The organism is Arthrobacter sp. Bi26 (genome assembly GCF_918697925.1).
Classification (GTDB): Bacteria; Actinomycetota; Actinomycetes; order Actinomycetales; family Micrococcaceae; genus Arthrobacter.
Genome location: NZ_CAKKMF010000021.1, coordinates 1 through 54,832 on the forward strand (window position 1 = coordinate 1; position 54,832 = coordinate 54,832).

Below are 54,832 nucleotides of genomic sequence, written 5' to 3' on the forward strand. Positions count from 1 at the left end.
GGGAGGGGGCGGCCAAGGTGCCGTCCATAATTCATGATCCGAACTCATGGGAGAACCAGGATGAGCACGGCGGACCCGAGCGACGGCGCAACGGCCAGGCTTGCCGAAAGACTGCTGGGGATGCGGGCCAACCGGGAGGTGATTCCGGAAGACCCCAACCATTCCGTCCGTTGGCACGAGCACGATTACCCCAGCCCGGTTGCACGTTGGAACTACCATCCTGAATACGAACTGCACCTGATCCGGAAAGGCACCGGAAAGTTCATCGTGGGAGACCACATCGGCACTTTCGAGGCCGGACACCTCGCCCTGGTGGGTTCGGGGCTGCCGCACGACTGGGTCAGCGACCTCGAGCCCGGAGAAGTGCTTCAGGGCAGGGACGCCCTCATTCAGTTCGACGGAAAATGGGTTGAGCAGGCTGCCTCGATTCTCCCGGAAATGGCCGAGGTCAAACCCCTGCTGGAACAGTCCTCGCGCGGCATCGAGTTCCTGGGGCGATCAGCCACGGCCGCCGCGGCTTCCCTCGAAGCGATGGGAACTTCCACCGGGTTGCAGCGGCTTCACCATCTCTTTGACGTGTTGGCGATCCTTTCGCGCGCACCGCAGGAGGAACGGCGCTACCTCGCCGACGAATGGTTTCGGCCTCAGCTGGACGGCCAGGGCGCGGCCGTGGTGGACATAGTCCTCGAGTACGTGTTCAGCAATCACGCCGGCAGCGTCAGGATGTCCGAAGCTGCGGCGCTGGTGGGAATGTCGGAGCCCACGTTTTCGAAGTATTTCAAGCGCGCAACCGGCCAGAATTTCAGCGACCTCGTGCGCAAACTTCGTCTGGCCCACGCCCGCCGCCTGCTGGAGCAGAGCGACAAATCCATCTCCGACATCTGCTACGAAGTGGGTTTCACGAACCTTTCCAATTTCAACCGGCATTTCCGCAACGACGCCGGCGAAACTCCCCGGGAGTATCGTCAGCGAGTACAGAACTGACGGTCGCAGCACGGGGTTCTGCATGGTCACACCCCGGCGGGCGTGATCTGGACTCCCTGGCCCGGCGATGGGCATTGGCGGTAGATTGTGGCTGATAGTCGCTGCCGCCGGTTCGACGACGGGTGCGGATAACAGCCAAGCGCCACCGACCTGAAGGAGATCTTCATGGGCAAGCTCACTGTCACCGCTTTTACCACCCTGGACAACGTCGCCGAGGAACCCCAGCTCTGGACAGGCCCGTTCTTCAGCGACGCCACCGCGGCTTTCAATGAACAAGTGCTGGCCGCGGCGGACTCGATGTTGCTCGGCCGGGTCACCTATGACGGATTCGCCGCCTCCTGGCCGTCGCGGTCGGGCGACTTCACCGCCGATAAGTTCAACGCCATGCCGAAGTATGTCGCGTCAACCACCATGGACCACGCGGACTGGAACAACAGCACGATTATCGCCGGCGACATACCCGGCCGGGTCCGCGCGCTTCGCGAACAAGAGAACGTGATCGTTTGGGGAAGCCCGACGCTCGTCAAGACGCTCATGAAGGAGAGCCTCGTCGACGAGTACATTCTGCTGGTCTCCCCCATCGTGCTCGGGCATGGCAAGAAGATGCTGCCGGAGGACGGCACCCGGCACACTCTGCACATCGTCGAACTTGAGCTCCTCGAAGGCGGGATGCTGGCACTCCGGATGGCACCGGCAGCGGTCTGAGTCCTGAGCCCATCGGAAGATAGGCCTAGCTATCCAGTTTGGGTGCTGCGCGGACGTGGGCGCGTTGGCCTTGCCTTCCGATGAGGCCGAGGTATTCGACGGGACCGGCGCTGTGGAGCCGAACCAGCACCGCACCGCCTCCACAGGACACGGACATCACCCACCAGCCGAGGCGACAGCCACTCTCGCGGACATCACCCGGAGCCTGGATTCGGCCGCATGGAGCATCAGGACTAGGGAGGAGATCACGCGCACACTCCTTGGTCCCGGTGGCCGAGCCATTCCGTTGCACGACGTCGTCGTGCAGGCCACCCGACACCCCTGACCTGGCCACTCCGGCGTCGGGAGCCTCCTGTTCCGTCGGCGGCGTTAGTCCCCCGAGCCTGTACCGTCCGGCAGGCTGGCATCTACCGGGAAGGTCATGAACGCCGGCGTCTCGTATGGATGCGCGGACAGCGCGGCGTCGACGACGGCGGCGCGCCGGGAGCGCGGGTAAATCGCCTCGATCCGGGTTTCCGGCACCTCCTCGGGCTCATTGACGGCGCCGATGGTCGGGGTCGCGCCCGGCAGCGGTGTGAAGCGCCCGGTGCCGTCGAGGCTGAACGAGCAGTGCGAGTAGTTGCCCAGCCTGCCCGCCCCGGCGTCGCCAATGGCCTGCCGGACCGCGTGCGCAGCTTCGGTGGGGACGTAGATGACCAGACAATCCATTGGCTCCATGCCAGAAAGTCTGCCACCCCCGTAAAAGTCATGATTAAATTTTGCTGCGGTCTTTGGTGCTCAGGTTCAGTCCCGGGAGTCGCCATCTGGCGGGATGATTGCTGCGGTCCGCGGATGGGCTGGAGCCGTTTCGATCGGACGCTTGTTGGTGGTACTCCAGCTGCTGAGGAAGTCGAGTTGCTCTTGGGCATGGCTTTCCGGTTCAGCAGTGTAGGCAATGAGAGTCAGACCCGTTCCCGGGAACTCCAACGAATCGCCTGTGAGTTCGATGTCCCCGATCAGTGGGTTGTGCAGTGTCTTGCGGGCTGAGCGGTGGAAGCGGACGTTGTGCCGTGCCCAGCGTGTCGAGAATTCCGTGCTTCCAGTGGCAAGGTCACCAATGAGGCTGTTCAATGCCCTGTCGTGCGGGTTGCGTCCTGTTTCGGCGCGGAGGGCGGCGGCGAGATCATCTGCGATCGTGTCCCATTCGAGAAAGAATTCCTGGGAGCGCGGGTCGAGGAACATGAACCGTGCGAGGTTCAGCGGCAGGCTCTCGGGGCTGAGAATGCCGGCGTAGAGGGCGAAGCAGAGGCCGTTGGCGGCGAGGACATCCATGCGTGAGTTGCGGACGTATGCGGGTGTGCCTGTCATGCCGGCCAGGATCCGTTGAACGCTGGGGCGCACTTCTGCACGTGCCCGGCGTGTTCGTGATGCCGGCGCCGGCGTGGCGGCCTTGGCCAGGTCGAGCAGGTGGGCTCGTTCAGCCTCGTCGAGGTGCAGGGCGCCTGCGAGTGACTCGAGGACACTCTCGGAGACTCCCCGCAGGTTCCCCCGTTCGAGCCGGGCGTAGTATTCCGTGCTTACGCCGGTGAGCATGGCCACTTCCTCGCGCTTGAGGCCGGCCACCCTCCTTGTTCCGCCGTAGGCGGGCAGCCCGGCCTGGGCCGGAGTGATGCGCGACCGCCGGCTCATGAGGAACTCGCGGACGTCGTTGTTGTTCTCCATGGCCTCTACGCTACGACGCCCCGGCCCGGCCTGACAGGAACTGGCAGTACACCGCACAGCAGGCACTCCCGCGCGCAGGATATGGCTGGTTTTCTTGAAGGAGTTCAGATCCTTGTCGCCGCGTCCCTGCGACTACGATCCGGCCCCTACCACCCCCAAACAAAGGAAACACCATGAATACCGTCACCCTAAATAACGGCGTCGAGATGCCGATCCTGGGCTTCGGCGTCTTCCAGATCCCCGACCACGAAACCCAGGCCGCCGTCGAGGCCGCCATCGCAGCCGGATACCGCCACCTGGACACGGCGGCCTCCTACGGCAACGAGGCGGCCGTCGGTGCCGCGATCAAGGCCAGCGGCATCGCTCGCGAGGAACTCTTCGTCACCACCAAGCTCTGGATCCAGCACACCCCGACCGGCAGTGTACAAGACGACACCAGGCGTTCGTTCGAAAACTCGCTCCACCGGCTGGGACTGGACTACCTGGATCTGTACCTGATCCACCAGCCGCTCGGGGACTACCACAGCGAGTGGCGGGCCATGCAGGATCTTCACAAGGAAGGCCTGGCCCGCGCGATCGGCGTCTCGAACTTCCACCCCGACCGGCTCGTCGACCTCATCGATCACAACGAGATCGTCCCGGCCGTCAACCAGATCGAGACCCACCCGTTCCACCAGCGCGCCGCCGACCAGGCCCTGATGCGCGAACGGGGCGTCCAGATCGAGTCCTGGGGACCGTTCGCCGAGGGAAAGAACAACCTGTTCACCGATCCGCTCCTCAGCGCCATCGCCGAGGCGCACGGCAAGTCGGTCGCCCAGGTGGTGCTCCGCTGGCTCATCCAGCGCGAGGTCGTCGTCATCCCCAAATCAGTCCGGCCCGAGCGGATGGCCCAGAACCTCGATGTCTTCAACTTCATTCTCACCGATGCGCAAATGAGCCAGATCGCCACGCTGGACACCGCTGCCAGCCTCTTCTTTGACCACCGCGACCCCGCGATGGTGAGCTGGCTGGGTGGACGCCGGTACAGCTAACCAGAAAACCCGACCGGAAGACCCCTGATGACCACGAACCTACGGACCATGGGCCGGCGCTCCGTCCTGCGTTCGGCTGTCGCCGGTTTCGGTGCTGCCATGATCACCGCCGGAACGTCCGGCTGCGCCCCCAAAGAACGGAACATTCCCATGCCACAAAGCAGTCCAGGACCCCGCCCCGACGGCAGGCAGATCCTGCTCGCCTATTTCTCACGGGCCGGGGAGAACTACCACTACGGCGGCCGCACCGACCTCGACGTCGGCAACACCGAGGTCCTGGTCGGAATGATCCGCACGCGCATCACATGCGATGTCCACCGCATCGAAGCCGCCGACCCCTACGCCGCGGACTACGACGCAACCGTCGCTCGCAACGTCCGTGAACAGGACGGTGACGCCCGCCCGGCCATCGCCTCCCCGATGCCCTCGATCGACCAGTACGACACCGTGCTCCTGGCCAGCGGGATCTGGAACGTCCGGGCCCCGATGATCATGGCGACGTTCGCCGAGAGCTACGACTTCACCGGCAAGTCAGTCCATCCGGTTACCACCCACGCCATGAGCGGACTCGGCACCACCGAACGGGACTACGCGAGATCCTGCCCCGGGGCGACCATCGGCGAAGGACTGATATGTAGTTCCGGTTGTCAAGTGGGCATGGATGAGCGGCTCCTGGGTTTTGGTTCCGGAGGCCGCTCATTGTGTGCCGCCGGGTCGTGGTGGGGGTGTGTTGGCGGGTCTTGTGTCGACTGCAGTGTCAGGCTGACATTCGCGGGTTGGTTACCGCATGACGATGTGTTCGGCGGGGAGCGTATCGGTGTCTAGCGTCGAGCGTCGACGGTTGGACCCGCCTGCTCATAGTCCAGCCTCGAGTTGGCTCCGGATGCTTGCCAGCGCATTTCCACCCCGTCCCGGGCGGCAGGTTCGGGTCAGGCCGCGTTCATGCGTTCTCCTTGCTGGAGCGGGGCGGCCAGTGACCAGCACCAGCCGGCGAGCTCCCGGGCGATCGCGGTGTTGGCCTTGACCGGCATTTTGTGGCGTTCATCGAAGTGTTCCCATTTGCGGTGCAGCCGGTGGTTTCCTTCCAGGGCGCGGATGCGTGTTGCCGGGGCGACGAGCTCGAACTGGCGCAGCAGCCGTTCCCCGGGCCGGGCGTAGGGGCGCCGGTGCTGCCAGGCGGCTTCGATGAGGAGTTTGCGGGCGTAGGTGTGCCCGGCCTTGGTGATCGGGCCCTGGTGCCGGGACTGGCCGGAGGATTCCTCGCTGGGGACCATGCCGAGATAGGACCCGATGGTCGAGCCGGTGAAGCGGGTCCAGTCGCCGATCTCCACGGCCAGCCCGAACGCGGTCGTGATGTGGATGCCGCGCAGGCACATCAGCGCATCAATCACCGGGCCGTAACGGCACGCCGCGGCCGTCGCGGTGACCTGTTTGTCGATCCGTGCCAGCTGCGCGGTGAGCAGCTCGGCCTGCTCCACATCGGCCTCGTAGGTGAACTGCAGCGCCTGCTGGTCAAAGTGCTGGCGGTGCAGCCACAGACGGTGTTCCTTCGTCCACCGGGTGTCTTGGGGGTAGCGGATGCCATGGCGCAGCAGGATGGCGTTCACGTGCTGGCGGGCGTGCGCGAGGTCCTTGGCCGTGCCGGAGCGCAGCCGGGACATGCTGCGTGCCCCCGGGGACCGGGTGAAAACCGACCGGCGTGACGCCCGGGTGCTGGCCGAGATGCTCGCCGTCGGCTCGGTCATCGAGGTGCGGATCCCGGACCCGGAGGAAGAAGCGCTGCGGGACCCCGACCGGGTTTGTCCTGGCCCGGTACCTGCGGGCCGCGGGGATCAGCTGCGTCGTTGCGGCGTCCTCGAAGCTCACATCAAGCAGGCGCTGCAGGACCGCCCCGGCGATAATGGCCGACCCGGACGGGCAGGGCCTGATCACACTTCATATCGTCTAGCCGTGCGGGGCGAGGAAGTCCGGGATGCCGGAGCCGCCGTCGAATCCTGGCTTCGCCGTACCAGGCTCCGCGAAAGATAGCTGTACGGGAGCGCACCGTTCTGTGGGCTTTGCGCGCGCGAGCACCACGAGCGGCGCGAAAAGAGGTGAGTGCTCCCGGCGCCCGGGCGCCAGCACCGGCCTATCATGGGGATCACGGAACCGAACGCAACCGGGGGCCGCTTAGCATGACCAACGAACGCGAACGCAATGAAGCGCCAACGGGAAACGTTGCGCTCGTGACCGGCGCAAGCCGAGGGGTAGGCCGTGGCATCGCGCGGGGCCTTCTGGCAGCGGGGTTTCGGGTTTACGGTACGGGCCGCTCGATCGACCAGGCGGACCTGCCGCAGGAGATACGGCGACTGCGCTGCGACCATCTCAACGACGAAGAGACCGCGCGCGTGTTTGAAACGATCCGCTCCGAGAGCGGCCGCCTCGATCTCCTCGTCAATTGCGCCTGGGGCGGCTACGAGAAGATGGTGGAAGGTGGCGCGTTCACGTGGCCTGCGCCGTTTTGGGATCAACCGCCCCATCGCTGGACCGGCATGATGGACGCCGGCGTCCGCGCCGCATTTGTGTGTTCGGCGCACGCGGCCCGCATGATGACTCCGCGGCACCGCGGCTTGATCATCAACATCAGCTTCTGGTCGGCGCAGCGTCACCTCGGCAACACGATCTACGGCATCGCAAAAGCGGCGACAGACAAGATGACGTCCGACATGGCCGTCGAGCTGAAACCGTTCGCTGTTCCGGTAATCTCGCTCTACCCCGGACTGGTTCGAACCGAAGCGGTCGTGGCAGCGGCGAAAAGTGGCGCGTTCGATCTCTCGACCAGCGAAAGCCCAGAATTCATCGGCCGCGTGATCAACGCGCTGTTCCACGATCCGAACCTGATGGCGCGGACCGGTCAGGTGCTTATCGCCGCCGCGGTTGCGAAGGAGTTCGGCGTACTGGACATCGACGGAAGTTCGCCGCCGGCGCTGACGCTTAAGGACATTGGTTTGGAGGGGTAAGCCCCCGAGGATGTGGCACGGTTGGTAGTCTTAGCCGACTATCGCCTTCCACCGGACATCACTTGAGGTGCAATCCATGACCGCGACGACACCCCCTCCGGGCACCGTCCTTCTCGCCGGTGCCACCGGCGATCTCGGCGGACTTATCCTGCGGAATCTGGTCGTCCTCGGGGCCACCGTTCGGGTCCTGACACGACCGGAGACCAACACAGCGCGGATTGCACAGCTGCGCGCCCAGGGCGCCGAGGTGATCCAGGCGGATTACGACGATCCGGACGGCCTCCGAAGGGCGTGCACGGATGTTGATTGCGTGGTCTCCGCGATCAACGGCCTCGACAGCGCCATCTTGGATGGTCAATCGCGCTTGCTGGAGGCGGCGGCCGCGGTGGGTGTCCCCCGTTTCATCCCTTCCGATTTCTCCATCGATTACCGCGGTATCCGGCCCCGAAGCAACCGGAACTTGCAGCTCCGCAGAGACTTCGCACAGAGATTGGACGCAACCGAAATCCAGGCCACATCGATCCTCAACGGCGCCTTCACCGACATGCTCGCCGGGCAGGCGCCAATGATCCTGTTCTCACGGCGCCGTGTGCTGTTCTGGTCCGACCCCGACCAGGTGCTCGACTTCACCACCAAAGACGACACTGCCACGTACACTGCAGCCGCCGCCCTCGACCAGCGGGCTCCCCGTGTCCTCCAGATCGCCGGGGACAAGGTCACGGCAAGGACCCTGGCATCCACCATGACCGACCTGACGGGTACACAATTCCGGCTCCTCTACGCGGGCAGCGTTGGTTCCCTGACTGCTATGAGCAGGGCAGTTAGAGCCCTCATGCCGGCCTCCACCGAGCCGTTCCCGCCGTGGCAGGGCATGCAGTACTTCGCCAGCATGTTCAGTGGCGACGCCAATCTGCGTTACGTCCACAACGACAGGTACGGCAGCCGGAAATGGACCACCGCCCGGGACGTCCTGGAGCAGCACCGCCAGCAGAGCTGACCGTGCGGCAAGGCCGAACGACTGCGCGGCGTACGCCAGATCCCACAGCCGTGTGCTGGGGCCGGCACCATCCCAATCGATGAAGACCCACCTGCTAGTTCTTGCTCGTCCTCGATCATCCCTGCAGGCTACTGGAATGCCGTCCAACGCTGCTGGAAGACTCGACAAGGTCGAGCTGCCCCGGCCCCTCTCTGGCGTCGCCCAGCGTCCATCACACCGGCGAAGTTCCTAGGCGATCGGGCGGACGTTCTGATTTGATCGGAAGAGGTTGATTGGGTCGTATGTGGCTTTGACGGCGGCCAGGCGATCGTAGTTGGCGCCGTAGGCTGCTCTCACGCGCTCCTCCCCCTCCTGGCCCAGGTCGTTGACGTATACCCCGCTCGCGGCAAAGGGCTGCATCGCTTCGAAGAAGGCGCGGGCCCAGCCGATGTGGCGCTCCGTCGCTGCCGGGTCCGACCACTGGGCCAGGATGAGGAGTTCGCTCTGGGACCGGCGATGGGGAAATGCCGTGGCTGCCGGGTCGACCCGGGCGGCCACACCGTGCAGTTGCTGCATTCCGATGCCACTCGCCGCCGAGGGCATCTCGGACGCAAACTGGAGCAGGACATCGACGGCGTCGGCGGTGAAGTCGGTGAAGAAGCTCGATTTCCAGTAGTGGTTCTGGCCCGACGGAAAGTCCGCGTCGTGAGCGCTCTGCAGAACGACGTAGTCCGTTGGGACCACCACATCCAGGGCTGGGCCGAGATCGCGCAGCGGTCGGAGAGCCTGCTCCGCCTCATCGTGCTCGCCGCTCCAGCAGACGCCGACGCCGAAGACAGGGCGCCCCGAGCCGTCGGGCCCCAGGCTGGCCGACATCGAGAGTTCGTCGGGACAAGAGGCGGCGAACCCGGGGTAGAACCGCAGGACCTCCCTCGTCCGTTCGGCCGGGAATGAGAGCGCCCCGGCAAGGACCGGCCCGACGGGATGCAAAACGATACGTGAACGAAGTAACGACGCCGAAGTTGCCGCCGCCTCCCCGGATGGCCCAGTAAAGGTCTGCGTGTTCGCCGGGGCTCACCGTCAGGAGCCTGCCATCGGAAGTCACGATGTCGGCGGCGAGCACGTTGTCGCAGGCGAGCCCGTGCTTGCCGTTGAGCCAGCCGATGCCACCGCCGAGGGTCAGGCCGGCGATGCCGGTAACCGAGACGACTCCGAGCGGCGTGGCTAGGCCGTATGCCTGAGTGGCGACGTCAAGGTCGGCCAGGAGCGCACCCGCTCCAGCCACGGCGACGCGCCGTTCGGCATCGATCCGCACGTTCTTCATGCCAGAGCACTCCAGCATGAGCCCATGGGCGCCGACGGCGTTCCCTGCCACGTTGTGACCGCCGCCCTTGATGGAAACAGGGAGATCGTTTTCCCGGGCGAAGGTCACCGCGCGGCGGATATCTTCGGCGTCAGCAGGGCGGACAATCACGTCCGGACGGCGGTCAATCATCGCGTTGAAGACCTTCCGGGCTTCGTCGTAGCCGAATTCTCCGGGACGGAGCAGCCGGCCACGGAGAGCCGAACTCAAGTCCTCAACGACGGATGGGTCAAGCGACGGTGAGGGGGTCTTGATAGCCACGCCAAGGCACCTTTCTCGATCGAGACCGTCAAGAACGCGCCCCCGCCGGCGTCGTCCTCATTTGACGGTCAGCGAGCCGTGCATGTTGGAGTGGTACGTGCAGTGAAACGCGTATGTGCCCGGCACGGAAGGCGCCTTGAATGTGGCCGTACCGCCGTTTTCCTTGACCTCTACATCGAAGAGTGTCGCATCCTGGTCTGCGGTCACCGTGTGCTCGGCAGTGTCCATGTTCACCACCTTCACCTCAGCACCGGGCGCGACCGAGCCAGGGATCTCGTAGGCGAATTTGCTGATCGTGATTGTCGCGGCGGCGGCGTTTGCCGGCCCTGAAGCGGTAGATCCCGCCGGGGCGGACGGTTCCATCGACATACTGGGAGAGGTCCCGGCCGTCGTGGCAGGGGCCGACGCCGGTGTTCCGCCGCCTCCGGCACAGCCGCTCAGCCCGATCAGGACCGTGGCCAGCACAAGTGCAGTCCGTGTCTTATTGGTTGTCATGATGTGCCGTCCTCGACGCTGGAGGGGGCTGGGAAACAGCCCGGCTTCTTTCCATTCTGCAACCACCACCATCAAAAAGCACCATCAAAAAGCACCCGCCAAATTGCACCGCCAAACCACGGGCCAACAGCGGGACGTCGTCGCCCCCTCAGCCAATCTTTCCGGCGTCTGCCAGCCGGTTGTTGAGCCGGTCCACCTCGTCGAGGACTTCTGTCGCCGCCCAGGCACGGCTGCGCTTTGACTGCGTGACCGGGGTGATGACCCCAGCATTGGAGAGCCTCTGCAGCGCGGCGTAGACGGAGCTTTCGGCGACGCCGGCAATATGGGCAGCGCTGTGGGCCTCGAACACGGGCCGCTCCAGAAGCCACGGAATGATCTTCTCGTCCGCGGATCCCCTGCGTGGCCTGGCCAGCTCCAGCCACATCGCCGGCAGGGCATCGAGTGCGGCCACGGATTCCCGGGCGGCGTCCGAGGTGCGGACCGCGGAACGGGCCAGGTAGAGCACGAACGGATCGGCGTCACCGGAGCGGTAGTTGTTGACGAGGCTGAAATACGTGTCGACGTCGGCGACCATCGCCGACGCGATCGGGGTGACCGTGTTCTTTGTGAGCCCGCGACGCCGGGAAATCGCGCCGATCAAGGCCCGGCCGATCCGGCCATTGCCATCGGTGAAGGGGTGGATGGATTCGAAGTGGGCGTGCGCGATCGCCGCCTGCGCCATGATCGGTACATCGCGGCGGTTGCAGAAGACCATCAGGTCCTCCATCAGGGCCGGCACGAGCTCCGGCGGGGGCGGGACGTGGATGGCCCCGCGCGGCGAATGGTCGCTGCCGCCGATCCAGTTCTGAACGTCCCTGAATTTGCCGGCGTGTGGGCCGTCCATCGGGTCCTCTTTCATGAGCGTGTGATGGGCACCCAGCATTGCCTCCAGCCGGATCTCCCCGGTTCGCCCGGCGTCGTCGATCATCCCTTGTACGGCGTCGGCTGCCGCCACCATGGAGCGGGCGTCATCACTGGCCTTGAGCCCGATCATGGCCCGGGCGTAGTCGTCACGGTTGGCGTTGACGTGCTCGATTTTAGAGGAGGAAACGGCCTCACTGCGGAGAAGGAACCCGCTGATGGCGGCCATCCGGGTGCCGGCCGTGACGTCCAGGGACGCTATGGCAACGGCGGCCTCCTCAAGGGCGACAATGGTCTCGCGCCCCGGATCGAACCAGCTCCGGGCGATCATGGGTGGCAGCGAGACGACAACCTCGGTGAATTCCCGGTCTTCGCGCGGCGGCCGCCCCGACGACTTCCACGGCATCGTCTTGCTGCCGTGCGCGGGCCAACGGGTCATGGATCCTCCGGAAGTCTAAATAGTCACCCTACTATTTAGATTTTAGGGGTCAAACATGAATAGTGCGACGATATGCTGGGGAAACCGCCACCCGCGTCCCGCAACGCGGGATCTTTCCTTCAGCCGGAGTGGGAGGCGACGACGGGAATCTCGGCGGTGGACGTCGCAGCCCAGCTGGCCAGCAGTTTCAGGCGCTCCTCGGTCGCGGAGCCGGGTTCGGCGGTGTAAGCGAACATTGTCCAGCCGGGGTTGGCCGGCAGCTCCATCGCCTCGTACGTGAGTTCGAGATCGCCGACCACGGGGTGATGGATACGTTTGAAGCCGGTTCTGTGAAGCCGAACATTGTGGGCTGCCCAGCGGGTACGGAAGTCCTCGCTGCGCGTCGCAAGCTCCCCGACCAGATCCGAGAGTCCCTTGTCGTGCGGGTCCTGGCCCGCGGAGCTGCGCAGGACGGCGACGATATCGTTGGCGCTCCGCTCCCAGTCGGGAAAGAAGCTCCGGGCCTCCGGATAGAGGAACACGAAGCGGGCGCTGTTGGCGGGCCGGGCACTGCCGGTCAGCAGGGGCGCGTACAGTGCACGGCCGAGCGCGTTGGCGGTGATGAAGTCCATGCGTTCGTTGCGCACCCAGACGGGCGCACCAGTAATGGAGTCCACGAACCGTTGCAGGCTGGGCCGCACCTCCTGCGGCTTCGCCGGACGCCGGCGGCGGGCCGGCCCGGGCTGCGCGGCACGGGCGAGAGCGAACAGGTGCGCGGTCTCGGCTTCGTCCAGCCTCAAGGCGTGCGCAATGGATTCCAGTACTTCATCGGAGACCCCGCTGAGGTTTCCGCGTTCCAAACGCGCGTAGTAGTCGACGCTGACCGAGGCCAGGGTCGCCACCTCCTCGCGGCGCAGCCCCGGGACGCGGCGGTTGCTCCCGACGATCAGATTCACCTGTTCCGGTGTCACTTTCGCGCGGCGCGTGCGCAGGAACTCACTCACATCATTTCGGCTCTCCATGCTTTCAGGCTACGGCCGGTGATGGAAGTGTGGGAGGGCCTGTCAGTACACCTCTCGGCGCGGGAACCGGGGCTGAAGGGTGGTCTGGGAGTGCGTGGACCAGCAGTGACTCCCGCTCCGTGGCTTTCTGCGGTGTTGTTGATAGTGCGGGCCGCCGCCTGACCGACTTTCAGAAACACCACACCATCCGACCACGAAGGACCACCGTGCCCGCCACCACAGCCGCGTCCGCCACCCGGGTCCGCCCGACGGCGATCCTGGCGATCATCCTTGTCAGCTACTTCATGATCATCCTGGACAACTCGATCATCTTCACAGGCCTGCCCAGAATCCAGGCTGAAATGGACCTTTCGGCCACCGCACTGTCCTGGGTCCAGAACGCGTACACGCTGGTGTTCGGCGGACTGCTGCTGCTCGGGGCCCGCCTCGGCGACATTCTGGGCCGCCGTCGCGTGTTCATCGGCGCTCTCGCGGTCTTCGCCCTTGCGTCCCTTCTGGTCGCAGCCGCCCCCAGCGACGAGTGGCTGATTACTGCTCGGGCACTCCAGGGAATTGGCGCAGCAGTCGTGGCCCCCTCCTCGCTCTCTCTGCTGACGGCTACGTTCGCTGCCGGCCGGGAGCGCACCCGCGCCGTGGCATCCTACGGCGCCGTCGCGGGAATCGGGGCCAGCCTGGGCCTCGTCGTCGGCGGCGCGCTTGCCGAATGGGTTTCCTGGCGGGCGGGGTTCTACGTGAACGTGCCCATCGGAATCGCCATGATCATCGCCGCGGTCAGGTTCATCCCGGAATCCCCGCGGGCCTCCGGCCGCTTCGATTTCACCGGCGCCGTGGCGTCGACCCTTGGCATGGGCGCCCTCGTCTTCGCGATCGTCAACTCCGTCGACGCCGGCTGGGCGGCGCCCGAAACGGCCACGGCCCTGATCGTGGCAGCGTTGCTGCTAGGCCTGCTGGTCCTCAACGAATGGAAGGTCAAGCAGCCGATCATGCCGCTGCACCTCTTCGCCATCCGGGAACGGGCCGGCGCCTACTACACAGCGCGCCTCCTCTTCGCCGGCACTATGATCGGCTTCTTCTTCTTCACCACCCAGTTCCTGCAGGGCGTCTACGGCTACAACCCGCTCCAGGCCGGCGTCGCATTCCTCCCCATGACGATCGTGAACTTCTTCGTCGCGCTGGGCGTCCCGCGGCTCACCCACCGGTTCGGCAACGCGATTCTGCTCGCTGCCGGGCTTGCCGTAACCCTTGGCGGCGTGTTCTGGCTGAGCAGGATCACCGCCGCGACCCCGTACCTCACCGGGGTTGCAATGCCGCTGGTGCTGATCGGAATCGGCCAGGGCCTCGCCTTCGCCCCGCTCACGGCCGCGGGGCTCGCGGGAGTCACCGCCAAGGACGCCGGAGCAGCCTCGGGGCTCGTCAACACTTCGCACCAGCTCGGCAGCGCCCTCGGCGTCGGTGTCCTCGTCGCGCTCTCGGCCAACGCCGGCTCGCTCGCCGCCAGCGCGGCGGTCGCCTACACGGGCGGTTCCGGCATGCTGGCAGCGGCCCTGGCGGCCGTCCTCATCCTCATCGTCCCGGCCGAGCGATCGGCCCGGCGCGCCGCCCGTGCCAGGTCCGCCCCTTCCAAGGGCCCCTTGCTGACACCCGTTCAATCAAACCGGAGCACACCATGACAAACGACACTGGCAACTACGAGCCTTCGGATGCCGCAGCGGCCATCAAGAAGGCCAACGCTGATCTGAACCGCTGGATGGTCCAGGGACGCACTGACCGGCTCGAGGAGTTGCTCGACGACGGCTTCGTCCTTGTACATATCACCGGGTACGTGCAGTCCAAGGCCGAGTGGCTGGCGCAGATTGACTCCGGCGAAATGACCTACCACGGCATCCGTGAGCAGTCGGTCAAGGTTGAGGTCCACGGCGATACGGCCGTCCTTGTCGCCAGAAATCTCGTCGACGCAACGATCTGGGGGTCACGGGCGACGTGGCCCCTGGAAATGACGACGCCGTTCGCGAAGCAGGAAGGACGCTGGCGGCCGACGCGCTCCCGCGCCATCACCTACTAACGGTCGGCGCGTAGCGGCAGAAGGAAAGGCAGAAGCACGCCGTCGAGCGCGCCGGCCGCGTCCGCTTCCAGCCGCCTAGCGCTGAAAGGCTTCCCGAACGTCCGGCGGCGTAGCTTCCTGTATCACCCAGCGGTTGCCGTCCGGGTCGCTGAAGTAGGCGAAGGCGATTCCACCGATGTCTTGGACGTCGCTGATCTCTGCTCCCCGCCGGAGTAGCTCAGCCCGTGCCGATGCCATGTCGGGGACCACCAACTGCAGTCCTTCCAGGCTGCCCGGCGGCATGCTGGTCATTCCCGTGCCGATGACGATGGAGGCGGCGGAGCCGGGCGGCGTGAGTTGGACAACCCTCATGCCCGGTATGTATTCGACATCATGGTCCAGGGCGAACCCGAGCCGGTCTGTGTAGAACGACTTGGCCTTGTCCACATCACTGACGGGTACTTGCACGACCTCGAGGCGCATCTCCATGCGCCTTACAGTACCCCGGTTTGCACGTACGCACGGGGGCCGAGGATCAGTCGAGGAATTCGGGACGGCGTTCCTTCGATCTCGTGATGGGAGTGCTAGTTTTGCCGCAAGACGCGCTTCCCGGGACGAACCGGCAGTGACAGCCGTGTGCCCGCCGCTCGCGAGATTGCTTGGGACTGGACAGGGGACTGGTTTTTGATGGCAGTTGATCAGCTTTTCGCAACACTCGCCTGCGCCCTTCTAGCCGGCTTGGCCATCTTCCAGGCCGCACTCATCGGTGGAGCTCCGCTCGGGAGGATGGCGTGGGGCGGACAACACCGTATCCTGCCTGCCAAACTCAGAATCGGGAGCGCCCTGTCCATAGCTGCGTATGCCCTTTTCGCCTATGTAGCGCTGGCCAAGGCCGGCCTTGTCCTGCCGTTGGTCAGCGAAGCCTTTACTTCAATCACTGTGTGGGTGATGACGGCATACTTCGCGCTCGGCGTCGTCATGAACGGGATCTCCCGCAGCAAACCCGAACGCCTCGTCATGACCCCCACAGCGCTGGCCCTCGCAGCCACCTACCTGGTCCTTGCACTTCACTGAGCTCCGGCCTGGGGCTGCGGGATCCCTTGAGGGGTGCCCTGCCGGTACACCTTTCACCAGGGTCTCCCACGTGGCCGCAACGGCAAGTTGACTGGAGACGCTGAACCCGACTCCCCGCACAACGATCAAAGGAGACAAGATGCACACGCGAACTCTCGGACAGGGCTTGCAGGTCTCGGCCATCGGTCTTGGCTGCATGGGCATGTCACAGGGCTACGGTCCGAACCCCGGAGACCGCCAGACGATGCTCGAGGTGCTCCGCAACGCCGTCGAGATCGGAATCAACTTCTTCGACACCGCAGAGGTATACGGGCCCTTCGTCAATGAGGAACTCGTCGGCGAGGCGCTCGCCCCGGTGCGGGCCGAGGTGGTGATAGCGACCAAGTTCGGCTGGCGGATCGAGGACGGCAAATCGGTAGGACTCGACAGCTCCCCCGAGCGGATCAAACGGGTCGCCGACGAGTCGCTGCGCAGGCTCCGCGTCGACACCCTCGACCTTTTCTACCAGCACCGGGTCGACCCGAATGTGCCTATCGAGGAAGTCGCGGGCACCGTCGGCGAACTGGTCGAGGCCGGCAAGGTCCGCCACTTCGGCCTTTCCGAAGCCTCCGCCGCCACCATCCGGGCTGCACATGCTGTCTTCCCGGTGACGGCCGTGCAGAGCGAGTACTCCCTGTGGACACGGGATCCGGAACCGGAGGTGCTGCCAACGCTGGCCGAACTGGGCATCGGGTTCGTACCCTTCAGCCCGCTCGGCAAGGGCTTCCTCACCGGCACCGTCAACCCCTCGACGTCATTCGCAGACGGCGATATCCGGGGCACTATCCCCCGCTTCACCGCCGAGAACCGGGCCGCGAACCAGGCCCTCGTGGACCACGTCGCCGGTCTCGCCGGCGCCAAGGGTGCAACCCCCGGCCAGGTGGCACTGGCCTGGCTGCTGGCCCAGCAGCCGTGGATCGTCCCGATCCCCGGGACCAGGCGGCGCGGGCGCCTCGAGGAAAACGCGGCCGCTACCGCCGTCGCGCTCTCTGCCGACGAGGTCGCCGACTTGAATGCGGTGGCACGCCGGATCGGTGTGCAGGGGAACCGCTACAACGACCTCCATATGGGCCTCGTCGGGCGATGACACGGGCGAAAATGCGCCCTCAGGACGGCCGGCCGGTCAGGCCTGGCTCAGCGCCTTGGCCTTGACAGCGTCGAACTCGCTCTGGGTCAGCGTGCCGGCGTCGAGGAGCTCCTTGGCCTTGGCGATTTCCTGGGTGGGGGATGCTGTGGCGACGGAGCGGATGTACTCGTTAGTGGCGGCTTGGGCCTGTTGTGCACTCCTGGCCTGGCGCTCGGCCATGCTGCGGCCCCGCGCGATCAGGTACACAAGAACCGTGAGGAACGGCACGAAGACGAGGAAAATGATCCACACGGCCTTGAGCCAGCCGTTGAGCTCGTGGTCCCGGAAAATGTCGGTGATAACTGCAAACAGCGCGAAAAGGTAGGCGACGAACGCGAATCCCCAAAAGAACAGCCAAATGACGCTCCAGAATTGCTCCACGGGAGCCATCCTTTCGTTCTGAGGAAGCCCTGCTGGCATTCCTTACGCGCCAAGGTAGTCCGCCGGCATATCCGCTGTAAGGACCATAAGGCCTGAATTTGCCGAGGTGGCGGGCCTAGAAGAAGTGCAGCTCACTGGCCGCGTCCGGGGAAGGATGCACCACGGGAGCTTGGCCCAGTTCGAGCAGGATGTCGTTAATGCTCAGCTGGCCGTCCAGCTGAGGATCCAGCTGCACCGGGACAACAGCCTCCGGAACGGCGTCGCTACTCATGCCACGATCATATGTGCGGACCGCCCCGGAGCCCGCGGGCCACGCCGACCGGGGGTCAGGGCGGGCCTGGCCCGGTCCGCCGCACCGGAATACGGCGCGGCGGACCAACCGGCGCCGGGCGCCGGGGGCATAAGTGGCGTCAGTCGCCGTCGTAAGCGGACTGAAGGGCGGCGATGTCCAGCTTGCGCATTCCGAGCATCGCCTGCATGGCGCGCTGGGCGCCGTCGGGGTCGGGGCCACCGATCAGTTGTCCCAGCACGGCCGGCACAACCTGCCACGAGACCCCGTACCGGTCCTTGAGCCAACCGCACTGGCTTTCCTGGCCGCCGTCGGTCAGGGCCGACCAGTACCGGTCCACTTCTTCCTGCGACGCGCAGTCGATGACAAAGGACACCGCCTCCGTGAAGGTGAAGGCCGGTCCCCCGTTCAATGCCGTGAAGGTACGCCCGTCAACCTGGAAACGGACGGTAATCGCCTGGCCGGCCGGCCCGGGACCGCCCTCGCCATACCGGGAGACGTCGAGGATTTTGCCGCCGTCGAAGACGGAGACGTAGTATTCGGCGGCTTCCTCGGCCTGGCTGTCGAACCACAGGCAGGTGGTGATTTTTTCGCTCACAGCGCTCCCCTTGCGTTCGCCCGTGCCACCGGCTGGCTCCGGCGGCGATCAGCGGCATGGGACCGAGCCTAGCCCCACGGTGATTTCACGCACAACGACTTCCGCCGGCCGGACGTCATCCGGACGGGACTAGGCTTGGTTGTATGCCTTCTCCAACACCCAGACTCCCCCGTCCGTCCGCCCAGGATGCTTCCAGTACGGGCCTTCGGCCCGCGCAGACAGCCGCACTGGCCGCCTCCGCTGATGCGCTCCTGATCCTGCTCTTCGCGGCGATTGGGCGCGACGCGCACCAGCGGGGGGAAATCATCACCGGCGTCTTTGCGACGGCGTGGCCGTTCCTGGTGGGCGCGGCACTGGCATGGCTCGCCCTCCGGCTGTGGCATGACCCCCTGCGGGTGTGGCCCGCCGGCGTCGCCGTCTGGCTCGGAACTGTCGGCGTCGGCATGATCCTGCGAGCCGTCACCGGGCAGACAGTGGTGCTGCCTTTCATCATCGTCGCCCTGGTGAGCCTGGGCGTTTTCCTCCTGGGTTACCGCCTTGTGGCCGCAGGGGTGCGGCGGTTGCGTTCACGCCGCCGCCAGGGCTGATGCACTAGGCTTGCAGAAGATGGCAGCGCCCGGACACGGGCCGCCGACAGGCCCGCAAACGGCGCAACCGATCCGGAAAGGCTCACACGTGGTCACCGCATTCGTCCTGATCAAGACAGACGCTTCACGCATCCCGGAGACCGCCGAGGAAATCTCCGCCATCGCCGGTATCAGCGAGGTCTATTCCGTCACGGGCGAGTGGGACCTGATCGCCATCGCCCGGGTCGCCAAGCATGAAGACCTGGCAGAAGTCATCGCAGACAAGCTCTCGAAGGTCCGGGGCGTCGCCCACACCACCACGCAGATCGCCTTCCGCGCTTACTCACAGCACGACCTCGACGCCGCCTTTGCCCTCGGGTTCGAGCAGTAGCGGGCAACCAAGCAGCTTCAGCGCTACGCAGGACGGGCCCGGCATAATCTGCCGGGCCCGTCCTTCTTGGTCTGTGCCTTCTGTACCAGCCTGGCGGCGCCTAGGCGGTCTGCGACAGAGCGACCCACCTGTCCAGCACCGCGGCCGCGGCACCGGATTCAATGGACTGCTCGGCGCGTTTGAACGCCGCGGCCATCCGCTCCGCCAGCGGGCCCACGGCGTCGAGGTCGAACGCGACCAGCCCGGCCGCGGCGTTGAGCAGCGCAGCATCACGGGCCGGCCCCGGCGCACCGCCAAGGACAGCGCGGACGACGGCGGCATTGGCCACGGCGTCACCGCCGCGCAACTCCTCCAACGTGGCCGTCCGGATGCCGAGGTCGCGCGGATCAAACATCTCTTCCGTGACCTCGCCGTTGCGGATCTCCCACACGCGCGACGGGCCGGTGGTGGTGAGCTCATCCAGGCCGTCATTCCCTCGGAAAACCAGGCCGCGGCTGCCGCGCTTGGCCAGCACCCCGGCCACCAGGGGCGCCATCTGCTCATTGGCGACGCCCACGGCCGAGGCCTGGACATGTGCCGGGTTGATCATGGGGCCCAGGAAGTTGAACGCCGTCGGAACGCCGATTTCGCGGCGGGCGACGGCAGCATGACGCATCGAGGGGTGGAACACCTGGGCGAAGCAAAACGTGATTCCCGCCTCTTCGGCGTTGAGCGCCACGCGGGGAATGGGAAGATCCAGCCTGACACCGAGGGCCTCCAGGACATCGGCGGATCCGGACGAGGACGACGACGCACGGTTGCCGTGCTTGACCACCCTGGCCCCCGCGCCGGCGGCGATAAGGGCGGCCATCGTGGAGATGTTGACGGTGTTCTGCTGGTCGCCACCTGTGCCGACGATGTCCAGCTTCTCACCGGCAATGTCAATGGGGTTGGCGTTGGCGATCATCGCCTCTACCAGGCCAGCCAGCTCATCCACGGTCTCGCCCTTGGAGCGCAGCGCCACCAGGAATCCCGCCACCTGGGCCGGCGTCGCCTCGCCGGACATGATGGAGTTCATGGCCCACTCAGTACTCCCGGCAGTAAGGTCTGCGCCGCTGATGAGCGCGTTGATGAGCCGCGGCCAGGTGTTGCCTGCCGCCTGTGCAGATGCCTGTGAAGTCACCTCCCGATGCTATCGAGGTCCGCCCCGCAAAGACCAATGTGAACCCCTCCGGGAACTTTTCCGCGCGAATTCGCGTCTTTGTAGAAAAAGTCCTCCGAAAACGCGGTTTGCGTTGGGCAGTACGGACTTTTATAGACATAATGTCTATGTGACATCTGCGACCCATGCCCCCAGTACCCCGGCGCACCCGACGCTGAACCGCCCGAACATGGTTTCTGTTGGAACCGTTGTGTGGCTGTCCAGTGAGTTGATGTTCTTCGCCGGTCTCTTCGCCATGTACTTCACACTCCGTTCGACTTCCGGACTGATGTGGGCCGAAGAGACAGCCAAGCTCAACTTCCCGTTTGCGCTCGTTAATACGATCGTCCTCGTGGCAAGTTCCTTTACTTGCCAGATGGGCGTCTTCGCTGCCGAGCGGCTCCAGCCGCGCCGAACCGGCGGACGCTTCAGCTTTACCCAGTGGGGGATGAACGGATGGTTCATCCTGACGTTCCTCATGGGTTCCTTCTTCGTCGCCGGCCAGGCGACCGAGTACGCCATGCTCGTTTCCGAGCATGTCTCGCTGTCCTCCAACGCCTACGGTTCAGCCTTCTACATAACGACGGGCTTCCACGGCCTGCACGTGATCGGCGGCCTGATTGCCTTCCTGCTCATCATTGGCCGCTCCTTCGCCGCGAAGAAGTTCGGACACTTTGAGGCAACCTCGGCGATTGTCACCTCGTACTACTGGCACTTCGTGGACGTCGTCTGGATTGGCCTCTTCCTGGTCATCTACGTCCTCAAGTAGTCAGACTTGACTCTTTTTCTACAAGAGGCAGAATTTCAAGAAGCGGCTCCCGGAGCCACCGCAGGATCGAATAAAGGAACCACCACGTGAAGGCACTCTCGCAGAAGCGACGTCACCCACTGGCAGCAATTGCACTGCTGCTGATGGGCCTCTTGGTCACGGGTGGGCTGTACGCCGTTGCCACCACCGTCAACCAGGCCAAGGCCGACACCACCACCTACAGCGCAAGCGACGTAGAGGAAGGCGGCAAGCTCTTTGCCGCCAACTGCGCCACCTGCCACGGCATGGGTGCCAGCGGTTCGCAGGCCGGGCCGTCGCTTGTGGGCGTCGGCGCCGCCGCTGTTGACTTCCAGGTCGGCAGCGGCCGCATGCCCATGCAGATGAACGGCCCGCAGGCCTACAAGAAGCCCGCCCAGTTCAATGAGGAACAGACCAAGCAGCTGGCTGCTTACGTTGCCTCCCTCGGCCCCGGCCCGGCCATCCCCGAGGCCGGTGTGCTCGACGAAAAGGGCGATGCCGCCAACGGTGGGGAGCTCTTCCGCACCAACTGCGCCATGTGCCACAACGCTGCCGCCGCCGGCGGTGCACTTACTCGGGGCAAGTTTGCCCCGGCCCTCGCAGGTGTCTCCGGGCAGCACATTTACGAGGCAATGGTCACCGGCCCCCAGAACATGCCGGTCTTCAGTGACGCGAACATCTCCCCCGAGGGAAAGCGCGACATCATCACCTACCTGAAGCAGATTGAGGCCAACGGTTCACCCGGCGGCGCCGATCTTGGTGCTTTGGGACCGGTCTCCGAAGGTCTCTTTGTCTGGATCGCCGGGCTGGGCGTCATCATCGCGTTCACCATTTGGCTGACATCCCGCACGTCATAGGCGGACCTTGCACCTGTAAGAATTTTCTGCTGACCCGTCAGCAGTTTGAATTGAAACCTAACTCGGCACTCGCCGAGACGAGAGAAGGATGAGGCGAATTATGGGCAACCATAGTGACGGCGGTCCGAACGACTCGGGCACCGTAGCTACGGCTGGTCAGAATGAGGTGGAGAAGTTCCAGGATCCTGGAATTCCCCCGCACCGTTTGCGCCTGGCTGACACGGACCCGAAGGCCGCCAAGAAAGCAGAACGGCAGGTAGCCCTTCTGTTCGGCATCTCGGTCGTTGGCACCTTGATATTCCTGGTGGCGTATTTCGCGATCGATCTGGGGCACGACTCCCCGATCGCCACGATCCGTCTCCAGAATGCACTGCTGGGCATCGGCACCGCATTCGCGATGCTGGGCATCGGCACCGGTATCGTCCACTGGGCCAAGGCACTTATGCCGGACCACGAGGTCTCGGAAGAGCGCCACGCGATCCGCACCGAGGAAGACCGCCAGGCTGCCGTGCGCATCGTCGATGACATCGTCGAGGAAACCGGTATCAAGCGCCGGCCACTGATCCGCAACACCCTGCTCGGCGCCGTCGCCCTCGCCCCCCTGCCGGCCCTGGCCATCTTCGGTGACCTCGGCCCCCGGCCGGACGACAAGCTGGCCCACACCCTGTGGGCACCGGCCCCGGACGGCAGGCTCAAGCGGCTGGCCCGCGACCCCGACGGCACACCCATCAAGGCCGCGGACGTCACCATGGGCTCTGCGTTCCACGTCATCCCTGAGGGGCTGAACGAACTGAGCGAGGGAAAGCTGAACGAGAAGGCCAAGTCGGTCGTCCTGCTCATGCGTCTGGACCCCGAGTTGCTCAATCCCTCCCCTGGCCGCGCAGATTGGGCCTACAACGGAATCGTTGCCTACTCGAAGATCTGCACCCACGTTGGTTGCCCTGTTGCCCTGTACGAACAGCAGACCCACCACCTGCTGTGCCCGTGCCACCAGTCAACCTTCGACCTGACTCAGCAGTGCAAGGTTATCTTCGGCCCTGCCAGCCGCCCTCTCCCCCAGCTGCCTATCGCAGTGGACTCCGAGGGCTACCTTGTCGCCACGAGCGACTTCCATGAACCCGTCGGACCGACCTACTGGGAGCGTGAGCAGCATGTCCTCGAACGCAACGCCTGATGCCTCTGTCTTCGTCGCCAAGACGTCGGGCGGCCGCATCACCGACTTCGTCGACCAGCGTGTTGGCGGCTCCGGAATCCTCCGCGAATTCGGCCGGAAGGTTTTCCCGGACCACTGGTCGTTCATGTTCGGCGAAGTGGCGCTCTATTCCTTCGTCATCCTGCTCCTCTCGGGCACGTTCCTGACGTTCTTCTTCGACCCGTCCATGGCGGAGACGCACTACGCGGGTTCGTACACACCGCTGAAGAACGTCGAAATGTCCGTGGCGTACAGTTCCTCCCTGAACATCTCCTTTGATGTCCGCGGTGGGATGTTCATGCGCCAGGTACACCACTGGGCAGCCCTGCTGTTCGTCGCGTCCGTGTCCGTGCACATGCTCCGTGTGTTCTTCACCGGCGCATTCCGTAAGCCCCGCGAACTGAACTGGGTGGTGGGCAGCGTCCTGCTCATCCTGTCCATGGCCGCAGGCTTCACCGGCTACTCACTCCCCGATGACCTGCTCTCCGGCAACGGCCTGCGCATCATCGACGGCGTCATCAAGTCCATCCCGGTCATCGGCACGTACACCTCGTTCTTCCTCTTCGGCGGCGAGTTCCCGGGCACCATGATCATCAGCCGCCTGTACATGCTCCACATCCTCCTGGTTCCCGCGCTCATCCTGCTGATGATCGTGATGCACCTCTTCATGGTGGTTGTGCACAAGCACACGCAGTACCCCGGCCCCGGCCGCAATGACGGCAACGTCGTCGGTTACCCCCTGGGACCTGTTTACGCGGCGAAGGCCGGCGGCTTCTTCTTCATCGTGTTCGGTGTCGTTGCCATCATGGCGGCGTTCTTCACCATCAACCCGATCTGGAACTACGGCCCGTACGACCCCTCCCCGGTTTCTGCAGGCACGCAGCCTGACTGGTACATCGGCTTCGTTGACGGCGCCCTGCGCCTGATGCCGGGCACGATCGGTGACTGGAAGGTCGAGCAGGTGTGGTTCGGCTACATGTTCACCTTCAACGTGCTGCTGCCGGCCCTCGTCCCCGCGGGCATCCTCTTCACCGTCATGTTCGCCTACCCGTGGATTGAACGCTGGATCACCAAGGACAACCGCGAGCACCACGTCCTGGACCGTCCCCGCAATGCTCCTACCCGTACGGCAATCGGCATGGCCGGTTTCGTTTGGTACTGCGTCATGTGGGCAGCCGCCGGCTCGGACCTCATCGCCACCCACTTCCACGTGGCCCTGAACGATGTGACCTACTGGCTGCGCGCGCTGTTCTTCATCGGCCCGGTTATCGCCTTCATCGTCACGAAGCGCGTTGCCCTGGCGCTCCAGCGCAAGGACCGCGAGATTGCCCTGCACGGCCGCGAAACCGGCCGCATCGTGCGCCTGCCGCACGGAGAGTTCATCGAGGTCCACGCCCCGCTGGATGAATACAAGCGCTACAAGCTGGTCGGCTTCGAGTCGCCGGCCCCGCTGCCCGCGGTGCCGAACGAGCACGGCGTCGTGGACCGCAAGGAAAAGCGCCGCGCGAAGCTATCACGCTGGTTCTTCGAAGACCGGGTTGCCCCGGCCACTCCCGCAGAACTGGAGGCCGCTCACGGCCACCACGGCGCCCACGAGGCCGTCGAGGCGGCAGAGTCTCAGAAGACGCTGAGCCACTAAGCAGCACCAAGCAAGACAGCTAGACAGGAAGGCCCGGTCCCCTTGGGGACCGGGCCTTCCTTTGTTTCTGCTGCCTATCGAACAGCTGCGTTGTTGTGGCTACGGACGGTACCCCGAGGCGTAGTTGCGGGTGGGCCGGACGCCGGGGCGCTGCAGGGGCACCCAGAGCTTGTAGCGGTCAGCCCGGTAATAGGACACGGAGTAGTCCACCATGGCGCGGGCCACGAACGCATGGCGCTGGATCTTCAGCAGCGGAGTTCCAACCTCGACATTCAGGAGCCGGGCTGTCGACGGGGATGCGGCCGTCGCCTCGATCATGTCCTCCCCCCATTCCATCACCAGCCCGTAGCGTTCGCTCAGCACGTTGTAGAGGGATGTGGGCGGCTCGCCGTCGAGCAAGCCGGGGACCCGGTGGGCCGGGATGAAGTTCTCGTCCACGCTCATTGGCTCACTGTCGGCCAGCAGGAGGCGCCGGAACCGGACCAGGGGCGTCCCCTCCTCCAACTGCAGCTCCCGGGCCAGGAAGGCGCTGGCGCTAATCTGCTCAAAGCTCAGCACTTTGGCGGCCGGGACCATGCCGCGGCGCTGCATCTCTTCGCTGTAGGAGGTCAGCTTTACCTGGAGATCCAGTTTGGGTTTGCGCACGAACGTGCCCAGCCCAACGACGCGCTCGATGACTTCCTCGCCCACGAGGGCATCGATTGCCTGGCGGACGGTCATCCGGGCAAGGCCGAAGCGCTGGGCGAGGTCTCGTTCGGACGGCAGCGCGGATCCCGGCGGGCAGGCGGCAGCGATGTGCGCCCGCAGGATTTCCCGGAGTTGCACGTAGATCGGCACCCCGCTCTGACGGTCGATCTCGCCGATCATCTTGGATGCGTTAGAGGACGCCATGGTTCAGCCTCCGATTGGGGCACGACGCGGGAAAAACACTCATATCTCAAGGGTAAGCCCGCGGCCCGGCAGGTCTAGACCACTGTCGACTCAAGTCGTGCGGGCCCCGCCCCCGCGGCTACCCTTGAAGTTGCAGACCGGAACCGGGGCAATGGCGCCCGCCCAGTCTGCTGGAACGCCAGTTCTGGGCACGCCTGCCTAACCGGACGCCTGCCGTAGGGAACAGCCCGTCCCGCAGCACCACCTATAGACCAGCACCACCTACTGAACCAACACCAGCATGAGGGAGTCCCGTTGCCAGTTCGCAAGGCAATTGTCACGGCCGCCATCGGCCTCCACGCCCGGCCGGCGGCAGTATTTGTCCGGGCCGTCACGGCCACCGGCCTCCCGGTGACCATCAGCAAGGACGGCAGGCCCGGCGTCGACGCCCGCTCGCTGCTGGAGGTCATGACGGAAGACTTTGAGTGTGGCTGCGAAGTGGAACTGGCCGTCGCGGCGGAGGCCCTCCCGGCGTTCTGCAGCCTTTCGGAGGCCGAGGGTGCGCTGGAGGACCTCCGGATCCTCCTGGAGTCGGCAGCCGCAGCCTGAGCCTTCCAGACCCGCACCGCACCAGGCTCCCGCACAACACGCCCGCGCAGCAGGCGCACTAGACCCGCGCAGGCGCGCGCCGCACCCCGTACTGGGGCACAAACGACGGCGGGCCCCACCAATGGTGGGGCCCGCCGTCGTGCAATCTGAATTTTAGTCCGGGTGGACGTGGACGCTAGTGCGCGTGGTCACCGCGGCTGTACTCGTAGACCCAGCCGACGAGAGCCACTACTGCCATTCCGCCGGCGATGAAGACGATCCACCAGCCCACGGCCAGGCCGAGGAACCCGGCGGCGCAGGACAGGCCGAGCATCAGCGGCCACCAGCTCCAGGGACTGAAGTGTCCCTGTTCGCCGGCGCCTTCGTGGATTTCAGCGTCGTTGCGGTCCTCGGGGCGCATGCCCACGCGGCGGCCGGTGAAGCCCAGGTAGGCGCCGATCATGCCGGCGAGCCCGCCAACCAGCAGGATGGCCAGCGCGCCCACCCATTCGGTCCAGTTAGTCAGGTAACCGTAGATGAATGCCACCGGCACGAAGAAGAAGACGCCGTAGCCAAAGATCCTTGATTCGATTTTCACTTGGCAGTGTCCTTCTGGTCGGCGTTACCGAGGGCCGCTGCTGCTGGAGCAGGTGAATCCGCGGTGTAGGACTGGGAGAGCTCCGGGTGGTGCAGGTCCAGGGCAGGACGCTCGGAGCGGATGCGGGGCAGGGACGTGAAGTTGTGGCGCGGCGGCGGGCAGGACGTGGCCCACTCGAGCGAGGCACCGAAGCCCCACGGGTCATCAACTTCCACGCGCTCGTTGCTGCGCCAGGTGATGTAGACGTTCCAGAAGAACGGAATCAGCGAGGCGCCGAGGACGAACGAGGCGATGGTGGAGAACTGGTTCATCCACGTGAAGTTGTCCTGCGGCATGTAATCGGCATAACGGCGGGGCATGCCCTCGACACCCAGCCAGTGCTGGATCAGGAAGGTGCCGTGGAAACCGAGGAACAGCATCCAGAAGTGGATCTTGCCGAGGCGCTCGTTGAGCATCTTGCCGGTCCACTTGGGCCACCAGAAGTAGAAGCCGGCGAACATGGCGAACACGACAGTACCGAAGACCACGTAGTGGAAGTGCGCCACCACGAAGTAGGAGTCCGAGACGTGGAAGTCCAGCGGCGGCGAGGCCAGGATGATGCCGGTGAGCCCACCGAAGAGGAACGTCGCCAGGAAGCCGATGCTCCACAGCATGGGCGTCTCAAAGGTGATGGAACCGCGCCACATGGTGCCGATCCAGTTGAAGAACTTCACGCCGGTCGGAACGGCGATGAGCATCGTCATGAAGGAGAAGAACGGCAGCAGGACCGAGCCGGTGACGTACATGTGGTGTGCCCACACGGTCACGGACAGCGCGGCGATGGAGATGGTCGCGTAGACCAAGCCCTTGTAGCCGAAGATCGGCTTGCGGCTGAAGACCGGGAAAATCTCAGAGACGATGCCGAAGAACGGCAGCGCGATGATGTAGACCTCAGGGTGGCCGAAGAACCAGAAGAGGTGCTGCCAGAGGACGGCACCGCCGTTCTCAGGATCGAAGATGTGCGCACCAAAGCGGCGGTCGGCACCGAGGGCAAACAGCGCGGCGGCCAGCGGCGGGAAGGCCATCAGGACCAGGATGGAGGTCACAAGGGCGTTCCAGGTGAAGATCGGCATCCGCCACATGGTCATGCCCGGGGCGCGCATGCAGATGATGGTGGTGATGAAGTTGACCGCACCAAGGATGGTGCCGAAGCCGGAGAGCGCCAGGCCGAAGACCCAGAGGTCACCGCCCACGCCGGGGCTGAACGTCGTGTTGGACAGCGGCGCGTAAGCGAACCAGCCGAAGGACGCGGCACCCTGCGGGGTGATGAAGCCGGATACGGCGATCGTGGAGCCGAAGAGGAAGAACCAGAAGGCCAGTGCGTTCAGTCGCGGGAACGCGACGTCGGGGGCACCGATCTGCAGCGGCATGATGACGTTGGTGAAGCCGGCGAACAGCGGCGTCGCGAACATCAGGAGCATCACGGTGCCGTGCATGGTGAACAGCTGGTTGTACTGCTCTTTGGTCTGCAGGATCTGCATGCCGGGCTCGAAGAGCTCGGCACGGATCAGCAGCGCCATGATGCCGCCGAAGCAGAAGAAGATGAACGACGCGATCAGGTACATGTACCCGATCGTTTTGTGGTCGGTCGAGGTGATCCAGTTGACGACGATGCGTCCTTTGGACTTCGGTACAACGGGAGCCTCGAGGGTCCCGGCGGATTGAGTGTAAGTTGCCACGTCGCTCCCCTTACTTGGTTTCGGTCGGGGCCGGGTTGCGGTCGTACTCTTCACCGAGCAGGCCGGTGTTCCCGTCCTGGCGCAGCTTGTTCATGTGCGCCTGGAACTCCGACTCGGAGACAACCTTCACGCGGAACAGCATTTCGGAGTGGTACTCGCCACAAAGTTCGGCGCACTTGCCGTCGTAGGTGCCCTCCCGGGTGGGAGTCAACCGGATGTAGTTGGTCTTGCCGGGAATCATGTCCCGCTTCTGCAGGAAGGCCGGCACCCAGAAGGAGTGGATGACGTCGCGTGCGTTGAGCTCGAGGTCAACGGACTTGTTGACCGGCAGGTAAAGGGTGGGCAGCTTTTCCTTGTCCACGTCGTTACCGGTCAGGTGCGCCTGGACGCCTGCTTCGTGGACGTCCTCAGTGACGACGTCGCCCTTCAGGTAGTTGAAGTCCCATGCCCACTGCTTGCCGCGGACGTCGACGACGACGTCGGCCGGCTGTGAGCGGTCATCGATCGATGCCTGGTCGCGGTCGGTGAAGTAGAAGAACACCAGGACCATGAACAGCGGGATCGTCAGGTAGAACACTTCAAGCGGAAGGTTGAAGCTGTTCTGGCGGGGGAAGCCCACGGTGCCCTTGCGGCGGCGATAAGCGACGACGCACCAGATCATCAGGCCCCAGGTGATGATGCCGACGACCAGCGCGGCAATCCATGAGTTGACCCAGAGGTCCATGATGAGGTCAGTGTGATTGGTGGTGCCACGCTCGGTGGGCAACCAGCCCTTCTGTACCTCTGGTGAACATCCAGTCAAAGCCAACGCGCCGGCTAGTGCCAAGCCAGTGATCGTAGTGATCTTTTTGCGTCGGCTGCCGGTTCGGTTCTGCGAACTCACAGACGGCCCTTCCTACTTGTTGCTGTTGCCCCGCAGATTACGGGCAGGGCAAACGAAAAGTTTTACTACTCGGTGTAGAGCTTACCGCTCTCCAGGAGTTTTCGCCCACATGTCCGCACCGTGCGTCGGGAGCTTTTTGCCGGTGCCGCTCGTTGAGGATCCTGCGGCACTGAGGCCGGGCAAAATGCCCGGCCTCAGTGGAAGGAATTAGTGGAAAGAATCTCCGCAGGCGCAGGACCCGCCGGCATTGGGATTGTCGATCGTGAAGCCCTGCTTGGCGATGGTGTCCTCGAAATCGATGCTGGCACCGCTGAGGTAAGGAACACTCATCTTGTCGACGACGACTTCAACGCCGTCGTAGTCGCGCACCGCGTCCCCGTCGAGCAGCCGCTCGTCGAAGTAGAGCTGGTAGATCAGGCCGGAGCAACCGCCAGGCTGCACGGCAACGCGGAGGCGCAGATCGGTGCGGCCTTCCTGCTCCAGGAGGCTGCGGACCTTTCCGGCCGCGACGTCGGTCAGCTTGACCTCGTGCGTGGCCAGCTCGCCGGCCTGGGCGGCTGTGGTGTCGGCGCTGTTTTCATTGGTTGTAGTGCTCATGGCCTACCTTCTTGCAACGGTGGTGGCGGCCCCGCTAGCACGGTGCCCGCCCCTACTTAAACGGTATGGGCTATAGCTACATGCTACTTCGCGCAGCCTTCTAGCTCTAACTTCTGACGTAACCGTGTGAGACGGCTGGATGTTCCCCCGGGGGCCGGAGGGGCCGGGCGGCTAGAGCGCACCTTCGTCGTTGAGGCGCGCGAGCAGCAGGGCCTCGGCGACGATCGCGTTCCGGAAGTCGCCCAGGTGCAGCGATTCGTTGGCGCTGTGGGCCCGGGAATCGGGATCCTCGACGCCGGTGACCAGGATCTGCACGTCCGGGTAGAGCTCGGTCAGATCCGCGATGAACGGAATGGACCCGCCGATCCCCATTTCGACGGCGGGTACGCCCCAGGCCTCGCCCAGCGCCCACATGGCCACGGACGCGGCCTTCGAGCTGGTGTCCGTCAGGAAGGAGCTGCCGCTCTCCCCCGGGGTGAACACCACCTGCGCGCCGAACGGCGCGTTCTCCTCGACGTGCTTGCGGACAGCATCCATGGCGGCTGCGGGGTCCTGCCCGGGGGCCAGGCGCAGGCTGAACTTGGCCCGGGCCCGCGGCAGCAGGGTGTTGGAGGCTACGTCCACGGCCGGGGCGTCAAAACCGATGATGGACAAGGCCGGCTTGGTCCACATGCGCGAGGCAATGCTCCCGGTCCCGGCGAGCTTCACGCCGTCGAGCACGGAGGCATCGGCGCGGTACTCCTCCTCGGTGAGGTCGACCACCACGTCGTCGCGGCTCACCAGGCCCTTGATCGCGACGCTGCCCTCGTCGTCGTGGAGGGTCGCGATCAGGCGGGCCAGCAGGGTCGGCGCGTCCAGCACCGGGCCGCCGAACATGCCCGAGTGCACCGCGTGGTCCAGGACCTTGACCTCGATGGTGCCGTCCACCAGGCCGCGCAGGCTGGTGGTCAGGGCAGGAATGCCCACCTTCCAGTTGCTGGAGTCGGCCACGACGATCACGTCGGAGCGGAGAAGCTCGCGGTGCGTCTCGAGGAACTGCCGGAACGTTGGCGAGCCGGCCTCTTCTTCGCCCTCGAAGAAGAACGTCACGCCGAGGCCCAGCTCGTCTCCGAGCACGCGCGTCACGGCCGAGTAGGCGGCGATGTGGGCGAGGATGCCGGCCTTGTCATCGGCGGCACCGCGGCCGAAGAGCCGCCCGTCGCGTTCGACGGCGGTGAAGGGGTCGGTTTCCCATAGCGCCAGATCACCCGTGGGCTGGACGTCGTGGTGGGCGTAGAGCAGAACTGTCGGCTTGCCCTCGGCAGCTGGACGGCGCGCGACGACGGCGGGGCCGCCGGGTGTCCCGTCTTCCTTGTCGCAGCGCAGGATCCGCACGTCGTCGAAACCGCTGGCCCGCACGAGGGCGGCGACGGCGTCGGCGCTGCGGTTCAGCGGGGCAGGATCAAAGCTTGGCCAGGCGATGCCCGGAATGGCAACAAGGTCCGTCAGCTGGCCGATCGTTTCGTCGAACGATTCGGCAACGGCCTGGCGGAGGGCCTCGGCATCGATGGTGCCGTCGTGGTCCATAGTGGTCAGCGGGTTCCCCGCGGTTGATGAAGTCATGGCCAAAAGACTACCCGTGCGCTGGATCACGACAAACAGCATCGTCGCCGGGCCTGCGCCGTGTGGGCTGGGTCTCGGACCCGTGTCTGCGGGGTATTCTTTAGGGGTGTTTGGACGTAAAAAGGAAGCGCCATCGGCGCAGGAAATAGTTGACCAGCAGGCAGCCGAGGCAGCAGCCCGGGGCACCGTGACCGGCAAGGGCGCACCCACGCCCAAGCGCAGCGCCCAGGTAGCGGCCCGCAAGCGGCCCCTCGTGCCGGAGGACCGCAAGGCCTCCAAGGCGGCCGAGCGCGCCGCCGTCGCGGAGCAGCGGCTCAAGATGCGGCAAGCCATGGACAGCGGTGACGAGAAGTTCCTGCCCTTGCGCGACAAGGGTCCGCAGAAGCGTTTCGCCCGTGATTACGTCGATGCACGCTTCAGCCTGGGCGAGTACCTCATGTTCGGTGCCCTGCTCTTCGTCATCATCTCGCTGCTCGTGCCGGCCTCCAGCGCGCAGATGGTCTACGTCCTGGGCGGCTTCTGGGTCATGTTCCTCGCGGTCTTCGTGGACGTCTTCATCCTCTCCCGCAAACTCAAGAAGCGTCTTGGCGAAAAGTTCGGCGACGTCGAGCGCGGCACCGTCTGGTACGGCTCCATGCGCTCCCTTCAGTTCCGCCGCCTGCGCCTGCCCAAGCCCCAGGTCAACCGCGGCCAGTTCCCCGTCTGACATTCCCTCCCAGTCGTCTTCAAACGAGAAGCCCCCGGCAGTCATCTGCCGGGGGCTTCTCGTTTGCTGCGATCTGTCCGGGGCCTGATCGCCCCGTGATGCCTAGCGCCGGCTCGGGTGCATGGCCAGCAGCCGGTTGATCCGGGCGGCCCAGAAGGGTCCCTCGTAGAGGAATGCCGTGTAGCCCTGGACGAGGGTGGCGCCGGCGTCCAGCCGTTCCTGCACATCCTGCGCGGTTTCGACACCGCCCACTGAGACGAGCGTCAGCGCTCCGCCCGTCACGGACTTGAGCCGGGCCAGGACATCCAGGGACCGTTGCTTGAGGGGCGCGCCGGAAAGGCCACCGGCCCCGCACGCTTCAACCTTGTCCGGGCTGGAGACGAGCCCGGTGCGGGCGATCGTGGTGTTGGTTGCGATAATGCCGTCCAGCTTGAGGTCCAGCGCCAGGCGCGCGACGTCGTCGATGTCCTCATCGCTGAGGTCAGGCGCGATCTTGACCAGGAGGGGAACGTGGCGGCCGGCGGCCTTGTCCGCTTCCTCGCCCACTGCGGTCAGCAGCGGGCGCAGCGTCTCCACGTCCTGAAGCAGCCGGAGGCCGGGCGTGTTGGGCGAGCTGACGTTCACCACCAGATAGTCGGCGGCCGGGGCCAGGCTGCGCGCACTGATGAGGTAATCGGACACCGCATCTTCGAGCCCAACCACCTTGCTCTTGCCGATGTTCACCCCGATCACGGGCCGCACGCCGGGCTGGTGGCGCTGCAGGGCGGCGCGGGCGGACTTCAGGCGCGGGGCCACCGCCGCGGCGCCGTCGTTATTGAACCCCATCCGGTTGACGACGGCCCTGTCCTCCACGAGGCGGAACAGCCGCGGCGCCGGGTTCCCGGGCTGGGCCTGACCGGTGATCGTGCCGACTTCCACATGGCCGAAGCCGAGCTCGGTCAGCGCCTCGATGCCGTGGCCTTCCTTGTCGAAGCCGGCAGCGAGTCCGAACGGGGAGGGGAAGGTCAGGCCGAACGCCTGGGTCTGCAGGGATGCTGCGGGGGCCGTGACCTTCTGCAGCAGCCGCCCGGCGCCGCAACTGTGGGCGAGCCGGATGGCCTTGAAACCGATCTTATGGGCGCGTTCGGCGTCCATCCATGAGAAGGCCAGCCGGAAGAATGTGGGATATACGCGCATGCCTCTAGTTTTCCGGTTCGGGCCGCGCAGACCAAACCAGCGCTCGGGCGGACGCCCGTTGTGACTGCGGTTGTGACTGTCGGTGTGACTGCGGTTGTGACTGCGGCGCCCAGCGCCGTGGACCCGGCGGCCGAACAGCGCCGGGGAGAGTTAGCATGAAGCCATGACCAGCAATGATGGTGTCGGAACGGACGGCCGCGGGGCGCCGGCGCGCGGGATCGAGGCCGATGTCGTGGTGGTCGGGGCGGGCCTGGCCGGGCTCGTCGCGGCGGCCCAGGCCTATGCCGCCGGCCGGCGGGTGGCCGTGCTCGATCAGGAACCCGAGGCCTCCGTCGGCGGCCAGGCGCACTGGTCCTTCGGCGGCCTCTTCCTGGTCAACTCCCCGGAACAGCGGCGGCTCGGGGTGCGGGACAGCGAAGAACTGGCCCTCACCGACTGGCATGCGTCCGCAGGATTCGACAGGCCGGCGGACGCGCTGGCGAAGGAGTGGGCGGCGGCGTACGTGAACTTTGCCGCCGGGGAGAAACGTGCGTGGCTCGCGTCGCTGGGCGTCCGGCTGTTTCCCTTGGTGCAGTGGGCCGAACGCGGCGGCTACGGCCCGGACGGCCACGGCAACACTGTCCCGCGCTTCCATGTCACATGGGGCACGGGACCTGCCCTGGTGGCTCCCTTCCTTGCCAAACTGCGCGAGGGCGAAGCCGCCGGGCGCGTGTCCTTTCATTTCCGACACCGCGCCACTGAGCTTGTGAAAACCGCGGGCCGGGTGAGCGGCGTGCGCGGCGAACTGCTCGAGGCCAGCAGCGCGGGGCGGGGCGAAAGATCCTCAAGGCGCCCGGCAGGCAGTTTCGAGGCCGTGGCCGCGGCGGTGGTGGTGACGAGCGGCGGGATCGGCGGCAACCACGATTCGGTCCGCAGGCAGTGGCCCGGCGGCGTTGCGCCGGAGCGGATGCTGAGCGGCGTACCCGCTTCCGTGGACGGGGACTTCCTGCCGGCCGTAGGTCGGGCCGGCGGGAACCTCATCAATGGCGACCGGATGTGGCACTACCCGGAGGGCATCCACAACCATGCCCCGGTCTGGCCGCGGCACGGCATCCGGATCCTGCCCGGGCCGTCGGCCCTGTGGCTGGATGCTACGGGGCGGGCCCTCCCCCCTCCCCTGTTTCCCGGATTCGATTCCCTCGGCGCCCTCCGCCACATTCTGGCCACCGGACATGCCCATTCCTGGTTTGTCCTCAACAGGACCATCGCCCTGAAGGAGTTCGCCCTGTCCGGATCAGAGCAGAACCCGGATGTCACGGGCAAGGATGTCCGCCTGCTGGCCGCCAGGCTGAAGCCCGGCAGCGACACGCCGCTGCAGCGTTTCCTGGACCGCGGAGTCGACTTCCTGCAGGCGGACAGCCCCGCCGGACTGGCCTGCCAAATGAACGAATTGACGGGCGGACAGCTCATTGACCCCGGGGCCCTGGACCAGCTGATCCGCGACCGGGACCGGCAGTTTTCCAGCGGGCTTGGCAAGGATCCGCAGCTGGCGGCCATTCGGGCCGCGCGCCGTTTCGCCACCGACAAGATCATGCGGGTGGCGCCACCGCACCGGCTGCTGGATCCGCGCCACGGTCCGTTGCTTGCCGTCCGGCTCTCCGTCCTGACACGCAAGAGCCTCGGCGGCCTGCACACGGATCTGCAGTCGCGGGTCCTGGACGTGACCGGGCAGCCCGTACCCGGGCTGTTCGCCGCCGGAGAAGCCGCAGGGTTCGGCGGCGGCGGAATTCACGGCTACCGGGCCCTCGAGGGGACATTCCTGGGCGGGTGCCTCTTCTCCGGACGTTCGGCCGGCCGCTCCGCGGCGTCCGCAGCATAGTCAGCGGCGCAGGCAACGGCGCAGGAGGAAAGTCGATGCAGTGGCGGACCGACATACTGGGGGATGATTTCCAGGCGTGCGCCTTCGAGGCCACCGGACCTGACGGCGTGCTGCGCACGGCCACCCTGGTCCGCCATACCCCGCTGGGACCGGCACCATCTGCCCTGCCGGCCCGGGCCGTGCTGTTCCTGCACGGCTGGAGTGACTACTTCTTCAACGAGGAACTCGCGGAATTCTGGGCCCGGCAGGGATTTGAGTTCTTCGCCCTCGACATGCACAACCACGGCCGCAGCCTGCGGCCGGGCACCCACGGCGGCTACGTCGCGGACCTGGACAACTACGACGCCGAAATCACAGCAGCGATCGGCATCATCGGCTCGCTCCGGCCGGCCGGCGCGGCGCCGCGGCTGATACTCATGGGCCACTCCACCGGCGGCCTCATCGCGGCGCTGTGGGCCGACCGGCACCCGGGGGTGGCATCGCAGCTGGTTCTGGACAGCCCGTGGCTGGAGGTCCACGGCAGCCCCGCCCTGCGCCGGGCCGCGCGGACCATGGTGGAGCCGTTCGCCCGGTTCTGGCCAGAGTCGGTGATCCGGCTGCCAGAGCGTGCCTTCTACTGGCGCAGCATCAGCAGCGCGGCGGAGGGCGAATGGGCGCTGGACGATGCCTACCGTCCGCCGCATGCCTTTCCGGTCCGTGCCGGCTGGCTCAGCGCCGTGCTGAGCGGTCAGTCCAAGGTGGCGCGCGGCCTGAACATCGATGTGCCCATCCTCGTGCTGATTTCGGGCGCCAGCGCCAACGGGATGTTCTGGAAGGAGTCCATGCGCCGCACCGACGCGGTCCTCGACGTGAACACGATCGCCCTACGAGCGCTTAGCCTGGGCCGGACCGTCACGCTGGAGCGGATTGACGGGGCCCTGCATGACGTCTTCCTCTCCGCACCCCGGGTCCGCGCGGACGCCTATGCCCGGCTGTCCCGGTGGCTCAGGGCGTACGTATTCGGCTGACGCGAACTAGGCGCCGGCGGCAGCGGCCCGCCTCCGGCAGGCAGAGGCCCGGTCCGGCCGGCCGGTCAGGTGCCCTGATTGCCTGCGACGGGAGCGGCGTCGACCGCTCCTCCGTAGCGGCGGTCCCGCTGGGCATAGATCTCGACGGCGTCCCACAGCGTCCGGCGGTCCACGTCCGGCCACAGGGTGTCCATGAACACGAACTCGGCGTAGGCCGACTGCCACAGCATGAAATTGGACAGCCGCTGCTCGCCGGAGCTGCGCAGGAACAGGTCAACGTCGGGCAAGTCCGGCTCGTCCAGGAACTTTTGGATGGTCCGTTCGGTGATGGCGCCCGGTTTGAGCCGGCCCTGCGCCACTTCCTCCGCGATCGCGGCGACGGCGTCGGCGATCTCGGCGCGTCCGCCATAGTTGACACACATGTTCAAGGTGCAGGTGCTGTTGCCGCGGGTGTAGTCCTCGGCCTCTTCGAGTTCGCGGATCACCGAGCCCCACAGTTTCGGACGCCTCCCGGACCAGCGGATCCGGACCCCCCAGTCATCGAGCTGGTTCCGTTGACGGCGCAGCACGTCCTTGTTGAAGCCCATCAGGAAGCGCACCTCCTCGGGGGACCGCCGCCAGTTCTCGGTGGAGAAGGCGTATACGCTGACGTGCTCGATTCCCAGCTCGATCGCGCCGGCCATGACGTCCAGCAGGGCGGGCTCCCCCGCCTTGTGGCCCTCGATCCTCGGCAGGCCGCGCTGGTTCGCCCAGCGTCCGTTGCCGTCCATGACGATCGCTACATGCCTCGGAATGAGCTCCGCGGGAATCGCGGGCGGAACAGCGCCGGATGGATGCGGATAGGGAGCCACCACCGGGGCGGTCCGCCGCCGGACGGTGGCCTGCTTCCCCTGGCTCTTCTCCAGGTTTCTTCCCAAGCTTCTTCCCAATGCCACTTTTACGTTCGCTCCACATGTTTGAGGGATTTGAGGACTCGCTCCAGGTGCCACTGAAGGTAGCTGGCCACCAGGCCGGCCGCTTCCCGGCGGTGAACGGATTCGGAGGCATCCGCCGTCGTCCAGTTCCCGGTGAGCAGGGCACCAAGCAGGACCACGGTTTCCGGGGCAGGCGCCGGGGACCCCGGCGGCCGGCACTCGGGGCAGACCATGCCGCCCAGCGGCACGGAAAAGGCCGTGTGCGGCCCGGGCGCACCGCACCGGGCGCAGTCGGTAAAGCTCGGCGCCCAGCCGCCGGTCGCAAGGGCGCGGAGCAGGTACGAATCCAGGATCAGTTCGGAGGCGTGGTCACCCCGGCTCAGGGACGCGAGTGCACCAACCAGCAGGTTGTACTGGGCGGTTCCGGCTTCGCCGTCGACGTCCGTGAGCTTCTCTGCTGTCTCGGTCATGGCGGCCGCCACCGTGTAGCGGCCATAGTCCGCCGCGATGTTTCCGCCGTAGGCGCCTTTGGCCACGGCTTGCGTGACGACGTCCAGGGTGCGCCCGGAAATCAGCTGGAGATCGGCCACCATGAACGGTTCCAGCCTGGCGCCGAATCGGCTGCTGGTGCGTCGGACGCCCTTCGCCACCGCTCGCACCTGGCCGTGGTGCTTTGTCAGCAGGGTGATGATCCGGTCGGCCTCGCCCAGCTTGTGGGTGCGCAGTACGACGGCGTCATCACGGTAGGCGCGCGCTGCGAAGGATTGTTGGGCCACAGTTAATCTTCGCACTGTCTTTACGGAATCACGGCATGGGCAGCACCGCCGAGGTAAAACACTGCGCCGCCGGAGTGTTCCGGCGGCGCAGGGTGTGTCAGGTCAGTGTCTTCCGTGCCTGTGTCTGCCGTCCTGGCGGACACCGTGCCGGAGCATGCCGTGCCGGCGGACGGATCAGGCGCGGGCGTCCCGAATGGCGCGGTTCACGGCCGAGATGACGGCTTTGAGGGCGGACGTGCTGGTGTTGGCATCGATCCCGACACCCCAGAGCACGCGCTCCCCCACGGCGCATTCGACGTACGCGGCGGCCAGGGCGCTGCCGCCTTCGGAGAGCGCGTGTTCGCTGTAGTCCAGGACGCGTACGTCCACGCCGTCCTCGCGCAGGATGCTCAGCAGGGCCGCGATGGGGCCGTTGCCGGTCCCGGTCCGGCGGACCTGGTTTCCGTCGACCTTCAGGGCGGCGGTCAGGGTCATGGCGCCGTCCTCGTCAGTTTCGGTGCTGATCGAGCCGAGGGCGTAGCGGCCCCACTGCGTGTCGGCCGAACCCGAGGGCAGGTATTCGTCCTGGAAGACCTGCCACAGCTGGGGTCCGCTGACTTCCCCGCCCACCGTGTCGGTCCGTTTCTGGATGACGCCGGAGAACTCGATCTGGGCGCGGCGCGGCAGGTCCAGGCTGTGTTCGTTCTTGAGCAGGTACGCGACGCCGCCCTTGCCGGACTGCGAGTTGACGCGGATGACCGCCTCGTAGCTGCGGCCAAGGTCCTTCGGGTCGACCGGCAGGTACGGGACCTGCCAGGTGTAGTCGGCCACGTCCTTGCCCGCCGCGGCCGCATCCTTTTCGAGGGCCTCCAGGCCCTTCTTGATCGCGTCCTGATGCGAGCCGGAGAACGCGGTGAAGACCAGGTCTCCGCCGTACGGGGAGCGCTCGGCCACGGGCAGTTGGTTGCAGTACTCCACGGTGCGGCGGATTTCGTCGATGTCGGAGAAATCGATCATCGGATCGATGCCCTGGACGAACATGTTCAGGCCCAGGGTCACCAGGTCCACGTTGCCGGTCCGCTCGCCGTTGCCGAAGAGGCAGCCCTCGATCCGGTCTGCGCCGGCCAGGTAGCCGAGCTCGGCGGCGGCAACGCCGGTGCCGCGGTCATTGTGCGGGTGCAGGGAGAGGATGATGCCCTCCCGGGGGTGCAGGTTCCGGCTCATCCACTCGATGGAGTCGGCGTAGACATTGGGGGTGGCCATTTCCACCGTGGCGGGCAGATTGATGATGACCTGCCGGTCCGCGGACGCCTCGAAGACGTCGGCGATCGCGTTGCAGACGCGGATGGCGTATTCCAGCTCGGTTCCGGTGAAGGACTCGGGCGAGTATTCGTAGGTGATGTGCGTATCGACGAGGGTTTCCTCGTACTTCTTGCACAGCCGAGCGCCCTGAAGGGCGATGTCCAGGATGCCGTCTTCGTCCTGGTTGAAGACCACGCGGCGCTGCAGGACGGACGTGGAGTTGTAGAGATGGACGATCGCCTGTTTCGCGCCGACCAAGGACTCATAGGTCCGCTCAATCAGGTGCTCACGGGCCTGCGTCAGCACCTGGATCGTCACGTCGTCGGGGATGTGGTTGCCCTCGATCAGCTGCCGGACGAAATCGAAGTCCGTCTGCGACGCCGAGGGGAAACCGACTTCGATCTCCTTGTAGCCCATCCGGACCAGCAGCTGGAACATCTTCAGCTTGCGGGCCGGGCTCATGGGATCGATGAGGGCCTGGTTGCCGTCGCGCAGGTCCACGGCGCACCAGCGCGGGGCCTTGGTGATGACTTTGTCGGGCCAGGTGCGGTCCGGCAGTTCAACGGTGATCTGGTCCTGGAACGGGATGTAACGGTGGACCGGCATTCCTGAGGGCTTCTGTGCGTTCTGCATTACAATCGGGGCCTTTTCTGTGGTTCTTGGTGAAAGGGTGGCCGGGCAACACAAACTCCGCAGCGAGGGTGGGCCTTGCGCTAGATCGCGTCTGAGGCCTCGCCGCGGCAGCTAAGAAGAAGCAGTTCTGCGCGCACAATTTCACAGTAACACGGGTGCGTAAGATGAAGGAGCCAGACCACCGTAACGTCCACCATGCAGACTGTGCGCCGACAAACGCTCCGGCGCCGGACTGCCTCTCAAAGGAGCATCCGTGCCACTTTCGGGAATCGACCTGTCCACCATCGACGCCAACGTCCGTCCTCAGGATGACCTGTACCAGCACGTGAATGGCGGCTGGCTCGACAGCACGGTCATTCCGGACGACCGGCCCCTGGAGGGCACGTTTACTGCGCTGCGCGACGCTTCGGAGCTCGCCGTGAAGGAAATTATCGAGCGGGCCGCCGCGCGTGGTTCCGAGGCTACCGGCATCGAGCGGAAGATCGGGGACCTGTACAACAGCTTCATGGACGAGGCGGCGGTGGAAGCCAAGGGCCTGGACCCGCTCCGCGCGCGGCTGGCGGAGGTTTTTGCCACGACGTCGGTGCCCGCACTCGTGACGCTGGCCGGACGCCTGTTCCGCGCCGATGTCTCGGGGCTTTTCTATATCTACCCCGCCCCGGACGCCGGAAACCCGGACCGGGTGCTGCTCTACACCGGCCAAGGCGGCCTCGGCCTGCCGGATGAGTCCTATTACCGGGAAGAGAAGTTCGCCCCGATGGTCCGGGCCTACCGGGAACACGTTCAGGCCATTCTGGGCCTCGCCGATGTGGCGGACGCGGAGGGCGCGGCCGGACGCGTGGTGGCGCTGGAAACTTCGCTCGCCTCGCACCACTGGGACAACGTGACTTTGCGGAATCCGCAAAAGACGTACAACCTGAAGTCAGCCGGTGAGGCCGCGGAGCTGTTCCCCCTGCTGGCCGACTGGTTCGACGCCGCCGGCATCGAGCCGGACAAGCGCGCCGAACTCGTGATGAGCACCCCAGATTTCTTCTCCGGCGCGGCCTCCCTGCTGGCCACCGAACCGCTGGCCACATGGCAGGAATGGCTCGCCATGCGCGTGGTCAGCGCGGCCGCCCCCTACCTGTCCGCGGCGTTCGTGGACGCGAACTTCGCGTTCTATGGCACCACCCTGAGCGGTACGCCGCGGATCAAAGACCGCTGGAAGCGCGGCGTCGCGGTGGTCGAGGCGGGCCTCGGTGAGGCGGTCGGCCAGATCTACGTGGCCGAACATTTCCCGGAAGGCAACAAGGCACGCATGCAGACCCTTGTCACCAACCTCATCGCGGCGTACCGGGACTCCATCCTGGGACTGGACTGGATGGGCGAGGCAACGAAGCTCGAGGCCCTGAAGAAACTGGACACCTTCCGCGCCAAAATCGGCTACCCGGACAAGTGGATCGACTACTCCGCCGTGGAGGTCGATCCCGCCGATCTGCTGGGGAACGTGGAGCGCGCGCACAGCGCCGACGTCGACCGCCACCTCGACGAGGTCGGCAAGCCCGTGGACCGCGAGAAGTGGCTCATGACCCCGCAGACGGTCAACGCCTACTACCACCCACTGCTGAACGAGATCGTTTTTCCCGCCGCCATCCTGCAGCCTCCGTTCTTCACCGCCGACGCCGATGACGCCGTCAACTACGGCGGCATCGGTGCCGTGATCGGCCACGAAATCGGCCACGGCTTCGATGACCAGGGCTCGCAGTATGACGGCAACGGCCTGCTCCGCAACTGGTGGACCGAGGACGACCGCACCGCCTTCGAGGCGCTGACCTCCCGGCTGGTGGCGCAGTTTGACGCGCTCTCCCCCACGGCCGCCCCCGGCCACAACGTCAACGGCAAGCTGACCCTGGGCGAGAACATCGGCGACCTCGGCGGCCTCACAATCGCCTACAAGGCCTACCTGATCAGCCTCGACGGGAAGGAGCCCCCGGTGCTCGACGGCCTGACCGGGGTCCAGCGCTTCTTCGCGTCCTGGGCCGCGGGGTGGCGGCAGGTCATCCGGACTGAAGAGGCCGTCCGCCGGCTGGCGACGGACCCGCACTCCCCCAACGAGTTCCGCACCAACTCGATCGCCAAGAACCTCGATGCCTTCCACGAAGCGTTCGACGTCACCGATCAGGACGGCATGTGGATGCCACCGCAGGAGCGCGTCAGCATCTGGTGACCGGCGGCTGTCAAAGCTAAAAGGGCCGGCCACGGGGTTTCCCGGGCCGGCCCTCCGTCGTTGGCGCCAGTTTGTCGCCGCAGGTTTCAGTCACTGCCGGGACCCTGCGCTTCAGCGCATAGTCAGCCGGTGATCAGCGCCGGGTTCGCCTGCTGGCAGACGGTGTCGCCGGCTGTCTGGTTGACGATGTCCGCCGGCAATTGCGGCGTGGTGTCTGCGGTCGGTGTCCCGTTCGCGAAATCGCTGCCCAGGTAAACCTGGACTCCCGCAACTCCGGCGGCCGGGAGCACCCGGCCCGGCGCCACACCCAGCGCCGCCGCGACGTCCGCGGCCACGTCAGCGTAGTCCGCACCGTAGTACACAGCCGTCGCCGCGACGGGCGGAGCCGTCAACTGTCCCACCTGTGTGAAGCCGGCGCCCTTGATGGCCTGCATGATCTCCTGGGTCCGGGCCGGAACGCCCGAGCCGTTGGCCACAGTGACGGGCTGCAGCGTCTTGTCGTAGGCCGGTACCGTGGCGCTGGGCGTCGGCGTGGCGCTGGCACTCGGGGAAGCGCTCGGCGTTGCGGTGGGATCCGTCAGGTCGACGTCGTTGCGCATGGCATTGAACAGCTGGGATGCCGCGGGCTCGGCCAGCTGCAGCCGGTTGGGGTCCGCTTCGGCCGGGACGGTGGGCGTGGCCACGAAAGCCACCTTGCCAACGTCGATGTTTTTGAGCCGGTTGCCCACGGTCAGCAGCGTCGGCACCGAGGCCAGACCGTCGTCGATGGTCAGGTTCTTCGTGATCGCGTCCGCGATGCCGAGCATCCGGGCCGGGTTGGTGAGGGTGCCGTCGTCCTTGATTTTCCTGGTCAGGGAGGACAGGAAGCCCTGCTGGGCCTTGATGCGGCCGAGGTCGCCGCCGTCGCCGAAGGCGTGCCGGGTGCGGACGAAGGACAGTGCCTGCTCGCCCTGGACGGTGGACGTGCCCTTGGGCAGCCGCAGCTTCGAGTCGGGGTCGTACACGGCGTCGCTGACACACACAGACACACCGCCGACGGCGTTGGAGAGTTCCTTGACGGCGTTGAAGTCGGCCATCATGAAGTGGTCGATTTCCAGGCCGGTGAGCTTGTTGACGGTGTCCACGGCGCAGCCGATGCCGGCCTCGGACATGGCCGAGTTGATCATGACACCCGTCTGGGCCGGGTACTCCTTGTTGGTTTTCGGATCCTTGCACTTGGGAATGTCGACCAGCAGGTCCCGGGGGAAGCTGACCACATTGACCCGCTTGTTGTCCGCGGAGATGTCCATCAGCATCATCACATCCGAGTGCCCATAGCCGGTCGCGTCATCGCTGGTTCCGTACTGCGCATTCTTCCCGTCGCGCGTGTCCGAACCAAGGACCAGGATCTGCATCCGGTCCGTCGAATCGTTCACGGCGTTCTCGGTCTTGGTGCTGCCGGCGCTCAGCGGGGCCTTGGTGAGGTTGCCCTGGAGCCGGAGGGCCCAGTAGGCGCCGAAAGCGATCACGCCGACCAGGAGCACGGCCACCACGCCCGTGAAGACTTTCAGCCAGGTGGGGGTCCGGCGGGCAGCGCCGAGGTGGCGGGCCGGACCAACGGCGGGATCGGCCGTGTGCCGGGCAGCGGCGGTTGACCGAGCCGGCGGGGCGGATCCGTCGGCACGGTTGTCACGGGGTCGAACCACTTGTTGAGCCTTCCTAAACGAACGGGGAGTCAGCCCATTTTAGAGTCCGAATCTGAGAAAACGCCGATGGGCCCCGCCTTGGGAGCGGCGGAGCCTGCCGACGGCCGAAATAGGGCCTAAACGGGACCCGGCTCAGAAGCCCAGTTTGACGAGCTGCTTCGGGTCCCGCTGCCAGTCCTTGGCGACTTTCACATGCAGGTCGAGGTAGATCCGGGCACCGAGCAGCGCCTCAATCGCCTTGCGCGCGTTGGTCCCGACCTCGCGGAGCCGGGCGCCGCCCTTGCCGATGATGATGGCTTTCTGGGAGGGCCGCTCAACGTAGAGATTGACGCGGACGTCCAGGAACGGCCGGTCTTCGGGCCGGCCTTCCCGCGGAACGATTTCGTCGACGACGACGGCCAAGGAGTGCGGCAATTCGTCGCGGACGCCTTCGAGGGCGGCTTCCCGGATGAGTTCGGCGATCATCACCGCTTCGGGTTCGTCCGTCAGGTGCCCGTCCGGGTACAGCGGCGGCGACGCCGGCATGTGGCTGATCAGCACGTCGGCAAGGGTTTCGACCTGGAAGCCGTCGGTGGCGGAGACCGGGACGATGTCCTTCCAGCCGTCCTCGCCGAGGACCTCGCGGCCCAGGGCGGCGACGGCGAGCAGCTGCTCGGTGAGGCCCTGGCGGTCCACGGTGTCGGCCTTGGTCACGATCGCAATGATCGGCTTGTTGCCGAGGGCGGCGAGCTGGGCGGCGATGAACTTGTCTCCCGGGCCGATCTTCTCGTTGGCCGGCAGGCAGAAACCGATCGCGTCAACCTCGGCGAGGGTGTCGGCGACGAGTTCGTTCAGCCGCTTCCCCAGCAGCGTGCGCGGGCGGTGCAGGCCCGGGGTGTCCACGAGGATCAGCTGGGCGTCATCCCGGTGCACGATGCCACGGATCGTGTGCCGGGTGGTCTGCGGCTTGGCCGAGGTGATCGCGACCTTTTGGCCGACCAGGGCGTTGGTGAGGGTGGACTTGCCCGCGTTGGGCCGCCCCACCAGCACCGAGAACCCGGCCCGGTAGCCGCCGTAGGCTGCTTCGCCGTCGGACTTATTCTGCTTGCTCACGTGAGACTCCCTGTTGGATTGGTGCGGCCTCGTCGAGAAGGTCTTCAAGGTCAGTTTGTTCTTTTGCTACGGCGGCCGCAATGATGTGGCTGACGCGGTTCCGCCGGCCCTCGAGCCGGTCGGCGCGGAGGGACAGCCCGTGGACCTGGACGGCGCTGCCGACAATCGGCACCCGCCCGAGGGCCTTGGCGAGCAGGCCGCCCACGGTGTCCACTTCGTCGTCGTCGAGCTCGAGGTCGAAGAGCTCTCCGAGGTCATCGATGCTCATCCGGGCGCTGACCCGGTAGCTTCCGTCGCCCAGGGCCACGGCCTCGGCGCTTTCGGTGTCGTATTCGTCCACGATCTCGCCGACGATCTCCTCGATGAGGTCCTCAAGCGTGACCAGCCCTGCCGTTCCGCCGTATTCGTCGATGACGATCGCAACGTGCGTGGATTCCTTCTGGAGTTCGCGGAGCAGGTCGCTGACAAGCTTCGAGTCCGGCACGTAGCGGACCTCGCGGGCGAGTTCGTCCACCGCCGGCGGGTCCTCGTCCGGGCCGAGGTTGTGGAGGCAGGCGGCGACGTCTTTGAGGTACACAATGCCCAGGATCTGGTCCGTGTTTTCGCCGATGACCGGGATCCGCGAGTACCCGGAGCGCAGGAACAACGACATCGCACGCCGCAGGCTGGACCCGGAGTCGATCGTGAGGATGTCGGTCCGCGGCACCATGACTGAGCGGACCAGGGTGTCCCCGAAATCGAAGACCGACTGAATCAGCTCGGCCTCGTTGTCCTCGATCACGTCGGACTCGGTGGCCCGGTCCACAAGTTCGCGGAATTCCTCTTCGCTGAAAAACGCCTCGCTGTCGGCCGGCGCGCCGGGGGCGACGACGCTGCCAAGCCGCACCAGCCAGCCCGGGATCGGGCCGAGCACGGCGTAGAGGGACCGGACCAGCGGGGCGCTGAACCGGACCAGGGCGGCTGAGTGGACCCGGCCGAGCTGCCGCGGGGACACCCCCACGATCACGAAGCCGACCACCGCCATGATGCCGGTGGCCGCCAGGCCGGCGAGCCAGACGTTGTCCAGCATGCTGTAGAGGAGGACGGTCACGGCGACGGCGGCTGCCATCTCGAACCAGACCCGCCAGAACCGGAGGGCGCGCATGTGCCCCACGGGCTGCGCCAGGATGCGTTTGAGCGACGTGCCCCTGCTGTGCAGGACCGCCTGCTCGGCATCATGCCGGGGCAGGAAGTTGAAAGCGGACTCGGCAGCGGTGAGCACCGCGGCAAAGCTAAGGAACACCAGCGCCATGCCGGCCAGGATCAGTGGGGTCACTGAACCGTCTCGGACGGGGCCGCTTTGCCGGTGAAGGCGGTCAGCAGTTCGCGCTGCAGCCCGAACATCTCTTCCTTCTCTTCCGGCTCCGCGTGGTCATAGCCCAGCAGGTGCAGGATGCCGTGCGTGGTCAGCAGCAGCATCTCGTCCTGGGTGGAGTGGCCGGCGTTGCGGGCCTGGACCTCGGCCACCTGGGGGCAGATGGCGATGTCGCCGAGCATGCCCTGGGGCGTCGGCTTGTCCGGCGTGCCCGGGGTGAGCTCGTCCATAGGCACGGAAAGGACATCGGTGGAGCCGGGTTCGTCCATCAGTTCAAGGTGGAGCTTTTCCATGGCCGGTTCGTCCACCAGCAGGATGGACAGTTCCGCCTGCGGGTGGATGTAGAGGCTTTCGAAGATGAAACGCGACAGAGCCACGAGCTCCGACTCGTCCACGACGACGCCGGATTCGTTGTTGACCTCAATGCTCATGCGTGTTCTCCCCGCGTTTCCCGGGCAACGGAGTGCTTGACCCGGTTCCTTTGGACTTCGTCCCAGATGCTGTAGGCGTTGACGATATCCCCGACCAGGCGGTGCCGGACGACGTCGGAGGCATCCAGGATCGAGAAGTTGACGTCCTCGATCCCCTGCAGGATCTCCTCGACGATCCTGAGCCCCGAGCGGGTGCCGAAGGGCAGGTCCACCTGGGTGATGTCCCCGGTGACCACCATCTTGGAGCCGAAGCCCAGACGGGTCAGGAACATCTTCATCTGTTCCGGCGTGGTGTTCTGGGCCTCATCGAGGATGATGAAGGCGTCGTTCAGCGTCCGGCCGCGCATGTAGGCCAGCGGGGCGACTTCGATGGTGCCGGCGGCCATGAGGCGCGGAATGGATTCGGGGTCCATCATGTCGTGCAGGGCGTCGTACAAGGGCCGCAGGTAGGGGTCGATCTTGTCGCTCAGGGTGCCCGGCAGGAAGCCTAGCCGCTCCCCCGCCTCGACGGCGGGACGGGTCAGGATGATGCGGCTGACTTCCTTCTGCTGCAGGGCCTGGACCGCCTTGGCCATCGCCAGGTAGGTCTTGCCGGTACCGGCCGGCCCGATCCCAAAGATCACCGTGTTCGCGTCGATCGCGTCCACATAGTTCTTCTGGTTCAGCGTCTTGGGCCGGATGGTCTTCCCGCGGGTGGAGAGGATGTTGGTGGTCAACACTTCCACGGGGTTCTGCAGTGACTGGCTGCGGAGCAGGGAGACGAGCTGCTGCAGGACGGCCGGGGTGATGACGGTGCCCCTGGCCACCAGCCCGCGCACCTCGTTGAGCAGGCGCATGATGCGCGGCACGTCGGCGGCAGGACCGCTGATGGCAAGCTCATTCCCGCGGACATGGAAATCGACGGCGGGGAACTGGTTTTCGATGAACCTTAAGGCTTCGTCATGGCTGCCCAGCGACTGGACCATCTGTTCTGAGTCGTCGAACACGACCACCTCCGTCCGCAGCCCTGGTAGGGAGTGGGGGAATTCCCCTGCGGTGCGTTCTCGGGCGCTGAACCGGGCCTTGCCGTTCGCTGCTTCAGTCATGGTGTTGGCCCGCGGGCCTCTGGTCCCCTCCAGTATGAATATGGTCGGTCGCCGTGATCCGTACCGACGGCGGTTCGCACCGCCCGCGGCCCGGGTCAACGGGTGCTTCCATCTTACGCCAGCGCGGCGCGCCCGACGCCGTACGGGGAACCGGCGTCGGGCGTTACACGTCGGTGTTTCCGAAGCCGACCCACCCATCCAGCCAGTGGGCGCCGGTAACCGGGAACGGCTGTACAGCGCTCCCCCGCTCCGCATCGTCCCCGCGGCCGGGCCGAGCCGGCCGTGCCGCCGTCAAGGCCCAGGCTGCCCACAAGCGGGACAGCGACTGCAGCATGGTCATGCCACGCTCTCCAGCGCGCCGGCGCCGGACCGGACACCGACGTAGTCTCCCTTGTAGAAGAGCAGGGGCTCGGCGCCGGGTCGTGCGCCCAGGGCGCGGACGGCGCCGACGACGATCGTGTGGTCCCCGCCGTCGTACTCCTGGTGCAGTTCGCAATCCACCCAGGCCAGTGCCTGGTCCAGGACGGGGTTGCCCAAGGGCGAGGGCGAGTGCTCAACGCCGGCGAACTTCTCCGTTCCCGACCGGGCGAACTGCCCCGCGAGATGCTGATGTTCTGCGGGCAGGATGTTCACGGTAAACCGGCCCGCCTCACGCAGCAGCGGCCAGGTGGTGGACGTCCGTGCCGGGCTGAAGGTGACAAGGGCCGGCTCCAGGGACAGGGAGGAGAAGGACTGGCACGTGAACCCGGCCGGCCCGTGCTTCGTTGCTGCCGTGATCACCGTCAGGCCGGTGGCGAAGTGTCCGAGAATGTGGCGGAGTGTCCTCGGGCTGAGATCAGTTTGTTCCGTCATGGCGGGTCCTTTCGACGCTGGAAACCCCAATCAACCACCGCGGACCCGGCTTCCCAAGCCCGGCTGCAACGCACAGTCGCGCAGCGACACAGCGCGTCACGGACCCGTTGCATGACGTAAAAATTCGGCACCGCCTGGGAACCTTGCGGACCGTAGGGACCTGGACCGCGGGCTGCCGGCGGCATCCGGGTAACTGGGGTTCGCCGGCCATGGCCGCTAGGCTCGGTCGATGCCAAACTCCGAGAACCTGTTGGACGTCAGATCCGCGTATGACACAGTTGATCGACGTCGGATGCGGTGCCGGACGAATGACCAGCTACCTCAGCCACGCCGGGCTGAACGTCAGCGGCGTCGACCTGTCGCCCGAAATGGTCCGGGTCGGGCAGCAGCTGCATCCCGAGCTGTCGTTCGAAGTCGGAGAGCTGACTGACCTGCCGGCAGCCGACGCCGCTGCAGACGGCATCCTGGCCTGGTATTCGATCATCCACTCTCCCCCGACGGCCCTGCCGGCGATCGCGCGCGAGTTCTGGAGAACGCTCCGCCCAGGCGGCTCGGCCCTCATCGGATTCCACGCCGGCAGCGGCCACCGCACTATTGACCGTGCCTACGGACACGACGTCCAACTCCGTGCAGAACGGCACGCCCCCGACGACGTGGCGCTGCGGTTCACCGAGCAAGGTTTTGTGATGCGCGCCCAGCTTGTGCGTTCGCCGAGAGCCATGGAGAAAGACCCTCAGGCCGCCATCCTCGTCGACAAGCCCTCCGTCCCCTCGTAGGGATTTCACCCGCAGCGGGTGAGGCCCATGCCACGCATGACGCCAACAATAGTCATACCTTCCACTGGCAGGGCTGAAGGACGGACCGTCCCGGAAACGAGAAGGCGTCGCACCGAGACGCCGCAACTTTGAGAGCAGGAATCACAAATGATTCTCCCGGGAAACTTTTGGGATATTTTCTGGTGGTTCCTCACAGCGTCCGTATTCTTTGCCTGCCTGTTTGGTGTTTTTGCGCTCATCGGTGACCTCTTTCGCGCTCAGGAATTGAACCATTCCAAAGCCAAGGAACTCCTGGACGCTGGAACCGGCAGCGCTGAAGAGTTAGAAAGAATCAAGAACCGTGTGCTCGTCTGACGGCGTTCGCGGCATCGAAGAACGTTGAGGCAGCAGTGCGCGGATTCTTCCAGGATATTGAAACGTTCGCCTTGCTCCTGCTGGCGGCCCACATACTGCTCGTGACCGTCGCAACTGTCCTCGTGTCGATGAATCGCCGTCCATCCTCTGCTATTGCCTGGGTGCTCGCCATAATCTTCATACCGATCCTTGGTGCAATCGCGTTTTTCTTTGTCGGTTACTCGAAACTGCCCAAGGCGCGCCGGGACAAACAGCGCGAAGTCAACAATCTGGTCCTGGCGCGGACTGAAGGCAGCCCGCTGGTTAGCCGCGGCCTTGACTGGCCGGAGTGGCTGCATTCTGCGGTGGTATTGAACAGCAACCTTGGGGCGCTCCCTATGGTGTCGGGCAATAGTGCGACCCTATTGGGCGACTACAACGGCACTTTCGATGCCATGATCGCTGAGATTGATTCGGCCACCAGTTACGTGCACGTGGAGTTTTACATCCTGGTGCTGGACGCAACGACGACGCCGTATTTTCAAGCGTTGGCCCGGGCAAGACGACGCGGCGTCGACGTCCGGGTTCTGTCCGATCATTTGGCTGGCCTGAAGTTCCCCGGCCGGAAAGAAACCCTGGACTTCTTCCAGGAGATAGGGGCGGAATATCGCCCCATGCTGCCGGTGCGGCCATGGCGCGGCGAATGGCAGAGGCCTGACCTGCGCAATCACCGGAAGATCTTGGTCGTCGATGGCCGCGTGGGATTCACTGGATCCCAGAACGTCATCGACGCGAGCTACGACACGAAGGCCAACCTGAAGCGCGGGCTCCAGTGGCACGAGCTGATGATGCGCGTTGAGGGACCTGTGGTCCGGGAACTGGATGCGGTCTTCGCGACGGACTGGTACAGCGAAACGGATGTGATACTGCCACTGGATTCAAGCCCCATAGGCGCCAGCCACGGTTCTGCACTCATTGACGCACAAGTCCTGCCCAGCGGTCCCAGCTTCGACAACGACAACAATTTGAAGCTCTACGCGACGCTCATCCACAAAGCTGAGCGGCGTGTCAGCATCACCAGTCCATACTTTGTCCCGGACGAATCCATCCTGATGGCTATTGTCACGGCAGCCGCGCGGGGGCTAAGCGTCGAGCTCTTTGTTTCCGAGGTCGGAGACCAGAGCATGGTCTACCATGCTCAGCGTTCCTACTACGAGGCACTGCTCCGCGCCGGCGTCAGGATCTACCTATACCGGTCGCCCAAGGTGCTGCACTCGAAGCACTTCACCATCGATGAGGAGGTTGCGGTAATTGGGTCCAGCAACATGGATGTCCGTTCCTTCAGCCTCAACATGGAGGTATCCGTACTTGTGCACGGGCGCGGTTTTGTGGACGCAATTCGAGGGATCGAAGACGGGTACCGCGTGGAAAGCCGTGAGCTGCAGCTCGCGGACTGGCTCCGGCGGCCCATAGCCCAAAAAGTATTCGACAACCTGGCGCGCCTGACAGCCTCCCTCCAATAAGGAATTGGCGAACCCTTTGGAGGGGTCCTTGCTTCCAGGAAGACGAAGGCGCCGGCTACGGAGTGCTAGCTGATGCCCAAACCGGCTGGCTACCTTCCTTGACACTCGGCTGGCAGGTGCCCGGCCTCACGCCGTTCGCGAGATGTCCGCAACTACCTGATCGATTTGATACCTGGAAACCCGCGCAAGGGCCGGGTTGGTGTGGACATAGTAGGGATAGGTGATGATTCCAATCGACAGTGCCCAAGCGCGGCCGCGTTCCCACGTCGTCTGGTCAACGCCTACTGCATCGCGAAATGCGGCGCGTCCTTTATCCTCGAGCAGGTTCCAGGCGACGATGAGGTCGACCGCCGGATCGCCAATGGCCTCCCCAGTCGAGGACACCGGCGAGCCGCGCGTCGGCAATCATAAGGTTTCCTGGTTGCAAGTCCGTGTGAATCCAGACCTGCTCCCCTTCAGCGAGGCCGATGCGTCGGCTACGGCATGATGAAGACATGGAATTGCAGACTGAGCGTCTCCTGCTGCGCGAGTACACGATGGATGATTTCGCAGCGGTACATTCGTTCGCTTCTGATGTGAGAATCGCCGATTTCGTGGACTGGGGACCGAATACAACCGGCGAAACTCAGGAATTCCTCGAAATGTGCGTGGGGGCGCAACGCGGCGCGAGCCGGACAAACTTCACTCTCGCTGTCACCTTTCCGGGTGGCTACCCTTTTGGTTCTGTCGGGCTCGCCGTTGATCAGGGCCGGGGCGAACTCGGGTACGTGATTGATGCTGACCACTGGTGCCGCGGGTATGCCACTGAGGCCGCAGCCTCCCTCCTCAGATTCGGCAAAGAAACCCTCAGACTGCGGGACGTTACCGCAACCTGCAGACCACCGCTTCGGCGAGGGTGCTGGAAAAGATGGGTATGGTCCAGGTCGGATTGCGGAGGGCGGACAAAATCATTCGTGGGCATTGGCGGGATTCTCTCGTCTTTTCAGCGGTCAACACCACCTGGTAACGCACGGGACGGCGGGTGACCTCAGTTGAAGCCCAGCGTGGCACGTTGCCCGGTTATATGTCAGACCGGACCATCCGTATCTCAGGTAGTTCCTCCCAGTCGGGTGAAAGCAACTTGCGTTTCCCATCGGGCCTAAAACCGTTCTTGGCATAGAAGGCCCGGGCGCGGGCGTTGGCCTCGAGCACCCACAGATAGGCGGGTAAATCGCCGAGTGCGGCCTTCAGCAGCGCGACACCGAGCCCAGTGCCATGCGTGCGCCTCAGAGTGTAGATGGAGTAAAGCTCAAATTCTCCGGGCAAGTCATGGTCACGTCCCGTACCTGCGTCGGCAAATCCAACGATTTCATCGCTCGCGTCCAAGGCGATGATTCGAGGCTGAGCGCTGTCCAGATACGCTCGACGTTTTTCCACGCGCTCCGGGATGCTGGCACGGCGCGCATCGAAGAATTCCGAGGGCAAAAGGTGCCCCTAGCATTCCTCATGGGCCAGGGTGTGCATCCGAACTACGGCATCAGCATCCTCAACCGCGGCCTGGCGGATCTGGTATTCCATCTGCCCAGCCTAGCTTTGACCCTGTTGTTCCGTGGCCGGGACCCGCAGTAAAAGTAGGGCCGCGAGGGAAGCCACTTTACGAGCAATGCCATACTGACGCCATGGCCATCCGGCTTTGCTTCTACGCCGGATATGCGGTTGCGTTGATGATCGACGTGGCGTCGATATTTTCGTCGTCGGAACCCGCAGCAGATTCAGGCTTCGCCATTCTGGCCGCCGTCTTCCAAACTCCATTGGTCCTCATCGCATCTGCCGGCGCAGTCGCAGCCATTGTTCTTCGGAAAGACGCGCCTCCCAGAACCGGGGCTACCCAGGCCCCCTGAACATTCTTGCGGATCGTCTCTGTGCCGGCTGCCGCGAAAGTGATCCATTCGCCCGGGCCTTCGAGGGCTGCTCAAGCCAGACAGAGCACATCTCCGTCCCTCCGAGCTCCACGACGCTTTGACCATCCGCGATCTTTCAGATCCGGACGGCCGGCCCCATGCGATGCAGCCGCTGTTGCAGGGCATCATCGACGCTCTCTGCCATGAATGGGCAGTGCCAGGACGAATCGTCCGCCACAGCCCCCTCGTGAGTGTGGCCGACAATTACGATCGTTTGGGGTTCAACGCATCGGACGTCACGCGGGACCAAAGGTACTCCCGCTACCTCAGTCCAACGGTCATGCTCCGCAGCCACACGTCGGCATCCATCCCGTCGCAGCTGCGGGCACTGGACGACGACGCATCCACGGACGAACTCTGGGCCGTCCCCGGTCTGGTCTATCGACGCGACTGCGTCGACCGCACCCACGTGGGAACTCCCCACCAGGTCGACCTGTGGCGCGTCAGCTCGCTAGAAAGACTCGACGCAGAGAACCTGCAGGACATGATCGGATCGCTGGTGAAGGCGGTGCTTCCAGGGGCACGATGGCGCGCAGTTCCAGCCGTTCATCCCTACACCAGAGAAGGCTTGCAGGTCGATGTCCTCATGGAGGGAGAGTGGCTCGAACTCGCAGAATGCGGGCTCATGGCACCTCATCTGTTCTCCGAAGCCGGCCTGGATCCCACAAGGTGGTCTGGCCTGGCTCTTGGGATGGGTTTGGACCGGGCCCTGATGCTCCGCAAAGGCATCCCCGACATCAGGTTGCTTAGGTCGACGGACGAGAGAATCGAACAGCAGATGCTGGACCTGTCCCGGTGGAAACCGGTCTCCCAGATGCCATCCATCCGCAGGGACATCTCCATCGTGGTTCCCGCGGACATGGATACCGAAGTGCTCGGTGACCGAGTGCGAACAGCATTAGGCGAAAAGGCCGAGGACCTGGAAAGCGTCGAACTCTTGGCCCTAACTTCGTATGGAGACCTTCCGGTAAAAGCGCAGGAACGACTTCGCATCTGCGATGGGCAGGCCAACGCACTAATACGTCTGGTGCTGCGTCCCCTCGCTCGGACCATGACGGATGCAGAGGCGAATCAGATCCGGGACGATGTTTATCTGGCCCTGCACGAGGGGCCAGTCCGGGAGCTCATTGCAGGACAGAACCGAACGAATTAGGTATCAACTTTGTATCGGCCTCATATCGTTCCCGTTGCAGTTCCGGCGCCGGGACCGAAACCCGGCTGTCGCGCCGTGCCGGTGTGCCATGCTGGAATCCGGCTGTCCCAGGATCGCCGGGCTGCTCTCCGGCAGGTGAAGGATGGGGCGGTCACGAGCGGTCTACGACGGCTACAACGG

60 protein-coding genes and 2 pseudogenes are annotated in these 54,832 nt (G+C 65.3%); 29 read left to right on the plus strand and 33 right to left on the minus strand.

Annotated elements, in window-relative coordinates:
• The first annotated feature begins 60 nt into the window (after positions 1–60).
• Both LQV16_RS07540 and LQV16_RS07545 read left to right on the plus strand, forming a co-directional pair.
• The gene (locus tag LQV16_RS07540) at positions 61–984 is read left to right on the plus strand and encodes an AraC family transcriptional regulator (RefSeq protein ID WP_229993293.1); all 924 of its coding nucleotides are present in this window, start codon (positions 61–63) and stop codon (positions 982–984) included.
• Positions 985–1,149: 165 nt separating this feature from the next.
• Positions 1,150–1,689 carry a dihydrofolate reductase family protein gene (locus LQV16_RS07545; RefSeq protein ID WP_229993294.1) on the plus strand — a complete coding sequence of 180 codons (540 nt, stop codon included), beginning with the start codon at positions 1,150–1,152 and terminating at the stop codon, positions 1,687–1,689.
• Between the two features lie 369 nt (positions 1,690–2,058).
• On the opposite strand, the gene LQV16_RS07550 is transcribed toward LQV16_RS07545, so the two are convergent.
• Together LQV16_RS07550 and LQV16_RS07555 are read right to left on the minus strand one after the other, a co-directional pair.
• Entirely contained in the window at positions 2,059–2,397 is a 339-nt protein-coding gene (locus LQV16_RS07550; RefSeq protein WP_229993354.1) for a hypothetical protein, read from the minus strand.
• 75 nt (positions 2,398–2,472) lie between these two features.
• Positions 2,473–3,390: a helix-turn-helix transcriptional regulator gene (locus tag LQV16_RS07555; protein ID WP_229993295.1), complete on the minus strand. Its 918-nt coding sequence runs from the start codon at positions 3,388–3,390 to the stop codon at positions 2,473–2,475.
• 173 nt (positions 3,391–3,563) lie between these two features.
• Between LQV16_RS07555 and LQV16_RS07560 the strand changes: the two genes are divergently transcribed.
• Both LQV16_RS07560 and LQV16_RS07565 read left to right on the plus strand, forming a co-directional pair.
• The gene (locus LQV16_RS07560) at positions 3,564–4,421 is read left to right on the plus strand and encodes an aldo/keto reductase (RefSeq protein ID WP_229993296.1); all 858 of its coding nucleotides are present in this window, start codon (positions 3,564–3,566) and stop codon (positions 4,419–4,421) included.
• Between the two features lie 27 nt (positions 4,422–4,448).
• Positions 4,449–5,246 (plus strand): flavodoxin, encoded by a 798-nt coding sequence (locus tag LQV16_RS07565; RefSeq protein WP_229993297.1) that lies wholly within the window; start codon positions 4,449–4,451, stop codon positions 5,244–5,246.
• 104 nt (positions 5,247–5,350) lie between these two features.
• Here the strand turns inward: LQV16_RS07565 and LQV16_RS07570 are convergent, their stop codons facing one another.
• Positions 5,351–6,082 (minus strand): transposase, encoded by a 732-nt coding sequence (locus LQV16_RS07570; RefSeq protein WP_229993298.1) that lies wholly within the window; start codon positions 6,080–6,082, stop codon positions 5,351–5,353.
• On the opposite strand from LQV16_RS07570, the gene LQV16_RS07575 reads away from it, so the two are divergent.
• From LQV16_RS07575 to LQV16_RS07585, 3 genes are all read left to right on the plus strand, one after another.
• Positions 6,060–6,449: a hypothetical protein gene (locus LQV16_RS07575; RefSeq protein ID WP_229993299.1), complete on the plus strand. Its 390-nt coding sequence runs from the start codon at positions 6,060–6,062 to the stop codon at positions 6,447–6,449. The two genes, LQV16_RS07570 and LQV16_RS07575, sit on opposite strands and share 23 nt — an antisense overlap.
• Before the next feature lie 146 nt (positions 6,450–6,595).
• A complete protein-coding gene (locus LQV16_RS07580; protein WP_229993300.1) occupies positions 6,596–7,420 on the plus strand; it encodes an SDR family NAD(P)-dependent oxidoreductase in 825 nt (274 codons plus the stop codon).
• 76 nt (positions 7,421–7,496) lie between these two features.
• Positions 7,497–8,417, plus strand: a complete 921-nt coding sequence (locus tag LQV16_RS07585) for an NmrA family NAD(P)-binding protein (protein WP_229993301.1) — start codon at positions 7,497–7,499, stop codon at positions 8,415–8,417.
• Positions 8,418–8,426: 9 nt separating this feature from the next.
• Here the strand turns inward: LQV16_RS07585 and LQV16_RS07590 are convergent.
• The 6 genes and pseudogenes from LQV16_RS07590 to LQV16_RS07615 all read right to left on the minus strand — a co-directional run.
• Positions 8,427–8,510, minus strand: a pseudogene (locus LQV16_RS07590) (aminoglycoside phosphotransferase); the annotation flags it as partial.
• Between the two features lie 135 nt (positions 8,511–8,645).
• Positions 8,646–9,272, minus strand: coding sequence for a BBE domain-containing protein (locus LQV16_RS07595; protein WP_229993302.1), 627 nt, complete (start codon positions 9,270–9,272; stop codon positions 8,646–8,648).
• Positions 9,193–10,020, minus strand: a complete 828-nt coding sequence (locus LQV16_RS07600) for an FAD-binding oxidoreductase (protein ID WP_229993303.1) — start codon at positions 10,018–10,020, stop codon at positions 9,193–9,195. Before LQV16_RS07600 ends, LQV16_RS07595 begins: the two co-directional genes overlap by 80 nt.
• 57 nt (positions 10,021–10,077) lie before the next feature.
• A complete protein-coding gene (locus LQV16_RS07605) occupies positions 10,078–10,515 on the minus strand; it encodes a cupredoxin domain-containing protein (protein WP_229993304.1) in 438 nt (145 codons plus the stop codon).
• Positions 10,516–10,663: 148 nt separating this feature from the next.
• Positions 10,664–11,854 (minus strand): Fic family protein, encoded by a 1,191-nt coding sequence (locus tag LQV16_RS07610; RefSeq protein WP_229993305.1) that lies wholly within the window; start codon positions 11,852–11,854, stop codon positions 10,664–10,666.
• A gap of 119 nt (positions 11,855–11,973) precedes the next feature.
• The gene (locus tag LQV16_RS07615; protein ID WP_229993306.1) at positions 11,974–12,855 is read right to left on the minus strand and encodes a helix-turn-helix transcriptional regulator; all 882 of its coding nucleotides are present in this window, start codon (positions 12,853–12,855) and stop codon (positions 11,974–11,976) included.
• Between the two features lie 206 nt (positions 12,856–13,061).
• On the opposite strand from LQV16_RS07615, the gene LQV16_RS07620 reads away from it, so the two are divergent.
• Both LQV16_RS07620 and LQV16_RS07625 read left to right on the plus strand, forming a co-directional pair.
• A complete protein-coding gene (locus LQV16_RS07620) occupies positions 13,062–14,525 on the plus strand; it encodes an MFS transporter (RefSeq protein ID WP_229993307.1) in 1,464 nt (487 codons plus the stop codon).
• Positions 14,522–14,917, plus strand: coding sequence for a nuclear transport factor 2 family protein (locus LQV16_RS07625; RefSeq protein ID WP_229993308.1), 396 nt, complete (start codon positions 14,522–14,524; stop codon positions 14,915–14,917). The genes LQV16_RS07620 and LQV16_RS07625 overlap by 4 nt, the downstream gene beginning before the upstream one ends.
• A 75-nt stretch (positions 14,918–14,992) precedes the next feature.
• On the opposite strand, the gene LQV16_RS07630 is transcribed toward LQV16_RS07625, so the two are convergent.
• On the minus strand, positions 14,993–15,385 hold the full coding sequence (locus LQV16_RS07630) for a VOC family protein (RefSeq protein WP_229993309.1): 393 nt from the start codon (positions 15,383–15,385) through the stop codon (positions 14,993–14,995).
• A gap of 198 nt (positions 15,386–15,583) precedes the next feature.
• On the opposite strand from LQV16_RS07630, the gene LQV16_RS07635 reads away from it, so the two are divergent.
• Positions 15,584–15,970, plus strand: coding sequence for a hypothetical protein (locus LQV16_RS07635; RefSeq protein WP_229993310.1), 387 nt, complete (start codon positions 15,584–15,586; stop codon positions 15,968–15,970).
• 139 nt (positions 15,971–16,109) lie between these two features.
• Positions 16,110–17,096 (plus strand): aldo/keto reductase, encoded by a 987-nt coding sequence (locus tag LQV16_RS07640; RefSeq protein ID WP_229993311.1) that lies wholly within the window; start codon positions 16,110–16,112, stop codon positions 17,094–17,096.
• 36 nt (positions 17,097–17,132) lie between these two features.
• On the opposite strand, the gene LQV16_RS07645 is transcribed toward LQV16_RS07640, so the two are convergent.
• The 3 genes from LQV16_RS07645 to LQV16_RS07655 form a co-directional block, all read right to left on the minus strand.
• Entirely contained in the window at positions 17,133–17,525 is a 393-nt protein-coding gene (locus tag LQV16_RS07645; RefSeq protein WP_229993312.1) for an SHOCT domain-containing protein, read from the minus strand.
• Positions 17,526–17,631: 106 nt separating this feature from the next.
• The gene (locus LQV16_RS07650) at positions 17,632–17,787 is read right to left on the minus strand and encodes a hypothetical protein (protein ID WP_018773067.1); all 156 of its coding nucleotides are present in this window, start codon (positions 17,785–17,787) and stop codon (positions 17,632–17,634) included.
• Positions 17,788–17,926: 139 nt separating this feature from the next.
• Positions 17,927–18,403, minus strand: a complete 477-nt coding sequence (locus LQV16_RS07655; RefSeq protein ID WP_229993313.1) for a VOC family protein — start codon at positions 18,401–18,403, stop codon at positions 17,927–17,929.
• Between the two features lie 143 nt (positions 18,404–18,546).
• Between LQV16_RS07655 and LQV16_RS07660 the strand changes: the two genes are divergently transcribed.
• Both LQV16_RS07660 and LQV16_RS07665 read left to right on the plus strand, forming a co-directional pair.
• On the plus strand, positions 18,547–18,990 hold the full coding sequence (locus LQV16_RS07660) for a DUF3054 domain-containing protein (RefSeq protein ID WP_229993314.1): 444 nt from the start codon (positions 18,547–18,549) through the stop codon (positions 18,988–18,990).
• An 88-nt stretch (positions 18,991–19,078) separates the two neighbouring features.
• Positions 19,079–19,360, plus strand: coding sequence for an Lrp/AsnC ligand binding domain-containing protein (locus LQV16_RS07665; RefSeq protein WP_090580900.1), 282 nt, complete (start codon positions 19,079–19,081; stop codon positions 19,358–19,360).
• A gap of 100 nt (positions 19,361–19,460) precedes the next feature.
• On the opposite strand, the gene trpD is transcribed toward LQV16_RS07665, so the two are convergent.
• The gene (gene trpD, locus LQV16_RS07670) at positions 19,461–20,522 is read right to left on the minus strand and encodes an anthranilate phosphoribosyltransferase (RefSeq protein WP_229993315.1); all 1,062 of its coding nucleotides are present in this window, start codon (positions 20,520–20,522) and stop codon (positions 19,461–19,463) included.
• 148 nt (positions 20,523–20,670) lie between these two features.
• Here trpD and LQV16_RS07675 point away from each other — a divergent pair, with 148 nt between their 5' ends.
• The 4 genes from LQV16_RS07675 (at position 20,671) to LQV16_RS07690 (ending at position 25,015) form a co-directional block, all read left to right on the plus strand.
• The gene (locus tag LQV16_RS07675) at positions 20,671–21,309 is read left to right on the plus strand and encodes a heme-copper oxidase subunit III (protein ID WP_229993316.1); all 639 of its coding nucleotides are present in this window, start codon (positions 20,671–20,673) and stop codon (positions 21,307–21,309) included.
• An 86-nt stretch (positions 21,310–21,395) separates the two neighbouring features.
• Positions 21,396–22,184, plus strand: coding sequence for a c-type cytochrome (locus tag LQV16_RS07680; protein WP_229993317.1), 789 nt, complete (start codon positions 21,396–21,398; stop codon positions 22,182–22,184).
• Positions 22,185–22,284: 100 nt separating this feature from the next.
• The gene (locus tag LQV16_RS07685) at positions 22,285–23,358 is read left to right on the plus strand and encodes a Rieske 2Fe-2S domain-containing protein (protein WP_229993318.1); all 1,074 of its coding nucleotides are present in this window, start codon (positions 22,285–22,287) and stop codon (positions 23,356–23,358) included.
• Positions 23,336–25,015 carry a ubiquinol-cytochrome c reductase cytochrome b subunit gene (locus LQV16_RS07690; RefSeq protein WP_229993319.1) on the plus strand — a complete coding sequence of 560 codons (1,680 nt, stop codon included), beginning with the start codon at positions 23,336–23,338 and terminating at the stop codon, positions 25,013–25,015. The genes LQV16_RS07685 and LQV16_RS07690 overlap by 23 nt, the downstream gene beginning before the upstream one ends.
• Before the next feature lie 99 nt (positions 25,016–25,114).
• On the opposite strand, the gene LQV16_RS07695 is transcribed toward LQV16_RS07690, so the two are convergent.
• Positions 25,115–25,906, minus strand: coding sequence for a GntR family transcriptional regulator (locus LQV16_RS07695; protein WP_229993320.1), 792 nt, complete (start codon positions 25,904–25,906; stop codon positions 25,115–25,117).
• A gap of 294 nt (positions 25,907–26,200) precedes the next feature.
• Here LQV16_RS07695 and LQV16_RS07700 point away from each other — a divergent pair, with 294 nt between their 5' ends.
• Positions 26,201–26,494: an HPr family phosphocarrier protein gene (locus LQV16_RS07700; RefSeq protein ID WP_229993321.1), complete on the plus strand. Its 294-nt coding sequence runs from the start codon at positions 26,201–26,203 to the stop codon at positions 26,492–26,494.
• A 175-nt stretch (positions 26,495–26,669) separates the two neighbouring features.
• Here LQV16_RS07700 and LQV16_RS07705 read toward each other — a convergent pair whose 3' ends face one another.
• The 5 genes from LQV16_RS07705 to LQV16_RS07725 all read right to left on the minus strand — a co-directional run bounded on the left by LQV16_RS07705 (position 26,670) and on the right by LQV16_RS07725 (position 31,835).
• Entirely contained in the window at positions 26,670–27,071 is a 402-nt protein-coding gene (locus LQV16_RS07705) for a cytochrome c oxidase subunit 4 (protein WP_026537311.1), read from the minus strand.
• Positions 27,068–28,789: a cytochrome c oxidase subunit I gene (ctaD, locus tag LQV16_RS07710; protein WP_229993322.1), complete on the minus strand. Its 1,722-nt coding sequence runs from the start codon at positions 28,787–28,789 to the stop codon at positions 27,068–27,070. The genes LQV16_RS07705 and ctaD overlap by 4 nt, the downstream gene beginning before the upstream one ends.
• 10 nt (positions 28,790–28,799) lie before the next feature.
• A complete protein-coding gene (coxB, locus tag LQV16_RS07715) occupies positions 28,800–29,672 on the minus strand; it encodes a cytochrome c oxidase subunit II (protein ID WP_229993323.1) in 873 nt (290 codons plus the stop codon).
• 207 nt (positions 29,673–29,879) lie between these two features.
• Positions 29,880–30,269 (minus strand): iron-sulfur cluster assembly accessory protein, encoded by a 390-nt coding sequence (locus LQV16_RS07720; RefSeq protein WP_090580934.1) that lies wholly within the window; start codon positions 30,267–30,269, stop codon positions 29,880–29,882.
• A gap of 171 nt (positions 30,270–30,440) precedes the next feature.
• The gene (locus tag LQV16_RS07725) at positions 30,441–31,835 is read right to left on the minus strand and encodes a dipeptidase (RefSeq protein WP_229993355.1); all 1,395 of its coding nucleotides are present in this window, start codon (positions 31,833–31,835) and stop codon (positions 30,441–30,443) included.
• Between the two features lie 142 nt (positions 31,836–31,977).
• Here LQV16_RS07725 and LQV16_RS07730 point away from each other — a divergent pair, with 142 nt between their 5' ends.
• Positions 31,978–32,577, plus strand: a complete 600-nt coding sequence (locus LQV16_RS07730) for a DUF3043 domain-containing protein (protein WP_229993324.1) — start codon at positions 31,978–31,980, stop codon at positions 32,575–32,577.
• 102 nt (positions 32,578–32,679) lie between these two features.
• On the opposite strand, the gene LQV16_RS07735 is transcribed toward LQV16_RS07730, so the two are convergent.
• Positions 32,680–33,753, minus strand: coding sequence for a quinone-dependent dihydroorotate dehydrogenase (locus LQV16_RS07735; protein ID WP_229993325.1), 1,074 nt, complete (start codon positions 33,751–33,753; stop codon positions 32,680–32,682).
• A gap of 163 nt (positions 33,754–33,916) precedes the next feature.
• Here LQV16_RS07735 and LQV16_RS07740 point away from each other — a divergent pair, with 163 nt between their 5' ends.
• A complete protein-coding gene (locus LQV16_RS07740) occupies positions 33,917–35,611 on the plus strand; it encodes an FAD-binding dehydrogenase (RefSeq protein ID WP_229993326.1) in 1,695 nt (564 codons plus the stop codon).
• A 35-nt stretch (positions 35,612–35,646) separates the two neighbouring features.
• The gene (locus LQV16_RS07745) at positions 35,647–36,618 is read left to right on the plus strand and encodes an alpha/beta hydrolase (protein WP_229993327.1); all 972 of its coding nucleotides are present in this window, start codon (positions 35,647–35,649) and stop codon (positions 36,616–36,618) included.
• 65 nt (positions 36,619–36,683) lie between these two features.
• Here the strand turns inward: LQV16_RS07745 and LQV16_RS07750 are convergent, their stop codons facing one another.
• The 3 genes from LQV16_RS07750 to leuA all read right to left on the minus strand — a co-directional run bounded on the left by LQV16_RS07750 (position 36,684) and on the right by leuA (position 40,222).
• Entirely contained in the window at positions 36,684–37,535 is an 852-nt protein-coding gene (locus tag LQV16_RS07750) for an isoprenyl transferase (RefSeq protein WP_229993328.1), read from the minus strand.
• A gap of 20 nt (positions 37,536–37,555) precedes the next feature.
• Positions 37,556–38,308, minus strand: a complete 753-nt coding sequence (gene recO / locus LQV16_RS07755; protein ID WP_229993329.1) for a DNA repair protein RecO — start codon at positions 38,306–38,308, stop codon at positions 37,556–37,558.
• Positions 38,309–38,482: 174 nt separating this feature from the next.
• The gene (gene leuA, locus LQV16_RS07760) at positions 38,483–40,222 is read right to left on the minus strand and encodes a 2-isopropylmalate synthase (RefSeq protein ID WP_229993330.1); all 1,740 of its coding nucleotides are present in this window, start codon (positions 40,220–40,222) and stop codon (positions 38,483–38,485) included.
• A gap of 253 nt (positions 40,223–40,475) precedes the next feature.
• On the opposite strand from leuA, the gene LQV16_RS07765 reads away from it, so the two are divergent.
• Positions 40,476–42,428, plus strand: a complete 1,953-nt coding sequence (locus LQV16_RS07765) for a M13-type metalloendopeptidase (protein ID WP_229993331.1) — start codon at positions 40,476–40,478, stop codon at positions 42,426–42,428.
• A gap of 122 nt (positions 42,429–42,550) precedes the next feature.
• On the opposite strand, the gene LQV16_RS07770 is transcribed toward LQV16_RS07765, so the two are convergent.
• From LQV16_RS07770 to LQV16_RS07795, 6 genes are all read right to left on the minus strand, one after another.
• Positions 42,551–44,113, minus strand: a complete 1,563-nt coding sequence (locus tag LQV16_RS07770) for an LCP family protein (RefSeq protein ID WP_229993332.1) — start codon at positions 44,111–44,113, stop codon at positions 42,551–42,553.
• 132 nt (positions 44,114–44,245) lie between these two features.
• Positions 44,246–45,205: a GTPase Era gene (gene era, locus LQV16_RS07775; protein WP_229993333.1), complete on the minus strand. Its 960-nt coding sequence runs from the start codon at positions 45,203–45,205 to the stop codon at positions 44,246–44,248.
• The gene (locus LQV16_RS07780; protein WP_229993334.1) at positions 45,189–46,520 is read right to left on the minus strand and encodes a hemolysin family protein; all 1,332 of its coding nucleotides are present in this window, start codon (positions 46,518–46,520) and stop codon (positions 45,189–45,191) included. Before LQV16_RS07780 ends, era begins: the two co-directional genes overlap by 17 nt.
• A complete protein-coding gene (gene ybeY / locus LQV16_RS07785) occupies positions 46,517–46,990 on the minus strand; it encodes an rRNA maturation RNase YbeY (RefSeq protein ID WP_018773095.1) in 474 nt (157 codons plus the stop codon). The genes LQV16_RS07780 and ybeY overlap by 4 nt, the downstream gene beginning before the upstream one ends.
• The gene (locus tag LQV16_RS07790; protein ID WP_229993335.1) at positions 46,987–48,075 is read right to left on the minus strand and encodes a PhoH family protein; all 1,089 of its coding nucleotides are present in this window, start codon (positions 48,073–48,075) and stop codon (positions 46,987–46,989) included. The genes ybeY and LQV16_RS07790 overlap by 4 nt, the downstream gene beginning before the upstream one ends.
• 336 nt (positions 48,076–48,411) lie before the next feature.
• Positions 48,412–48,927 carry a flavin reductase family protein gene (locus LQV16_RS07795; RefSeq protein ID WP_229993336.1) on the minus strand — a complete coding sequence of 172 codons (516 nt, stop codon included), beginning with the start codon at positions 48,925–48,927 and terminating at the stop codon, positions 48,412–48,414.
• 269 nt (positions 48,928–49,196) lie between these two features.
• On the opposite strand from LQV16_RS07795, the gene LQV16_RS07800 reads away from it, so the two are divergent.
• The 3 genes from LQV16_RS07800 to cls all read left to right on the plus strand — a co-directional run bounded on the left by LQV16_RS07800 (position 49,197) and on the right by cls (position 51,559).
• On the plus strand, positions 49,197–49,703 hold the full coding sequence (locus tag LQV16_RS07800; RefSeq protein ID WP_229993337.1) for a class I SAM-dependent methyltransferase: 507 nt from the start codon (positions 49,197–49,199) through the stop codon (positions 49,701–49,703).
• A gap of 147 nt (positions 49,704–49,850) precedes the next feature.
• A complete protein-coding gene (locus LQV16_RS07805) occupies positions 49,851–50,057 on the plus strand; it encodes a hypothetical protein (protein WP_229993338.1) in 207 nt (68 codons plus the stop codon).
• Positions 50,058–50,092: 35 nt separating this feature from the next.
• Positions 50,093–51,559 carry a cardiolipin synthase gene (gene cls, locus LQV16_RS07810; RefSeq protein ID WP_229993339.1) on the plus strand — a complete coding sequence of 489 codons (1,467 nt, stop codon included), beginning with the start codon at positions 50,093–50,095 and terminating at the stop codon, positions 51,557–51,559.
• A 126-nt stretch (positions 51,560–51,685) separates the two neighbouring features.
• Here cls and LQV16_RS07815 read toward each other — a convergent pair whose 3' ends face one another.
• Together LQV16_RS07815 and LQV16_RS23685 are read right to left on the minus strand one after the other, a co-directional pair.
• Positions 51,686–51,964 carry a hypothetical protein gene (locus tag LQV16_RS07815; protein ID WP_229993340.1) on the minus strand — a complete coding sequence of 93 codons (279 nt, stop codon included), beginning with the start codon at positions 51,962–51,964 and terminating at the stop codon, positions 51,686–51,688.
• Positions 51,965–51,968: 4 nt separating this feature from the next.
• Positions 51,969–52,055 (minus strand): annotated as a pseudogene (locus tag LQV16_RS23685) (hypothetical protein); the annotation flags it as partial.
• Positions 52,056–52,095: 40 nt separating this feature from the next.
• On the opposite strand from LQV16_RS23685, the gene LQV16_RS23690 reads away from it, so the two are divergent.
• Positions 52,096–52,584, plus strand: a complete 489-nt coding sequence (locus LQV16_RS23690) for a GNAT family N-acetyltransferase (RefSeq protein WP_356815713.1) — start codon at positions 52,096–52,098, stop codon at positions 52,582–52,584.
• A 34-nt stretch (positions 52,585–52,618) separates the two neighbouring features.
• Here the strand turns inward: LQV16_RS23690 and LQV16_RS07825 are convergent, their stop codons facing one another.
• Positions 52,619–53,023 carry a GNAT family N-acetyltransferase gene (locus tag LQV16_RS07825; RefSeq protein ID WP_229993342.1) on the minus strand — a complete coding sequence of 135 codons (405 nt, stop codon included), beginning with the start codon at positions 53,021–53,023 and terminating at the stop codon, positions 52,619–52,621.
• A gap of 3 nt (positions 53,024–53,026) precedes the next feature.
• Between LQV16_RS07825 and LQV16_RS07830 the strand changes: the two genes are divergently transcribed.
• The 3 genes from LQV16_RS07830 to LQV16_RS07840 all read left to right on the plus strand — a co-directional run bounded on the left by LQV16_RS07830 (position 53,027) and on the right by LQV16_RS07840 (position 54,652).
• On the plus strand, positions 53,027–53,167 hold the full coding sequence (locus LQV16_RS07830; protein WP_229993343.1) for a hypothetical protein: 141 nt from the start codon (positions 53,027–53,029) through the stop codon (positions 53,165–53,167).
• A gap of 50 nt (positions 53,168–53,217) precedes the next feature.
• On the plus strand, positions 53,218–53,439 hold the full coding sequence (locus LQV16_RS07835; RefSeq protein ID WP_229993344.1) for a hypothetical protein: 222 nt from the start codon (positions 53,218–53,220) through the stop codon (positions 53,437–53,439).
• A gap of 118 nt (positions 53,440–53,557) precedes the next feature.
• Positions 53,558–54,652, plus strand: coding sequence for a hypothetical protein (locus LQV16_RS07840; RefSeq protein ID WP_229993345.1), 1,095 nt, complete (start codon positions 53,558–53,560; stop codon positions 54,650–54,652).
• The last annotated feature ends 180 nt before the right edge of the window (positions 54,653–54,832 follow it).

Excerpts from the sequence above, each read along its gene's own strand:
- ybeY (WP_018773095.1), bottom strand. The coding sequence starts at position 46,990 with ATGAGCATTGAGGTCAACAACGAATCCGGCGTCGTCGTGGACGAGTCG.
- LQV16_RS07835 (WP_229993344.1), top strand. The coding sequence starts at position 53,218 with ATGGCCATCCGGCTTTGCTTCTACGCCGGATATGCGGTTGCGTTGATG.
- LQV16_RS07550 (WP_229993354.1), bottom strand. The coding sequence starts at position 2,397 with ATGGATTGTCTGGTCATCTACGTCCCCACCGAAGCTGCGCACGCGGTC.
- LQV16_RS07585 (WP_229993301.1), top strand. The coding sequence starts at position 7,497 with ATGACCGCGACGACACCCCCTCCGGGCACCGTCCTTCTCGCCGGTGCC.
- LQV16_RS07630 (WP_229993309.1), bottom strand. The coding sequence starts at position 15,385 with ATGGAGATGCGCCTCGAGGTCGTGCAAGTACCCGTCAGTGATGTGGAC.
- LQV16_RS07570 (WP_229993298.1), bottom strand. The coding sequence starts at position 6,082 with ATGTCCCGGCTGCGCTCCGGCACGGCCAAGGACCTCGCGCACGCCCGC.
- LQV16_RS07595 (WP_229993302.1), bottom strand. The coding sequence starts at position 9,272 with ATGTCGGCCAGCCTGGGGCCCGACGGCTCGGGGCGCCCTGTCTTCGGC.
- LQV16_RS07565 (WP_229993297.1), top strand. The coding sequence starts at position 4,449 with ATGACCACGAACCTACGGACCATGGGCCGGCGCTCCGTCCTGCGTTCG.
- LQV16_RS07695 (WP_229993320.1), bottom strand. The coding sequence starts at position 25,906 with ATGGCGTCCTCTAACGCATCCAAGATGATCGGCGAGATCGACCGTCAG.
- LQV16_RS07790 (WP_229993335.1), bottom strand. The coding sequence starts at position 48,075 with ATGACTGAAGCAGCGAACGGCAAGGCCCGGTTCAGCGCCCGAGAACGC.
- leuA (WP_229993330.1), bottom strand. The coding sequence starts at position 40,222 with ATGCAGAACGCACAGAAGCCCTCAGGAATGCCGGTCCACCGTTACATC.
- LQV16_RS07735 (WP_229993325.1), bottom strand. The coding sequence starts at position 33,753 with ATGCGCGTATATCCCACATTCTTCCGGCTGGCCTTCTCATGGATGGAC.
- LQV16_RS07685 (WP_229993318.1), top strand. The coding sequence starts at position 22,285 with ATGGGCAACCATAGTGACGGCGGTCCGAACGACTCGGGCACCGTAGCT.
- LQV16_RS07805 (WP_229993338.1), top strand. The coding sequence starts at position 49,851 with ATGATTCTCCCGGGAAACTTTTGGGATATTTTCTGGTGGTTCCTCACA.
- LQV16_RS07720 (WP_090580934.1), bottom strand. The coding sequence starts at position 30,269 with ATGAGCACTACAACCAATGAAAACAGCGCCGACACCACAGCCGCCCAG.
- LQV16_RS07625 (WP_229993308.1), top strand. The coding sequence starts at position 14,522 with ATGACAAACGACACTGGCAACTACGAGCCTTCGGATGCCGCAGCGGCC.
- LQV16_RS07745 (WP_229993327.1), top strand. The coding sequence starts at position 35,647 with ATGCAGTGGCGGACCGACATACTGGGGGATGATTTCCAGGCGTGCGCC.
- LQV16_RS07725 (WP_229993355.1), bottom strand. The coding sequence starts at position 31,835 with ATGGACCACGACGGCACCATCGATGCCGAGGCCCTCCGCCAGGCCGTT.
- LQV16_RS07650 (WP_018773067.1), bottom strand. The coding sequence starts at position 17,787 with ATGAGTAGCGACGCCGTTCCGGAGGCTGTTGTCCCGGTGCAGCTGGAT.
- LQV16_RS07645 (WP_229993312.1), bottom strand. The coding sequence starts at position 17,525 with ATGGCTCCCGTGGAGCAATTCTGGAGCGTCATTTGGCTGTTCTTTTGG.
- LQV16_RS07640 (WP_229993311.1), top strand. The coding sequence starts at position 16,110 with ATGCACACGCGAACTCTCGGACAGGGCTTGCAGGTCTCGGCCATCGGT.
- LQV16_RS07545 (WP_229993294.1), top strand. The coding sequence starts at position 1,150 with ATGGGCAAGCTCACTGTCACCGCTTTTACCACCCTGGACAACGTCGCC.
- LQV16_RS07615 (WP_229993306.1), bottom strand. The coding sequence starts at position 12,855 with ATGGAGAGCCGAAATGATGTGAGTGAGTTCCTGCGCACGCGCCGCGCG.
- LQV16_RS07795 (WP_229993336.1), bottom strand. The coding sequence starts at position 48,927 with ATGACGGAACAAACTGATCTCAGCCCGAGGACACTCCGCCACATTCTC.
- LQV16_RS07555 (WP_229993295.1), bottom strand. The coding sequence starts at position 3,390 with ATGGAGAACAACAACGACGTCCGCGAGTTCCTCATGAGCCGGCGGTCG.
- LQV16_RS07660 (WP_229993314.1), top strand. The coding sequence starts at position 18,547 with ATGCCTTCTCCAACACCCAGACTCCCCCGTCCGTCCGCCCAGGATGCT.
- LQV16_RS23690 (WP_356815713.1), top strand. The coding sequence starts at position 52,096 with ATGGATGATTTCGCAGCGGTACATTCGTTCGCTTCTGATGTGAGAATC.
- LQV16_RS07605 (WP_229993304.1), bottom strand. The coding sequence starts at position 10,515 with ATGACAACCAATAAGACACGGACTGCACTTGTGCTGGCCACGGTCCTG.
- LQV16_RS07740 (WP_229993326.1), top strand. The coding sequence starts at position 33,917 with ATGACCAGCAATGATGGTGTCGGAACGGACGGCCGCGGGGCGCCGGCG.
- LQV16_RS07540 (WP_229993293.1), top strand. The coding sequence starts at position 61 with ATGAGCACGGCGGACCCGAGCGACGGCGCAACGGCCAGGCTTGCCGAA.
- LQV16_RS07610 (WP_229993305.1), bottom strand. The coding sequence starts at position 11,854 with ATGACCCGTTGGCCCGCGCACGGCAGCAAGACGATGCCGTGGAAGTCG.
- LQV16_RS07580 (WP_229993300.1), top strand. The coding sequence starts at position 6,596 with ATGACCAACGAACGCGAACGCAATGAAGCGCCAACGGGAAACGTTGCG.
- LQV16_RS07635 (WP_229993310.1), top strand. The coding sequence starts at position 15,584 with ATGGCAGTTGATCAGCTTTTCGCAACACTCGCCTGCGCCCTTCTAGCC.
- LQV16_RS07690 (WP_229993319.1), top strand. The coding sequence starts at position 23,336 with ATGTCCTCGAACGCAACGCCTGATGCCTCTGTCTTCGTCGCCAAGACG.
- LQV16_RS07560 (WP_229993296.1), top strand. The coding sequence starts at position 3,564 with ATGAATACCGTCACCCTAAATAACGGCGTCGAGATGCCGATCCTGGGC.
- LQV16_RS07800 (WP_229993337.1), top strand. The coding sequence starts at position 49,197 with ATGACACAGTTGATCGACGTCGGATGCGGTGCCGGACGAATGACCAGC.